This is a genomic window from Bacillus haynesii, assembly GCF_001969855.1.
Lineage (GTDB): Bacteria > Bacillota > Bacilli > Bacillales > Bacillaceae > Bacillus > Bacillus haynesii.
In genome coordinates this window covers 1-57,671 of the sequence record NZ_MRBL01000005.1, presented here as the reverse complement: position 1 = coordinate 57,671, position 57,671 = coordinate 1, and the positions used below count along the sequence as shown (strand labels likewise).

General features: G+C 44.8%; 54 protein-coding genes and 2 pseudogenes (1 of these 56 running past the window's edge). 44 read left to right on the top strand and 12 right to left on the bottom strand.

Annotated elements, in window-relative coordinates; all coding sequences use genetic code 11:
* The 31 genes from dpaB to BTA31_RS04775 form a co-directional block, all read left to right on the top strand.
* A protein-coding gene (dpaB, locus tag BTA31_RS04925) for a dipicolinate synthase subunit B (protein WP_094777404.1) crosses the window boundary here: on the top strand, nt 1-216 show its final stretch. 378 nt of this gene lie to the left of the window's left edge; only the last 216 of its 594 coding nucleotides appear in the window; the start codon falls outside the window, past its left edge; it ends in the stop codon at nt 214-216.
* 126 nt (nt 217-342) lie between these two features.
* Nucleotides 343-1,383 (top strand): aspartate-semialdehyde dehydrogenase, encoded by a 1,041-nt coding sequence (gene asd / locus BTA31_RS04920; protein WP_076789433.1) that lies wholly within the window; start codon nt 343-345, stop codon nt 1,381-1,383.
* A 90-nt stretch (nt 1,384-1,473) separates the two neighbouring features.
* Entirely contained in the window at nt 1,474-2,688 is a 1,215-nt protein-coding gene (gene dapG / locus BTA31_RS04915) for an aspartate kinase (protein WP_076789430.1), read from the top strand.
* A gap of 30 nt (nt 2,689-2,718) precedes the next feature.
* Nucleotides 2,719-3,588: a 4-hydroxy-tetrahydrodipicolinate synthase gene (dapA, locus tag BTA31_RS04910; RefSeq protein WP_076789427.1), complete on the top strand. Its 870-nt coding sequence runs from the start codon at nt 2,719-2,721 to the stop codon at nt 3,586-3,588.
* A gap of 147 nt (nt 3,589-3,735) precedes the next feature.
* Nucleotides 3,736-5,400: a ribonuclease J2 gene (gene rnjB, locus BTA31_RS04905; protein WP_076789424.1), complete on the top strand. Its 1,665-nt coding sequence runs from the start codon at nt 3,736-3,738 to the stop codon at nt 5,398-5,400.
* A 102-nt stretch (nt 5,401-5,502) separates the two neighbouring features.
* Complete coding sequence (locus BTA31_RS04900; protein WP_043926417.1) at nt 5,503-6,249, top strand: ClpP family protease; 747 nt, start codon at nt 5,503-5,505, stop codon at nt 6,247-6,249.
* Nucleotides 6,246-6,461: a YlzJ-like family protein gene (locus tag BTA31_RS04895; protein WP_003181904.1), complete on the top strand. Its 216-nt coding sequence runs from the start codon at nt 6,246-6,248 to the stop codon at nt 6,459-6,461. The genes BTA31_RS04900 and BTA31_RS04895 overlap by 4 nt, the downstream gene beginning before the upstream one ends.
* Nucleotides 6,462-6,579: 118 nt before the next feature.
* Nucleotides 6,580-8,922 carry a DNA translocase FtsK gene (locus BTA31_RS04890; RefSeq protein WP_076789421.1) on the top strand — a complete coding sequence of 781 codons (2,343 nt, stop codon included), beginning with the start codon at nt 6,580-6,582 and terminating at the stop codon, nt 8,920-8,922.
* Between the two features lie 131 nt (nt 8,923-9,053).
* Nucleotides 9,054-9,779, top strand: a complete 726-nt coding sequence (locus BTA31_RS04885; RefSeq protein WP_076789418.1) for a GntR family transcriptional regulator — start codon at nt 9,054-9,056, stop codon at nt 9,777-9,779.
* A 137-nt stretch (nt 9,780-9,916) separates the two neighbouring features.
* Entirely contained in the window at nt 9,917-11,122 is a 1,206-nt protein-coding gene (locus BTA31_RS04880; protein WP_193427213.1) for a bacillibactin exporter BcbE, read from the top strand.
* Between the two features lie 141 nt (nt 11,123-11,263).
* On the top strand, nt 11,264-12,544 hold the full coding sequence (gene yfmF, locus BTA31_RS04875; RefSeq protein WP_076789412.1) for an EF-P 5-aminopentanol modification-associated protein YfmF: 1,281 nt from the start codon (nt 11,264-11,266) through the stop codon (nt 12,542-12,544).
* Complete coding sequence (gene yfmH / locus BTA31_RS04870) at nt 12,541-13,827, top strand: EF-P 5-aminopentanol modification-associated protein YfmH (protein ID WP_076789409.1); 1,287 nt, start codon at nt 12,541-12,543, stop codon at nt 13,825-13,827. Before yfmF ends, yfmH begins: the two co-directional genes overlap by 4 nt.
* Nucleotides 13,828-13,913: 86 nt before the next feature.
* Nucleotides 13,914-14,645 (top strand): elongation factor P 5-aminopentanone reductase, encoded by a 732-nt coding sequence (gene ymfI, locus BTA31_RS04865; protein ID WP_076789406.1) that lies wholly within the window; start codon nt 13,914-13,916, stop codon nt 14,643-14,645.
* 70 nt (nt 14,646-14,715) lie between these two features.
* Nucleotides 14,716-14,973 (top strand): DUF3243 domain-containing protein, encoded by a 258-nt coding sequence (locus BTA31_RS04860; RefSeq protein ID WP_006638104.1) that lies wholly within the window; start codon nt 14,716-14,718, stop codon nt 14,971-14,973.
* A gap of 246 nt (nt 14,974-15,219) precedes the next feature.
* Nucleotides 15,220-16,011 (top strand): YmfK family protein, encoded by a 792-nt coding sequence (locus tag BTA31_RS04855; protein ID WP_003181917.1) that lies wholly within the window; start codon nt 15,220-15,222, stop codon nt 16,009-16,011.
* Between the two features lie 17 nt (nt 16,012-16,028).
* A complete protein-coding gene (locus BTA31_RS04850) occupies nt 16,029-16,931 on the top strand; it encodes a helix-turn-helix domain-containing protein (protein WP_043926424.1) in 903 nt (300 codons plus the stop codon).
* Nucleotides 16,932-16,997: 66 nt separating this feature from the next.
* Entirely contained in the window at nt 16,998-17,579 is a 582-nt protein-coding gene (pgsA, locus tag BTA31_RS04845; RefSeq protein ID WP_076789402.1) for a CDP-diacylglycerol--glycerol-3-phosphate 3-phosphatidyltransferase, read from the top strand.
* A gap of 19 nt (nt 17,580-17,598) precedes the next feature.
* Entirely contained in the window at nt 17,599-18,849 is a 1,251-nt protein-coding gene (locus BTA31_RS04840) for a competence/damage-inducible protein A (RefSeq protein WP_076789398.1), read from the top strand.
* A gap of 168 nt (nt 18,850-19,017) precedes the next feature.
* Nucleotides 19,018-20,064, top strand: a complete 1,047-nt coding sequence (gene recA, locus BTA31_RS04835; RefSeq protein WP_043926427.1) for a recombinase RecA — start codon at nt 19,018-19,020, stop codon at nt 20,062-20,064.
* A 341-nt stretch (nt 20,065-20,405) separates the two neighbouring features.
* Entirely contained in the window at nt 20,406-21,965 is a 1,560-nt protein-coding gene (gene rny, locus BTA31_RS04830) for a ribonuclease Y (protein ID WP_075752751.1), read from the top strand.
* 86 nt (nt 21,966-22,051) lie between these two features.
* Nucleotides 22,052-22,849: a TIGR00282 family metallophosphoesterase gene (locus tag BTA31_RS04825; RefSeq protein ID WP_043927507.1), complete on the top strand. Its 798-nt coding sequence runs from the start codon at nt 22,052-22,054 to the stop codon at nt 22,847-22,849.
* A 201-nt stretch (nt 22,850-23,050) separates the two neighbouring features.
* Nucleotides 23,051-23,311, top strand: a complete 261-nt coding sequence (spoVS, locus tag BTA31_RS04820; protein WP_003181955.1) for a stage V sporulation protein SpoVS — start codon at nt 23,051-23,053, stop codon at nt 23,309-23,311.
* Between the two features lie 105 nt (nt 23,312-23,416).
* A complete protein-coding gene (locus tag BTA31_RS04815) occupies nt 23,417-24,337 on the top strand; it encodes a dipeptidase (protein WP_076789724.1) in 921 nt (306 codons plus the stop codon).
* Between the two features lie 124 nt (nt 24,338-24,461).
* The gene (gene tdh, locus BTA31_RS04810) at nt 24,462-25,505 is read left to right on the top strand and encodes an L-threonine 3-dehydrogenase (protein ID WP_094777408.1); all 1,044 of its coding nucleotides are present in this window, start codon (nt 24,462-24,464) and stop codon (nt 25,503-25,505) included.
* A gap of 15 nt (nt 25,506-25,520) precedes the next feature.
* The gene (locus BTA31_RS04805; RefSeq protein ID WP_076789392.1) at nt 25,521-26,696 is read left to right on the top strand and encodes a glycine C-acetyltransferase; all 1,176 of its coding nucleotides are present in this window, start codon (nt 25,521-25,523) and stop codon (nt 26,694-26,696) included.
* Between the two features lie 143 nt (nt 26,697-26,839).
* A complete protein-coding gene (gene miaB, locus BTA31_RS04800) occupies nt 26,840-28,369 on the top strand; it encodes a tRNA (N6-isopentenyl adenosine(37)-C2)-methylthiotransferase MiaB (protein WP_076789388.1) in 1,530 nt (509 codons plus the stop codon).
* Nucleotide 28,370: 1 nt separating this feature from the next.
* Complete coding sequence (gene ricA, locus BTA31_RS04795) at nt 28,371-28,802, top strand: regulatory iron-sulfur-containing complex subunit RicA (protein WP_076789385.1); 432 nt, start codon at nt 28,371-28,373, stop codon at nt 28,800-28,802.
* Between the two features lie 245 nt (nt 28,803-29,047).
* On the top strand, nt 29,048-29,596 hold the full coding sequence (cotE, locus tag BTA31_RS04790; protein WP_020451464.1) for an outer spore coat protein CotE: 549 nt from the start codon (nt 29,048-29,050) through the stop codon (nt 29,594-29,596).
* Between the two features lie 110 nt (nt 29,597-29,706).
* On the top strand, nt 29,707-32,316 hold the full coding sequence (gene mutS / locus BTA31_RS04785) for a DNA mismatch repair protein MutS (RefSeq protein ID WP_043927499.1): 2,610 nt from the start codon (nt 29,707-29,709) through the stop codon (nt 32,314-32,316).
* Nucleotides 32,317-32,333: 17 nt separating this feature from the next.
* The gene (gene mutL, locus BTA31_RS04780) at nt 32,334-34,244 is read left to right on the top strand and encodes a DNA mismatch repair endonuclease MutL (protein WP_076789382.1); all 1,911 of its coding nucleotides are present in this window, start codon (nt 32,334-32,336) and stop codon (nt 34,242-34,244) included.
* Between the two features lie 359 nt (nt 34,245-34,603).
* Nucleotides 34,604-34,885 carry a putative quinol monooxygenase gene (locus BTA31_RS04775; RefSeq protein WP_043927496.1) on the top strand — a complete coding sequence of 94 codons (282 nt, stop codon included), beginning with the start codon at nt 34,604-34,606 and terminating at the stop codon, nt 34,883-34,885.
* 178 nt (nt 34,886-35,063) lie between these two features.
* Here BTA31_RS04775 and BTA31_RS23505 read toward each other — a convergent pair whose 3' ends face one another.
* Entirely contained in the window at nt 35,064-35,195 is a 132-nt protein-coding gene (locus tag BTA31_RS23505; protein WP_275667467.1) for a hypothetical protein, read from the bottom strand.
* Nucleotides 35,192-36,283, bottom strand: a complete 1,092-nt coding sequence (locus tag BTA31_RS04770) for a response regulator aspartate phosphatase (protein ID WP_076789379.1) — start codon at nt 36,281-36,283, stop codon at nt 35,192-35,194. Before BTA31_RS04770 ends, BTA31_RS23505 begins: the two co-directional genes overlap by 4 nt.
* A 455-nt stretch (nt 36,284-36,738) precedes the next feature.
* Between BTA31_RS04770 and BTA31_RS23230 the strand changes: the two genes are divergently transcribed.
* The 4 genes from BTA31_RS23230 to BTA31_RS04750 all read left to right on the top strand — a co-directional run bounded on the left by BTA31_RS23230 (nt 36,739) and on the right by BTA31_RS04750 (nt 40,139).
* Nucleotides 36,739-36,936 carry a hypothetical protein gene (locus BTA31_RS23230; RefSeq protein ID WP_239693140.1) on the top strand — a complete coding sequence of 66 codons (198 nt, stop codon included), beginning with the start codon at nt 36,739-36,741 and terminating at the stop codon, nt 36,934-36,936.
* Nucleotides 36,917-37,525 carry an alpha/beta hydrolase family protein gene (locus BTA31_RS04760; RefSeq protein WP_239693139.1) on the top strand — a complete coding sequence of 203 codons (609 nt, stop codon included), beginning with the start codon at nt 36,917-36,919 and terminating at the stop codon, nt 37,523-37,525. Before BTA31_RS23230 ends, BTA31_RS04760 begins: the two co-directional genes overlap by 20 nt.
* Nucleotides 37,526-37,766: 241 nt before the next feature.
* Nucleotides 37,767-39,662 (top strand): T7SS effector LXG polymorphic toxin, encoded by a 1,896-nt coding sequence (locus BTA31_RS04755; protein WP_076789373.1) that lies wholly within the window; start codon nt 37,767-37,769, stop codon nt 39,660-39,662.
* Between the two features lie 12 nt (nt 39,663-39,674).
* Nucleotides 39,675-40,139, top strand: a complete 465-nt coding sequence (locus BTA31_RS04750; protein ID WP_065644536.1) for an SMI1/KNR4 family protein — start codon at nt 39,675-39,677, stop codon at nt 40,137-40,139.
* A 442-nt stretch (nt 40,140-40,581) separates the two neighbouring features.
* Here BTA31_RS04750 and BTA31_RS04740 read toward each other — a convergent pair whose 3' ends face one another.
* The 6 genes from BTA31_RS04740 to BTA31_RS04720 all read right to left on the bottom strand — a co-directional run bounded on the left by BTA31_RS04740 (nt 40,582) and on the right by BTA31_RS04720 (nt 44,622).
* Entirely contained in the window at nt 40,582-41,574 is a 993-nt protein-coding gene (locus tag BTA31_RS04740; protein WP_076789370.1) for a CobW family GTP-binding protein, read from the bottom strand.
* Nucleotides 41,575-41,584: 10 nt separating this feature from the next.
* Complete coding sequence (locus BTA31_RS04735; protein WP_043928735.1) at nt 41,585-41,977, bottom strand: (2Fe-2S) ferredoxin domain-containing protein; 393 nt, start codon at nt 41,975-41,977, stop codon at nt 41,585-41,587.
* A gap of 470 nt (nt 41,978-42,447) precedes the next feature.
* A complete protein-coding gene (locus tag BTA31_RS04730) occupies nt 42,448-42,942 on the bottom strand; it encodes an arsinothricin resistance N-acetyltransferase ArsN1 family A (RefSeq protein WP_076789367.1) in 495 nt (164 codons plus the stop codon).
* Nucleotides 42,943-42,962: 20 nt separating this feature from the next.
* Nucleotides 42,963-43,109 (bottom strand): hypothetical protein, encoded by a 147-nt coding sequence (locus BTA31_RS22960; RefSeq protein WP_167370605.1) that lies wholly within the window; start codon nt 43,107-43,109, stop codon nt 42,963-42,965.
* 21 nt (nt 43,110-43,130) lie between these two features.
* Entirely contained in the window at nt 43,131-43,997 is an 867-nt protein-coding gene (locus BTA31_RS04725; RefSeq protein ID WP_076789365.1) for a permease, read from the bottom strand.
* Between the two features lie 181 nt (nt 43,998-44,178).
* Nucleotides 44,179-44,622, bottom strand: coding sequence for a MarR family winged helix-turn-helix transcriptional regulator (locus tag BTA31_RS04720; protein WP_076789362.1), 444 nt, complete (start codon nt 44,620-44,622; stop codon nt 44,179-44,181).
* A gap of 168 nt (nt 44,623-44,790) precedes the next feature.
* Between BTA31_RS04720 and BTA31_RS04715 the strand changes: the two are divergent.
* Both BTA31_RS04715 and tmrB read left to right on the top strand, forming a co-directional pair.
* Nucleotides 44,791-45,870 (top strand): annotated as a pseudogene (locus BTA31_RS04715) (urease subunit alpha); the annotation flags it as partial.
* A gap of 106 nt (nt 45,871-45,976) precedes the next feature.
* Nucleotides 45,977-46,570: a tunicamycin resistance ATP-binding TmrB gene (gene tmrB, locus BTA31_RS04710; protein ID WP_076789360.1), complete on the top strand. Its 594-nt coding sequence runs from the start codon at nt 45,977-45,979 to the stop codon at nt 46,568-46,570.
* A gap of 194 nt (nt 46,571-46,764) precedes the next feature.
* Here the strand turns inward: tmrB and BTA31_RS04705 are convergent, their stop codons facing one another.
* Nucleotides 46,765-47,412 carry a hypothetical protein gene (locus BTA31_RS04705; RefSeq protein WP_076789357.1) on the bottom strand — a complete coding sequence of 216 codons (648 nt, stop codon included), beginning with the start codon at nt 47,410-47,412 and terminating at the stop codon, nt 46,765-46,767.
* Nucleotides 47,413-47,702: 290 nt separating this feature from the next.
* Entirely contained in the window at nt 47,703-47,813 is a 111-nt protein-coding gene (locus BTA31_RS04700) for a YjcZ family sporulation protein (protein ID WP_011197990.1), read from the bottom strand.
* 262 nt (nt 47,814-48,075) lie between these two features.
* Here BTA31_RS04700 and BTA31_RS04695 point away from each other — a divergent pair, with 262 nt between their 5' ends.
* The 7 genes and pseudogenes from BTA31_RS04695 (at nt 48,076) to BTA31_RS04665 (ending at nt 55,632) form a co-directional block, all read left to right on the top strand.
* Complete coding sequence (locus tag BTA31_RS04695; RefSeq protein ID WP_162274286.1) at nt 48,076-49,494, top strand: flavin monoamine oxidase family protein; 1,419 nt, start codon at nt 48,076-48,078, stop codon at nt 49,492-49,494.
* A gap of 449 nt (nt 49,495-49,943) precedes the next feature.
* A complete protein-coding gene (locus tag BTA31_RS04690) occupies nt 49,944-50,621 on the top strand; it encodes a YoaK family protein (RefSeq protein ID WP_076789351.1) in 678 nt (225 codons plus the stop codon).
* Between the two features lie 134 nt (nt 50,622-50,755).
* Nucleotides 50,756-52,225 (top strand): potassium/proton antiporter, encoded by a 1,470-nt coding sequence (locus BTA31_RS04685; RefSeq protein WP_043928742.1) that lies wholly within the window; start codon nt 50,756-50,758, stop codon nt 52,223-52,225.
* Nucleotides 52,226-52,538: 313 nt separating this feature from the next.
* On the top strand, nt 52,539-53,900 hold the full coding sequence (locus tag BTA31_RS04680; protein ID WP_076789348.1) for an MFS transporter: 1,362 nt from the start codon (nt 52,539-52,541) through the stop codon (nt 53,898-53,900).
* 115 nt (nt 53,901-54,015) lie between these two features.
* Nucleotides 54,016-54,129: pseudogene (locus BTA31_RS23620) on the top strand (alpha/beta fold hydrolase); the annotation flags it as partial.
* 190 nt (nt 54,130-54,319) lie between these two features.
* Nucleotides 54,320-54,832 (top strand): ClbS/DfsB family four-helix bundle protein, encoded by a 513-nt coding sequence (locus BTA31_RS04670; RefSeq protein WP_076789340.1) that lies wholly within the window; start codon nt 54,320-54,322, stop codon nt 54,830-54,832.
* Nucleotides 54,833-55,320: 488 nt separating this feature from the next.
* On the top strand, nt 55,321-55,632 hold the full coding sequence (locus BTA31_RS04665; protein WP_076789337.1) for a YbjQ family protein: 312 nt from the start codon (nt 55,321-55,323) through the stop codon (nt 55,630-55,632).
* 48 nt (nt 55,633-55,680) lie between these two features.
* On the opposite strand, the gene BTA31_RS04660 is transcribed toward BTA31_RS04665, so the two are convergent.
* Entirely contained in the window at nt 55,681-56,331 is a 651-nt protein-coding gene (locus BTA31_RS04660; protein WP_076789334.1) for a TVP38/TMEM64 family protein, read from the bottom strand.
* A gap of 33 nt (nt 56,332-56,364) precedes the next feature.
* Nucleotides 56,365-57,381: a serine hydrolase domain-containing protein gene (locus BTA31_RS04655; RefSeq protein WP_076789330.1), complete on the bottom strand. Its 1,017-nt coding sequence runs from the start codon at nt 57,379-57,381 to the stop codon at nt 56,365-56,367.
* Nucleotides 57,382-57,671 lie beyond the last annotated feature (290 nt).

Here is a 57,671-nt window from a genome sequence, read left to right as displayed (position 1 = left end):
CTCGGCATTTCAACGAATGACGCGCTCGGCTTGAACGGCGTCAACTTGATGAGGCTGATGGCGGCAAAAAACGTTTACTTTATTCCGTTCGGCCAGGATGATCCTTACAAAAAGCCGAATTCGCTCGTCGCCAAAATGGATCTTTTAGTGCCGGCGGTCGAAGAAGCCCTCTCCCATAAACAAATGCAGCCCATCCTGGTCCATAATGATCAATAAATCTTTTGAAAATAAAGTTGTAACAAAAAATATCAATCACCACGGCACACATCTATGTTAAAATAAAATGTAAAATGCATAGTCAACCAATCGTTTACGACGATTAAGGTGGAAGGAGTTTTACAATTGGGCAGAGGATTACATGTAGCAGTAGTTGGTGCGACAGGCGCTGTAGGACAGCAAATGTTAAAAACACTAGAAGACAGGAATTTTGAACTGGATAAACTGACTTTATTATCCTCAAAACGTTCAGCAGGTACGAAGCTGACTTTCAAAGGCGAAGAGTACACTGTAGAAGAAGCTCGTCCAGAGAGCTTTGAAGGCGTCAACATCGCGCTTTTCAGCGCCGGGGGAAGCGTTTCGCAGGCGCTTGCTCACGAGGCTGTCAAACGCGGGGCGATCGTCATTGACAACACGAGCGCGTTCCGGATGGACCAAAACACTCCGCTCGTCGTACCTGAGGTCAATGAGGAAGATTTGCACAAGCACAACGGCATTATTGCAAATCCGAACTGTTCAACAATCCAGATGGTTGTTGCGCTTGAACCGATCCGCAAGGCTTTCGGTTTAAACAAAATCATCGTGTCGACTTATCAGGCGGTGTCGGGAGCCGGAAACGAAGCGGTAAAAGAGCTCTACGGGCAAACCGAAGCCATTTTGAACGACAAACCGTTCGAACCTGAGATCATGCCGGTGAAGAGTGATGAAAAACACTACCAAATTGCATTTAACGCTATTCCTCAAATCGATAAATTCCAGGAAAACGGCTTTACGTTTGAGGAAATGAAAATGATAAATGAAACGAAAAAAATCATGCACATGCCTGAGCTTCAAGTTTCAGCCACATGTGTCAGACTGCCTATTGCAACAGGGCATTCAGAATCCGTCTACATCGAAACAGACCATGCTGATGTAACAGCAGAAGATATTAAAAACCTGTTAAAAGAAGCTCCGGGCGTCGTTCTGCAGGATGATCCGGCTGAACAGGTCTATCCGATGCCTGCAGATGCAGTAGGGAAAAGAGACGTGTTTGTCGGCCGGGTGAGAAAAGACCTTGACCGCCCGAACGGTTTCCATCTGTGGATCGTTTCCGACAACCTGCTGAAAGGCGCGGCATGGAATTCCGTACAAATCGCAGAAAGCCTAAAAGCTTTAAATTTAGTTTAAGATTTCTAACGGGATGTGAGAAGAGAGTGAGGCAAAAATGAAAGCCTGCTCTCTTCTGTTACGTCCGAAATCAACTTGGAGTGAAATAAAGTGAAAATCATCGTTCAAAAATTCGGCGGAACGTCTGTAAAAGATGACCGCGGCAGAAAGCTTGCCTTAAACCATATTCAGGAAGCGGTCAATGAAGGATACAAAGCGGTTGTCGTCGTATCGGCCATGGGCCGGAAAGGCGATCCGTATGCGACTGATTCATTGCTTGATCTGCTTTACGGCGGACAGGATACAATGACCGAGCGCGAGCAGGATATGCTTTTATCATGTGGAGAAACGATTTCCTCTGTTGTGTTCACCAGCATGCTTTTGGAAAACGGGATTAAAGCAGCTGCTTTAACCGGTGCGCAAGCGGGCTTTTTAACGGACAACAACCATACGAATGCAAAAATTCTCGAAATGAAGCCGGAGCGGCTTGTCAGCATGCTGGCCGACCATGATGCGGTCGTCGTCGCAGGCTTCCAAGGCGCGACTGCAAAAGGGGACATCACAACGATCGGCCGCGGCGGAAGCGATACGTCGGCCGCTGCGCTTGGCGCGGCATTGGACGCGGAATTTATCGATATTTATACAGATGTCGAAGGCGTCATGACCGCTGATCCGCGCATCGTTGAAAAAGCGAAGCCGCTGCCTGTGATTACCTATACGGAAATTTGTAATTTAGCCTACCAGGGGGCAAAGGTAATCCACCCGAGAGCCGTTGAAATCGCAATGCAGGCGAAAGTGCCGATCCGCGTGCGTTCAACCTATTCAAACGAGACGGGTACACTCGTCACAAGCCATCACAACTCAAAAGCCGGAAGCGACGTTTTTGAGCGGCTCATCACAGGCATCGCCCATGTGAAAGACGTGACACAGTTTAAAGTCCCGGCAAAAGAAGGACAATATAACGTACAGACTGAAGTGTTTAAAGCGATGGCGAATGCCGGCATCAGCGTCGATTTCTTCAATATTACACCAAGTGAAATTGTCTACACGGTGGCTGGAAACATGACAGACCGCGCCCACAGCATCCTGAAGGAATTGGGCTATGAACCGGCCGTGACGAGAAATTGCGCGAAAGTGTCAGCTGTTGGCGCGGGAATTATGGGCGTTCCGGGCGTCACCTCAAAAATCGTTACCGCTTTATCAGAAAAAGGCATTCCGATTTTGCAGTCTGCTGACAGCCATACGACGATATGGGTGCTCGTGCACGAGAACAATATGGCGACGGCCGTGAATGCGCTGCATGAAGTGTTTGAACTGTCAAAATAAATATGATTGAATCATGATGAGGTGAAAAAAATGAATTTCGGAAATATCGCAACCGCAATGGTTACGCCCTTTGACAAAAATGAAAATATCGATTTTCAAAAACTGTCAAAGCTGATCGATTATTTACTAAACAATGGGACGGATTCCCTAGTCGTCGCCGGAACAACCGGAGAATCGCCGACGCTTTCCGAAGAAGAAAAGATAGCGCTCATTCAATACTCTGTCAAGGAAGCGGCAGGCCGTGCCCCGATCATCGCCGGCACGGGAAGCAACAACACGAAGGCGTCGATCAAGCTGACGAAAAAAGCTGAAGAAGCCGGCGCTGACGCCGTCATGCTCGTCACTCCGTACTACAACAAGCCTTCTCAGGAAGGCATGTACCGCCATTTCAGAGCGATTGCGGAGGAAACGTCACTGCCTGTCATGCTTTATAATGTGCCGGGAAGAACGGCTGCTTCGCTCGCACCGGAAACGACGATCCGCCTTGCGGAGATCCCGAATATCATTGCCATTAAAGAAGCGAGCGGCGACCTGGATGCGATAACAAAAATCGTAGCTGAAACCCCTGAGGACTTTGCGGTTTATTCAGGAGATGACAGCCTGACACTGCCGGCGCTGTCCGTGGGAGCGAGAGGAATCGTTTCCGTTGCATCACACATCATCGGACCGGAAATGCAGGAAATGATCAAACATTATACGGAGGGGAACACGGCTCAGGCTGCTTTGATCCATCAAAAGCTGCTTCCGCTGATGAAAGGGCTTTTTGCCGCACCGAACCCGTCTCCATTAAAGACGGCTCTTCAGCTGAAGGGTCTTGACGTCGGGTCCGTCCGGCTCCCTTTGATTCCGCTAAATGAAGATGAACGACTCCGTTTAAGCAGCCTGATGAAGGGCCTGTAAAAAACAATACGGACGAAAACGGTCATTCTCTTTTGGAGGGGATGACCGTTTGTCATATACATAATGGTTCTTGTTTTCTAAATTTAGATTCAGGTATAATAGGGACAAGTGATGATGGACGGGTACTTAGATTAGGAGGATTACAATTTGAAAAAAAATACAGAAAATATTAGAATCATCGCCTTAGGAGGCGTCGGAGAGATCGGAAAAAACCTTTATGTCATCGAAATCGATTCTGACATATTCGTGGTTGACGCCGGCCTCATGCATCCAGAAAATGAAATGCTGGGTATCGATGTGGTCATCCCTGACATTTCGTATTTAATTGAACGATCTGACCGCGTAAAGGCGATTTTTCTCACACACGGGCATGAGGAAAACATCGGCGGCGTATTTTACTGCCTGAACAAACTTTCTGTGCCTGTTTACGGAACGAAGCTGACGCTTGCCCTTTTAAAGGAAACGCTGAAGCAGTACGGTGTAAACAAGAAGCCCGATTTAAGAGAAATTCATTCAAAATCCGTTATTACATTTGAATCGACAAAGGTGTCATTCTTCAATACAAATCACAGCATCCCGGATTCCGTCGGTGTCAGCTTTAAAACATCCCTCGGATCCATCGTGTGCACAGGTGATTTTAAATTTGACCAGACACCTGTTTTAAACCAGACAAGCGACATCGGCGAAATTGCCAAAATCGGCAACAGCGGTGTGCTGTGCCTGCTTTCCGACAGTGCTAATGCCGAGAAACCGGGCTATACGCCTTCAGAGGCACTCGTCGGCGGAGAGATATCAGATGTGATGTACAATGCCGAAAACCGCGTGATCATTGCCGTGTTCGCGTCTAACTTTAACCGGATTCAACAGGTCATTGATGCCGCGCTCCAAAACGGCAGGAAGCTTGCGGTTTCAGGAAAAAATATTTCGGCGATACTCCAGCTGGCGATGAAACTCGGGTATGTCACGGCAGATGAAGATCTGTTCATCCCTGTTCAGGAAGTCAAAAAGTATCCGAAAAGAGAAGTCGCGATTCTGACAGGGGACAACCATGGAGAGCCGCTCGCCGCATTGACCAGGATCGCAAAACAAGGGCATAAGCAGCTTGACATTGAGAAAGGGGATACCGTCCTGATCGCATCCTCCCCTATCCCGGGTCAGGAGCTTATTTACTCCAAAGCGGTCGACCTCTTAACGAGAGCGGGCGCCCAGGTCGTATTCGCACAAAAACGCGTCCATGTATCAGGCCACGGCTGTCAGGAAGAGCTGAAGCTGATGCTCAACCTGTTGAAGCCGAAGTATTTAATCCCAGTAAACGGTGAATACAGAATGCAAAAAGCGCATGCCAAGATTGCCGAAGAAATCGGCATGAAACGGAGCGACATTTTCCTAATTGAAAAAGGAGACGTCGTGGAATTCCGCGGACAAAACGTCAAAATCGGCGATAAAGTACATTCAGGCAATATTTTGATCGACGGACTCGGTGTCGGCGATATCGGCAACATCGTGCTCAGAGACCGCCGTCTTCTATCCCAGGACGGAATCTTAATCGTTGTGATTACCCTTGATAAAAAGAAAAAACATCTTGTTTCAGGACCCGAAATTATCACGAGAGGTTTTGTCTATGTCAGAGAATCTGAGCAGCTGATCGTTGAAGCGACAGAGCTTGTCAGGGAACTCGTCAACGAAAGCACAGAAAACGCCGTCGTCGAATGGTCCGCCTTAAAACAGACGATGCGTGACGCATTAAACCAGTTCCTATACGAAAAAACGAAACGAAAACCAATGATCATTCCAATCATCATGGAAGTATAAAACCAAGAGACTCCTCTTGGTTTTTTTTCATGCCTTATGCGTTGAATGAAAAAAACGCCATTGTCCATAATACAAAAGAAACTCGAGAAAGAGGTGAGCCAGATGGACACAAACCGGATACAAAACGGGGACAGCCAAGGGGAGCAGCCGGCTAAGCAAGACGCAAAAGACAGTCTCGTCAACAAAATCCAGCAGCTAGGCGAAACGACACTCCCGCAAATGGGGCAGGACACCAACATTCACTGCCTGACCATTATCGGACAAATTGAAGGTCACGTACAGCTTCCTCCCCAAAACAAAACAACAAAGTATGAACATGTGATTCCCCAGATCGTTGCAGTAGAGCAGAATCCTAAAATCGAAGGACTGCTCATCATCTTAAACACGGTCGGAGGAGACGTTGAAGCGGGCCTTGCGATTGCGGAAATGCTGGCGTCTCTGTCAAAGCCGACGGTTTCTATCGTACTGGGCGGCGGACATTCAATCGGAGTTCCAATCGCAGTGTCCTGCGACCGCAGCTATATCGCTGAAACAGCTACGATGACGATTCATCCGGTCAGACTGACAGGGCTTGTCATCGGTGTGCCGCAGACATTTGAGTATCTCGATAAAATGCAGGAAAGGGTCATCAATTTCGTGACAAGTCATTCCAACATATCGGAAGAAAAATTTAAAGAGCTGATGTTTTCAAAAGGCAATTTGACCCGTGATATCGGGACGAATGTCGTAGGAAACGATGCGGTGAAATACGGATTAATCGATGAAACCGGCGGAGTCGGACAGGCGATTCAAAAGCTGAATCAATTAATCGAACAAAACAAGGGAGCCCAGGAAGGGATGATCCAATGATTCTGTATACGACAATGCCGCAGGAAATCGTGTTCGCAGGGCAGGCGGAAAACTCGAACTTAAAACAGATCGATGTAAACGGCGTGCCCCTTTTAGTCGAAATGAACGGAGAGGAAGCAAGGGTTGTTCAGGTTCTCAGCACGAATCCGATGGATTTTTTAAAACAAGAAACGGCCCCGGGGCAGACGCTTAAACTGACATTTTATAAATAGCTGGAGTGTCACAAGGATAAATATGCTATAATAGGGGAATCCAGAGGAAAATCGCAGCCGAAAAAGGCTGCTTTCTCTTTGTTTTTACATTTTTTAACACGCAGTAAGGTGATGGAACATGGCAAAAAGAAAACGAAAATCAACAAAGAAACAAAAACAAGGAAAAAAACGGATCTATCTTAAATTTGAATTGTACGGATTAATCTGTATCGCCATCTCGATTATTGCGGTTTTGCAGCTTGGCGTAGCAGGGCAAACGTTCATTTACATGTTCCGCTTTTTCGCCGGTGAATGGTTCATCCTTTGCCTTCTCGGCCTCTTTTTAACGGGCCTGTCTTTATTTTGGAAGAAGAAAACACCCAGTTTTTTGACGAGGAGAAAAGCGGGCCTTTACTGCATCATCGCAAGCATGCTGCTTCTTTCCCATGTCCAGCTGTTTCAGCATTTGACTGAAAGGGGAATGGTTCAGTCTCCGAGCGTGATTCAAAATACGTGGGAGCTGTTTCTGATGGATGTAAAAGGCGAGACAGGATCACCTGATCTTGGGGGCGGAATGATTGGAGCCCTTTTATTCGCGGCTTCATACTTTCTGTTTGCATCTGCAGGGTCTAAAATCATCGCCGTCTTCCTGATCTTGATCGGCCTTCTTTTGATTACGGATCGTTCGCTTCAGGAGACGCTGATCAAATGGATGACCCCGGTCGCGTCCTTCATTAAAAACCAGTGGCAGGCCTTTTTAGCAGACCTTAAACAAATGAAAAGCAGCTCGCCGAAAAAGAAATCCGGAAAAAAACAGAAGGCGCAGAGAAAACCGAAAGTGACTGAAGAGCCTGTACAAGAAGCGGAGCCTGATCCAGATCCGGTTATTCAATCAGAACCGATTATTTCAAGCTTTTCCGACCACGATGAAAAGCCCGAAGTTCAAGCGTACGAAGCTCCGGCTCCTGCCGAACATCCTCCTGAGACTGAAACCGGTGAGGAAATACAGGCCTCCGGCGCGCCTGAGATCACGTTCACAGAGCTTGAAAATAAGGATTATCAGCTTCCGTCGATTCAATTGCTGGATGATCCGAAGCATACAGGGCAGCAGGCGGATAAAAAGAATATTTACGATAATGCCAGGAAGCTGGAAAAGACGTTTCAAAGCTTCGGAGTTAAGGCGAAAGTCACCCAGGTTCATCTCGGTCCGGCCGTAACGAAATATGAAGTTTATCCTGATGTGGGCGTCAAAGTCAGCAAAATTGTCAACTTAAGTGATGACTTGGCTCTTGCGCTCGCGGCCAAAGATATCCGCATCGAAGCCCCGATCCCCGGAAAATCGGCGATTGGAATCGAAGTGCCGAATGCGGAAGTCGCGATGGTTTCCTTGAAAGAAGTGCTCGAATCGAAACTGAATGACCGGCCGGATGCAAAGCTGATGATCGGCCTTGGCCGAAACATTTCCGGAGAAGCGGTATTGGCAGAGCTCAACAAAATGCCCCATCTTCTTGTTGCAGGAGCGACAGGAAGCGGGAAAAGCGTCTGTGTCAATGGGATCATTACAAGCATTTTGATGAGGGCAAAGCCCCATGAAGTGAAGATGATGATGATTGACCCGAAAATGGTCGAGCTCAATGTCTACAACGGGATTCCACATTTGCTCGCTCCCGTCGTGACAGACCCGAAAAAAGCATCGCAGGCTTTGAAGAAAGTCGTCAACGAAATGGAGCGGCGCTATGAATTGTTTTCTCACACGGGAACGAGAAATATTGAAGGGTACAACGACTATATTAAACGGATGAATGCCGCAGAAGAAGCAAAGCAGCCGGAGCTTCCATACATCATTGTGATTGTGGACGAGCTTGCCGACTTGATGATGGTCGCTTCCTCTGATGTAGAAGACTCGATCACAAGGCTTTCGCAAATGGCCAGGGCGGCGGGAATCCATCTGATCATCGCGACACAGCGGCCGTCGGTCGATGTCATTACAGGGGTCATTAAAGCCAATATTCCGTCAAGGATCGCTTTCAGCGTATCGTCGCAGACCGACTCCAGGACGATTCTTGATATGGGAGGCGCAGAAAAACTTCTCGGCAGAGGGGACATGCTGTTTCTGCCTGTCGGCGCCAACAAACCGCTCCGCGTTCAAGGAGCCTTCCTGTCAGACGAAGAAGTTGAAAAAGTTGTCGATCACGTCATCAGCCAGCAAAAGGCCCAATACCAAGAGGAAATGATTCCAGAAGAGACGCAGGAAACGGTCAGCGAAGTGACAGACGACCTTTACGACGAAGCAGTCGCACTTGTCGTCAGCATGCAGACGGCTTCCGTGTCGATGCTGCAAAGGAGATTCCGCGTCGGCTACACAAGAGCGGCGCGGCTTATCGATGCCATGGAAGAACGGGGGATCGTCGGCCCATATGAAGGATCAAAACCCCGTGAAGTCCTCTTGTCAAAAGAGCAATACGAAGAACTCTCTTCTTGAGAAGAGAGTTCTTGTTTGACATAATTTCATTATGTAAACTAAAAACATCTATTTATTTATTTGACAAAACATGATATAGTTATCCTCAATTAAAGGTAATTTGAATCTGATCTGTCAGACGGAGGGAAAACATGTCGATAAAAGCTGACAATCAACGGTTATGTTTAAAAGTGATTGATCGGATAAAAGATGATATTCAAAATGGGGTCTTTTGCGAGAATGAACGGCTCCCGTCTGAATTTGAGCTGTCAAAGATGCTTGGTGTGAGCAGAACGGCTTTGCGCGAAGCGCTTAGAATACTGGAAGAAGAAAACGTCATCATCAGAAGGCATGGAGTCGGACATTTTGTAAATGCCAGACCGTTATTTCTTTCAGGTATTGAGCAGCTGAACAGCGTTACAAAAATGATCGAGCAGGCAAGCATGACGCCGGGAACCATTTTTATGTCCTCACAGGTTACCGCTCCTACCGAAGAAGATATGCTCCGGTTTCAATATGCGGAAGAAACGGAGATCTTTTTGCTTGAGCGGGTGAGAACGGCAAATGGAATGCCGGTTGTCTACTGCCTTGATAAAATACCTGTGGATATTCTCCCGGAAGGTTTTTCACACGAGCAGGAATCGATGTTTGAATGGCTTGAGAACAAATCGGGCGCCGTGATCAGCTACGCTGTTGCCGATATTGTGCCAATCGGGTATCACGACACCATTTCCCAAATCCTTGAATGCGAGCCTGAAACGTCTTTGCTGCTGCTCAAACAGACTCATTATGACCAAAACGATAAGCCCGTTTTATATTCTTTAAACTATTTTCGGGCCGATAAATTCAGATTTCACGTCGTCAGAAAACGTTTTTGATATGCGGGCGCTCGATTAGGAGCGGCTGTTTTTTTTGTCCGCCTTAGCGCTCATACATAAATAAGCCCGCATCATGGAACTATAACAGATGGAAATACTGATGAATTGGGTGAAAAAAGTTGAGCAGAAAAAAAGACATGAAAAGCATTTTTGCGCTGTCTTCGGTCCCGCTTGTGATGACGCTCGGCAATTCGATGCTGATTCCGGTTTTGCCGGTGATCGAAAAAAAATTAAACATTTCTTCGTTTCAAGTGTCGTTGATCATCACGGTATACTCAATTGTGGCGATTATATGCATCCCGATTACCGGCTATATGTCAGACCGGTTCGGCAGAAAAAAGATCATGCTCCCATGCCTTGTGATTGCGGGAGCTGGAGGAGCTCTGGCAGGTTTCGCTTCAACTTTTTTCAAAGATCCGTTTGCGATGATTTTAGCAGGGCGCGTCCTTCAAGGAATCGGCTCAGCCGGCGCAGCGCCGATCGTCATGCCGTTTATCGGCGACCTGTTCCAAAATGATGAAGAAATCAGCGCGGGACTCGGAGATATAGAGACGGCCAATACTGCCGGTAAAGTATTAAGCCCGATATTAGGGGCTTTTTTAGCAGCTTGGGTTTGGTACATGCCGTTTTGGTTTATTCCGATCGTGTCTCTTGCCAGCTTTTTTCTCGTCTTGTTTTTTGTTCCCAAACCGAAGGACAAAGATGATGAAAAGCAAACATTAAAAAACTTTGCAAAAAGCGTACAGGAGATTTTTAAACGGGAAGGACGGTGGCTCGTTTCCATTTTTGTCATCGGCGGGATCATTATGTTTCTTTTATTCGGGGTTCTCTTTTACCTGTCGGATACTTTGGAGAAAAAGCATCAAATTGACGGGATTGCAAAAGGAGCGCTTCTCAGCATTCCGCTGCTTTTCCTTTCCGTCAGTTCCTATCTTGCCGGAAAGCTGATCGGAAACGATAAGATCAGAATGAAGACCTGCGTGCTGATCGGCATGATCCTTCTGTCTCTGTCGTTTGCCGGTTTGTGGTGGAACCACAGCTTTTACCCGTTATTTTTGTTTATGTCCATCGGCGGCATCGGCATCGGAATAGCGCTCCCTTCTTTGGATGCGCTGATTACCGAGGGAATTGAAAAAGAAGAGCGCGGCACGATCTCTTCGTTTTACAACAGTATGCGGTTCATCGGTGTTGCGCTCGGACCGCCGGTATTCGCTTATATGATGACAAATGCGGGGTGGCTGATTTTCATTGTATCGCTTTTGTGCGGTTTAGCCGCCTTAGCGCTTGTGCTGTTTAATATTGACCCGAAGGAAGACGAAAATGAAGCTGCAAAGACGGTGTAAATCTGCACCGTCTTTTTCATAAGGTTTTTTAGTTTCCTTAAATCTCCTCCAGTTGATATAATTACAACCATACAGTCCAAGCGCATATGCTGAAATGTGGTCATAATACATAATATAAACAAGGACGAAGGAGGTTCTAGAATGACATACCTTAACGAAATAAAAGGAAAGCATCGCGGATTGACAAGCCACATTGTCAAAACGGAAAAATTCAAAACCGTCTCGATTATTTTTAAAATGCTTGCTCCTTTAACAAAGGAAGATGTGACAGAGAGGGCGCTTTTTCCGCATGTGCTTTTGCGGGGAACGAGCACCCGCCCCAAAACGGCCGATCTCAGAACGTATCTAGATGAACTTTACGGAACTTCCGTATCGTGCGACCTCTCCAAAAAAGGGGAAATGCATGTCATTACATTCAGGCTCGATATCGCAAACGAAAAATTTTTAAAGGATCAGACACCGCTTCTGGAAAAAGGGCTCGAGCTTTTGTCAGAGATCATTTTTTCGCCGGCGCTTGAAGACGGGGCTTTTCTGCCGCTGTACGTATCTCAGGAAAAACGTACACTAAAGCAAAGAATACAGGCGGTATATAACGACAAAATGCGCTATTCAAATTTGAGGCTGATTCAGGAGATGTGCAAAGATGAGCCATACGCGCTTCACGTCAACGGTGAGCTTGATGATGTGGACGGCATCACGCCTCAAAGCCTGTATGAAGCTTATCAAAAAGCGGTCAGCGAAGACCAGCTCGATATTTATGTCGTTGGGGATGTGGATGAGCAGCAGGTGGATTCGTACATTTCCAAATACTTCGAAGCAAACGAGCGGGAGCCGAGATCTGTTCCCAAGCTTGAGCAAACCCGCACAAGGGAGCCTCAGGAAGTCGTCGAGGATGCTGATGTCAAGCAAGGTAAGCTGAACATGGGATTTCGGACGGGAACGCATTTTACGGATGATGATTATCCGGCGCTTCAGCTGTTTAACGGCTTGTTTGGCGGATTTTCACATTCAAAGCTGTTTATTAATGTCAGGGAAAAGGCCAGCCTTGCCTATTATGCGGCTTCCAGAATCGAAAGCTTTAAAGGGCTGTTGATGGTGATGTCGGGAATTGAAGTCGGCAATTATCAAAAAGCCGTCGACATCATCAAGGAGCAGTTTCAGGAAATGAAAAAAGGCAGCTTTACCGAAGAGGCGATTGACCAGACGAAAGCCGTCATTCAAAACCAGATTCTTGAAACGATTGATACACCGTACGGTTTAGTCGAATTTATTTATCAGCAGGCTGCCGCCCAAACCGAATTTTCCCTGGAAGACTGGCTGGGACGAATCGACAATGTCACAAAAGACGACATCATCGAAGTCGGAAAGAAAATCGATTTGGATACAACGTACTTTCTCAAAGGGACGGAGGGAGCATCTTGACGAAAACGATCGAATTTAAACAGTTGAAGGAAACACTATATTACGAAAAAATGCCCGGCGGCCTCGATGTCTATGTTCTTCCGAAAGAAGGATTTAACAAGACATATGCGGTTTTTACGACAAAATACGGATCGATTGACAATCAGTTTGTCCCGCTCGGAAAAGAAGAAATGGTCCGCGTGCCTGACGGAATCGCACACTTTTTGGAGCATAAGCTCTTCGAAAAAGAAGACGGCGATGTTTTTCAGAAATTCAGCAGGCAGGGAGCTTCGGCAAATGCGTTTACCTCTTTCACAAGAACGGCCTACCTGTTTTCGAGCACGTCAAATGTGGAAGAAAACCTGGAAACGCTCGTCGACTTTGTGCAGGACCCTTACTTTACGGAAAAAACGGTTGAGAAAGAAAAAGGCATCATCGGACAGGAAATCAACATGTATGATGACAACCCCGACTGGCGCTTGTTTTTCGGCCTGATCGAAAACATGTACCAGGAGCACCCTGTCCGGATCGATATCGCAGGGACGATCGAAAGCATCTCGCATATTACAAAAGACCTTTTGTATGAATGCTATGAGACGTTCTATCACCCGAGCAATATGCTGCTGTTTGTCGTCGGTCCGGTCGATCCCGAAGCGATCATTCGCCAGGTCCGCGAAAACCAGCAGAAAAAACCGTATACAGACCAGCCTGAAATCGTCCGCAAAGAAGTTAAAGAGCCTGGGGCTGTATTCAAAAAAGAACAGGAAATCAAAATGAATGTTCAAAGCTCAAAATGCCTCGTCGGTTTAAAAAGCGCTCATCCGATGAATACGGGAGAAGCCTTGCTGAAGCATGAGCTGACCATCAATCTCATCCTCGAGTGCCTGTTCGGCAAAAGCTCCAGCGATTATGAAAGAATTTATGAACAAGGGTATATCGATGAGACTTTCAGCTATGACTATACCGAAGAACACGGATTTGGCTTCGTCTCTGTCGGCGGCGATACGCCTGAGCCCGACAAGCTTGCCGAGGAGCTGAAACAAGTGCTGTTCAAAGCGAAAGAAACGATAACAGCCGAAAAGCTGGAACTGGCTAGAAAGAAAAAAATCGGCAATTTCCTAAAATCAATGAATTCGCCTGAGTACATCGCCAACCAGTTTACACGGTATGCTTTTCTGGAGACGAGTCTGTTTGATATCGTCACCGTACTCGAATCAATTACGCTTGAGGACGTTTACCGCGTCATCCAGGAAGAAATCGAGGAAGACAGGATCACCGTCTGCAAAGTCGTTCCAAAATCATAAAGCAAGGCCTGAGAGTTCAGCGTGTCAGGACATTTCCGATGCACGCTGAACCTTTCTTCTTTTTAACGGAAAGGTGGAAATATGGTATGACAAAACTCGCTCTTATCACCGGCGCAAGCGGCGGAATCGGGCAAAGCATCAGCGAAAAGCTGGCGCAAAACGGGTATGATCTTCTCCTCCATTACCATACAAATGAGAAGGCAGCCGCTGCACTTGCAGAAAGGCTGACACATACATACGGCATTCACGCCGAAATCATTCACGGCGATCTGTCAGACCCCGGCGGCGCAAAAGCCGTTTCCGCTTTCATCGGCGGGCGGGCGCTTGACGGCATCGTCTTAAACAGCGGACAAAGTTTCCGCGGGCTTGTGACAGACATGTCCGATGAGGCTGTACAGGACATGGTGCAGCTCCATGTCTCAAGCCCGTTTTTATTGACGAGGAATCTGCTGCCGGCAATGGTCAGGAAAAAATCCGGCGCCATTGTAGCCGTCAGCTCCATTTGGGGTGAAACAGGGGCGTCGTGCGAAGTTTTATACAGCATGACAAAAGGCGCACAAAATGTGTTTGTCAAAGCTCTTGCAAAAGAGCTTGCGCTTAGCGGCATCAGGGTCAACGCCGTTTCTCCGGGCGCTGTGAAAACAAAGATGATGGGCTCGTTTTCAAAAGAGGAACAAGAGATGATCGTCGATGAGATTCCGATGGGAAGGCTGGCCGAAGCAGAAGAGGTTGCAGACGCCGTCCTGTTTCTGCTCTCGGCAAAGGCATCTTATATCACGGGTCAAATTTTGTCAGTTAATGGCGGCTGGCATTGTTAAAAACATGTATAGTTTACGGTCCCCCAGATCATAATAAGGCTGTAACTTCAAGAGAATGGAGGGGCCTGATATGTCCGTACTGGATAATTGGGATCAGTGGAAAAACTTTTTGGGCGACCGTTTGAACTATGCCCAAGAAAAAGGAATGTCAAACGAAACCATCTCAGATCTCGCATATGAGATCGGCGATTATTTGGCCGGTGAGGTTGATTCAAAAAACCATCAAGAACGAGTGCTCGCAGACCTTTGGAGCGTGGCTTCCGAAGAAGAGCAGCGCGCCATTGCGAACGTGATGGTTAAGCTTGTTGAAAACAACAGCTCACATTAAGGAGAGAGTGTGTTCACTCTCTCTTTTTTATAGGCGCGGCTTTGTCAGCGCACCGCTTTTGTTGTTTGCTTTTCGCCCCGACAGGGTAAACAGCATGCAGGCGCCGTTACAGCAGGTTTTTCCCGATTTTGGGAAACGGACGTTTTTCTTATTTAATCACAACATTCTGCTTTCTAATTGAGACAAAATGCTTTATGATAAAGGAAGGTAAATTTTTGCTACGATGATGGGTAGGGAGGTTATCATTTGGCAAAGCTCGAATGGTACTTAGAATATGAAATCCAAGTCAACCGTCCCGGACTTCTGGGAGATATATCCTCTTTATTGGGGATGCTTTCAATTAATATTGTGACCATTAACGGCGTCGATACTCAAAGAAGAGGCCTCTTGTTAAAATGCCGTCATATAGATCAGATCAAGCGACTGGAATCGATTCTGAACACGATGGATACGATTAAAGTGACGAAGCTCCGCGAGCCGAAGCTTCGCGACCGTCTCGCTGTAAGGCACGGCCGCTATATCCAGCGGGATGCAGACGATAAAAAAACGTTCCGGTTTGAACGCGACGAGCTCGGCTTGCTTGTCGATTTTATGGCTGAACTGTTTAAAAAAGACGGGCACAAGCTGATCGGGATCAGGGGAATGCCCCGCGTCGGCAAGACGGAATCAATTGTTGCTTCAAGCGTCTGTGCAAGCAAAAGGTGGCTTTTTGTTTCTTCAACACTGCTGAAGCAAACGATCAGAAGCCAGCTGATTGCCGATGAATACAGTCCGGAGAATGTTTTCATTTTGGACGGCATTGTGTCGACGAGAAGAGGATCTGAACGCCATTTGCAGCTCGTCAGTGAGATCATGCGGCTGCCGGCGACCAAAGTTGTCGAGCACCCGGACATTTTCGTGCAAAATACGGAATATACGATGGACGATTTTGATTACATCATCGAATTGCGAAACAGCCCCGATGAGGTGATTACATATGAACATGCTGAAGAACCGCAGATGTTTGACCATTCGGGTTTTTCCGGCTTTGATTTTTAAAATGGAAGGTGTTTGTTGTGACTGAACTAGGAAATCGGCTGAAAGAAGCCAGAGAGGAAAAAGGGATGTCATTGGACGACCTTCAGGCGGCCACAAAGATCCAAAAAAGGTATTTAACGGCCCTTGAAGAAGGAAACTATGATATCATTCCGGGGAAATTTTATGTGAGGGCTTTTATCAAGCAGTATGCCGAAGCTGTCGGCCTCGACTCGGAGCTCTTGTTTGAAGAGTTTAAAAAAGATATCCCTAATTCTTACAATGATGAGGTTTCTGAGAAGCTTTCTTCAATCAAGCCGCAGAGGGAGCTGCCCAAGTCTGCCTCAAAAGCGCTTGAACTTTTGCCTACTCTGCTTGTGGCAGCCGGCGTTATCGTTGTAATCGCGATCATTTACGTCATCGTTCAGGCTGTAAACGGCGGAGGGAATCAGCAGGCAGAAGAGCCTAAGACAGAGGAATCGCAAAGCAAGTATGACGTCTCGAAAGATTCCCCGCTGACAAAGGAAAATCAACAGAACACGGATGCGCAGAAAGACAGCGCTGAAGACGACAAAGAAAAAAAGGATCAGCAGTCTGATGAGAACGACAAGCTGACCATTAAAGCGACCGCAAGCGAAGGCTCTTCCACAACCTATGAAGTATCAGGATCCGACAAGCTGGAGCTTGAAGTAAAGGCAAACGAAAACTCGTGGGTCAGGGTGCGCGACGAGAAAGGCAGCTCTCTTAAAGAAGGAATGATGAAAAAAGGAGAAACTTTTCAAAAGAATATCACCGATCAATCGCAAATTGATTTGCGGATCGGATATGCGCCTGGCGTTGAAATTAAAATCAACGGAGAAGTTCTTTCTTACAAGCTCGATCCTAAAACTGTGATGACACAAAACATAACGATTCAAAATAAAAAGGAGGAAAAGTCATCTTAATTGCACAGATGACTTTTTCTTGCGTTCATCATCATTAGGAAAACATACATATATGGAGGAACCTTTATGTTTAATTTACCGAATAAAATCACGCTTTCTAGAATCGCATTAATTCCTGTTTTTATGGTCATCATGCTTGTGCCGTTTCAGTGGGGGGCTGTCTCCTTCGGCAGCGAGTCGATTCCGGTCACCCATTTGATCGGCGCACTGTTGTTTATTTTTGCTTCCGTCACCGATTGGGTTGACGGCTATTATGCAAGAAAACTGAACCTTGTGACAAACTTTGGGAAATTCCTTGACCCGCTTGCAGACAAGCTGCTCGTGTCTTCCGCTTTGATTATTCTGGTGCATTACCATCTTGCTCCGGCCTGGATGGCCATTGTCATTATCAGCCGGGAATTTGCCGTAACGGGATTGCGGCTCGTCCTTGCGGGAACGGGGGAAGTCGTCGCGGCCAACATGCTTGGAAAAGTGAAAACATGGGCTCAAATCATCGCCATCTCTGCCCTTTTGCTTCACAATCTTCCGTTTGAGCTTGTATCCTTCCCATTCGGCTCTCTTGCTTTATGGGTGGCTGTCTTTTTCACAGTCGTATCAGGATGGGATTATTTCGCTAAAAACTGGGAAGCTTTAAAAACATCGAACTAAACGTGGGGAAGTGGAAACAATGAAGTTGGAAAGAAAAGCGGAAATTATCGCTGTCGGTTCTGAGCTTCTGCTCGGACAAATCGTTAATACAAATGCTCAGTTTATCAGCAGGCATTTGGCTGAAATCGGCATTAACGTTTTTTATCACACGGCGGTGGGAGACAATCCGGAACGCCTTAAACAAGTTATACAGACAGCACAGCAAAGGTCTGACTTCATCATTTTTTCGGGAGGCCTCGGACCGACGAAAGACGATTTGACAAAAGAAACGATCGCTGAAGTTGTCGGGCGCCCTCTTAAGCTTGACGATGAAGCCTTCGAATCGATTCAGGATTACTTCAAAAAAACGAACCGGGAGATGTCGCCGAACAACCGCAAACAGGCGCTGATCCTCGAAGGCTCCGACGTTCTGCCGAACCGCTTCGGGATGGCTCCGGGAATGCTGCTTGAGCATGAATCGCGCTTTTATATGCTTCTGCCGGGACCTCCGAAAGAGCTGGAGCCGATGTTTGAAAACGAAGCGAAGCCGCTCATTTTGGAAAAGCTCGGCTCGAGGGAAAAGATCGTGTCAAGGGTGCTGCGCTTCTTCGGCATCGGGGAATCCCAGCTTGAAACCGATTTGGAAGATCTCATCGATGCGCAGACTAATCCGACAATCGCCCCGCTTGCGGCAGACGGGGAAGTCACGCTCAGGCTCACGGCAAAGCATGCGGATCAGGCGGAGACAACCCGCTTGTTAAAAGAAACGGAAGACCGCATCCTGGAGCGGGTCGGAGAGTTCTTTTACGGGTATGATGATACATCCCTCGCAGAAGAGCTTGCGAAAGCATGCAGGAGCAAGGGAATGACCCTGGCTGCTGCGGAAAGTTTTACAGGTGGGCTTTTTTCCAGCTGGCTGACGGAAATGAGCGGCGCTTCCGAATACTTCAAAGGCGGCGCCGTCTGCTATACAAACGAATTGAAAGTGTCAGCGGCCGGCGTTTCGGAAGACACGCTGCAGCGCTACGGTGCGGTCAGCGCGCAATGCGCAAAAGAACTCGCCGCAGGCATCAGAGTCAAAACAGGAAGCGATATCGGCATCAGTTTCACTGGAGTAGCCGGGCCGAATACGCAAGAAGGCCATCCGGCAGGAAAGGTGTTTATCGGCATCTCCGTGAAGGACCAGGCTGAAGAAGCGTTCGAATTTCAGTTCGCCGGATCCAGGTCTGCGGTGCGGAAGCGTTCTGCCAAATACGGCTGCCATCTGTTGCTGAAAATGATGGAAAAATAAGCGAAAAACGGATTTTCGGAAAATCTTTCTTACGAAAAAGGTCATTCCATTTTAGGAGATCGATTTTTTCCTCTTAAAAAAATCGAATATGCGTTCGCTTTTTTCTTGGCAAATCCGCGCAAACAAGGTATAGTAGATATAGCGGAAGTGATAAAGGAGGAAAATAGAATGAGTGATCGTCAGGCAGCCTTAGATATGGCGCTTAAACAAATAGAAAAGCAGTTTGGTAAAGGTTCGATTATGAAACTCGGCGAACAAACTGAAACGAGAATTTCAACAGTTCCGAGCGGTTCTTTAGCGCTCGATACGGCTCTTGGAGTGGGCGGATACCCGCGCGGCCGGATTATCGAAGTATACGGGCCTGAAAGCTCCGGTAAAACGACGGTGGCGCTTCATGCGATTGCCGAAGTTCAGCAGCAGGGCGGACAGGCGGCGTTCATCGACGCCGAACACGCGCTCGACCCCGTCTATGCACAAAAGCTGGGTGTCGACATTGATGAGCTTTTGCTGTCACAGCCTGATACGGGCGAGCAGGCGCTCGAAATCGCCGAAGCTCTTGTCAGAAGCGGAGCGGTGGATATCGTTGTCATCGACTCTGTGGCAGCACTTGTGCCGAAAGCTGAAATCGAAGGAGATATGGGGGATTCCCACGTCGGTTTGCAGGCCAGACTGATGTCTCAGGCGCTTCGTAAGCTTTCCGGAGCGATCAATAAATCGAAGACCATCGCGATCTTTATTAACCAGATTCGTGAAAAAGTCGGTGTCATGTTTGGAAATCCTGAGACGACACCAGGCGGAAGAGCGCTGAAATTCTACTCTTCTGTCCGCCTTGAAGTGCGCCGCGCAGAGCAGCTGAAACAAGGCAACGACGTCATGGGGAACAAGACGAAAATCAAAGTCGTGAAAAACAAAGTGGCACCTCCATTCCGGACAGCCGAAGTGGACATTATGTACGGGGAAGGAATTTCAAAAGAAGGGGAAATCATCGACCTCGGAACAGAGCTTGACATCGTTCAAAAGAGCGGTGCATGGTACTCATATCAGGAGGAACGCCTTGGACAAGGCCGTGAAAACGCCAAACAGTTCCTGAAAGAAAACAAGGACATCCTTTTGATGATTCAAGAGCAGATCCGGGAACACTACGGTTTGGATACTGGCGGCGTTGCTCCCGCGCAGGAAGACGATGCCCAAGCTCAGGAAGAACTCGAATTTTAATTATGAAACATGTGAAAGGCTGCCGGTCCGATCGGCAGCCTTTTCCTTTCATTTGCGCATTTAGGCGCAGCTCCTCTATCCACCCTCTTCATCCGGGCGGTTTGAAAAGGCGTTTAATCCAGAAACGTTAAGACCGTAAGCTTGACAAGTATTTCCCACACAATTACAATGAAATTGTATCACTTGTTTTTCTTAACATGATTGATAAACATTTAAACTTGACAAGGGCTGTGAAGCCGCTTCACTCCCTGTGAAGGTTCTGTATGTTGAGAAGAAGTACAATGTACATGCCGACACTTACTTTTAGCAAGACAAGTTCATAGCAAGAGGAGGTGAAAGTGATGAATCCTTTAGCAATTCTCATCTCCATTTTGCTGAGCCTATTCTGTTTAGTTGTTGGCTACTATGTTCGTAAAATCATTGCCGAAGCAAAAATTTCAGGTGCGCGAAATGCAGCCGAACAAATTCTTGGAGACGCAAAGCGGGATGCTGAAGCGTTGAAAAAAGAAGCCCTTCTTGAAGCAAAGGACGAGATTCATACGCTTCGGATAGAAGCTGAACAAGAAGTTCGTGAAAGACGAAATGAGCTTCAAAAACAAGAAAACCGTTTACTTCAAAAGGAAGAGAACCTTGACCGAAAAGATGAATCATTAGATAAACGGGAAGCGATGTTGGAGAAGAAAGATCATTCTCTGAATGAACGACAACAACATATTGAAGAGATGGAAAGCAAAGTGGATGAAATGATTCGTATGCAGCAGTCAGAGTTGGAGCGTATTTCAAGTCTGACGCGAGATGAAGCGAAGCAAATCATTCTGGAACGGGTTGAAAACGAGCTTTCCCATGACATCGCGATCATGATGAAAGAAAGTGAAAATCGAGCGAAAGAAGAGGCTGATAAAAAAGCGAAAAATATTCTTTCATTGGCTTTACAGCGCTGTGCGGCTGATCATGTGGCCGAGACAACGGTTTCAGTTGTCAATCTTCCAAATGATGAGATGAAAGGCCGCATTATCGGACGTGAAGGACGTAATATCCGTACATTGGAAACATTGACGGGGATCGATCTGATCATCGACGATACGCCGGAAGCCGTTATCCTTTCAGGATTTGATCCGATCAGGCGTGAAACAGCCAGGATCGCTCTAGATAAACTCGTTCAGGATGGCCGCATTCATCCTGCCAGAATCGAAGAAATGGTTGAGAAATCCCGCCGTGAAGTGGATGATTACATTCGCGAAATGGGTGAACAGACGACGTTTGAAGTTGGAGTTCACGGTCTTCATCCCGATTTAATCAAAATCCTCGGCCGCTTGAAGTTCAGAACAAGCTACGGACAGAATGTACTGAAACATTCAATGGAAGTGGCGTTTCTGACAGGCTTGATGGCTTCAGAGCTTGGAGAAGACGTGACGCTCGCAAAAAGGGCAGGACTTCTTCATGATATCGGGAAAGCGATTGACCATGAGGTGGAAGGAAGCCACGTTGAAATCGGTGTGGAACTGGCCACCAAGTATAAAGAGCATCCAGTTGTCATCAACAGTATCGCATCTCACCACGGAGATCAGGAGCCGACTTCCATCATCGCCGTGCTCGTGGCCGCAGCCGATGCGCTGTCTGCCGCAAGACCTGGCGCAAGAAGCGAAACGCTCGAAAACTATATTCGCAGGCTTGAAAAACTGGAAGAAATCTCTGAATCGTACGAAGGTGTTGAAAAATCATTCGCGATACAAGCGGGACGAGAGGTGCGGATCATGGTCAAACCTGACTCAATCAACGATCTTGAAGCCCATCGTTTGGCGCGTGATATTCGAAAACGAATTGAGGACGAGCTTGACTACCCTGGACACATCAAGGTAACCGTGATCAGGGAAACGAGAGCCGTTGAATACGCAAAATAAAGTGGTGCGAATGCGCCACTTTATTTTTTTGTTTCCTTATGTAACACTATGATTAAAACCTATTTTAAAAAAGAAAGGGTCAAATTATGAGAATTTTATTTATTGGAGATGTCGTCGGTTCGCCCGGCAGAGACATGATCAAAACCTATTTGCCGAAGCTGAAGCTGAAATATAAACCGAATGCCGTCATCGTCAACGGAGAAAACGCCGCACACGGAAAAGGCATTACCGAAAAAATATACCACCAGCTCATCCAAGCGGGAGCCGACGTTCTCACAATGGGAAATCACACATGGGATAAAAGGGAAATATTTGATTTTATTGATGACGCGCCGCAGATCGTCAGACCCGCCAATTTTCCCGAAGGCACGCCTGGAAAAGGCATCACATACATAAAAACAAACGGTTCGAAGGAACTGGCTGTGATCAATTTACAAGGCCGCACATTTCTGCCTGCGATCGATTGCCCATTTCGAAAAGCTGATGAATTAATAGAAGAAGCCGCAAAAAGAACACCGTTCATTTTTATCGATTTTCATGCCGAAGCGACAAGCGAAAAGCAAGCGATCGGCTGGTATACGGACGGCCGCGCTTCAGCGGTTGTCGGAACGCATACGCATGTTCAGACAGCCGACAACCGCATTCTTCCGAAAGGCACGGCATATATAACAGATGTGGGGATGACAGGGCCTTACGACGGCATTCTCGGCGTCGACCGCGAGACGATTATCAAGCGTTTTAAAACGAGCCTGCCCGTCCGTTTTGAGATTGCCGAAGGCCGCACAACACTGAGCGGAGTTGTCATTGACATCGACGAACAGAGCAAAAAAGCCGTTAAAATAGACCGGATATTAATTAATGATGACCACATGTTTTTTGAATAACTGAACAGAAAATCATTTTAGAAAAATATTAAAAGGAAAGCAGGAATATCCCGGTCCTATAGTGAATATAGTAAAAATGGAAGGTACCCTGCTATTTTTGAAAAGCAATTAAAAGGGGATGGCTTTGAAAATAGCAACATCTAATAATGATTGTTCTAATGAACACTCACTTATCCATTGTAAACTTAAGGGGGAGCAGGAATGGAAATATTAAAGGTTTCAGCAAAATCAAATCCAAACTCGGTCGCAGGTGCGCTCGCAGGAGTCTTAAGGGAACGAGGAGCTGCAGAAATTCAAGCAATCGGAGCCGGGGCATTAAATCAGGCCGTTAAAGCGGTAGCGATTGCACGGGGATTTGTAGCGCCGAGCGGTGTCGATCTGATTTGCATTCCGGCGTTTACGGACATTCAAATTGACGGTGAAGAACGGACAGCGATTAAGCTAATCGTAGAGCCTCGCTGATAGAAAAATCACTCTTTTTCAAATGCTTCAACCTGCTTACTTTCACGTAAGCGGGTTGTTTTTGGTTTGGCCGTTTTTGAAAAATGCAGCCGGGAGAGGATGAATGTGAAGATTTTTGATGCCCATTCTGATTTGCTGCTGAAGCTCTGGAAAAATCCGAAGCTCAATGAATACAGCGATCCGTCGCTTCAAACGCCAGTCCAGGCGCTTTTAAACGGAAAGGCGAAAGTGCAGTGTCTGGCGATTTTTCTGCCTGAAACCGTACCCGACACAATAAGGCTTGAAATGGCGCTTGTCCAGATTCAGCTGTTTCATGAAAAAATTGCAAAGTACAAGCGGATCAAACTGATCAAAAATAAAGCCGATATCGACAAGCTCAAAAGCGATGAAACCGGCATCATTTTAACGATGGAAGGCTGTGAGCCGATCTCAAAAAACTTAAGGCTATTTGACATCTTTTTTCAGCTCGGAGTCAGAAGTTTCGGCCTGACGTGGAACTGGGCCAATACGTTCGCAGACGGCGCTTTAGAAGAAAGAAACGCCGGCATAACTTCTTACGGGGAAAGGCTGATTCGTAAGGCGAACAAAAACCGAGCATGGACAGATCTCTCCCATTTATCCGAAAAAAGCTTTTGGGGTGCGATTGAAACGGCGGCGTATCCGATCGCCTCTCATTCGAATGCCCACAGCCTTTGCCCTCATCCGAGAAATTTAAAAGACGATCAAATCAAAGCGCTTATTGATAAGAACGGTGTCATCGGCTTGACATTTGTCCCTGAATTCGTGAGAAACGGAAAAACGCCTGTGATCAAAGATATCCTCTCACATATTGACCATGTCTGCTCTTTAGGAGGCGAGCGGCATATCGGATTCGGATCTGATTTTGACGGCATCGACCGGGTCATTCCGGGTCTGGAAGCCCACAAAGATTACAGGAATCTGATCGAAGCGCTGCAGCGTTCATATACACCAAGTCAAGTCGACGGATTTCTCTTTCAAAATTTCATCAGCCGCATCCCATTTTAAAAAAATATCATACATTTTTCAGAGGGTGTTCATCTGTTTTTCTCAGGAAGACACTGGCGTTTACCAAGAGCGATTATCGTGCTACAATCCTTTTGTAAAGCGATTTTACAAAGGGGGTCTGTTCATCTTGGACGGAAATATGAAAGCGCTTATCAAGAAGCCGGGGGAGCCGGGCGCCAGCTTTGAGCTCGTCCCGATTCCGACGATCGACAAACACGAAGTGCTGATCAAAGTCAAAGCTGCATCGATTTGTGGAACCGATGTCCATATTTATAATTGGGATGAATGGGCGAAAAGCAGGGTTAAACCGCCTTATGTGTTTGGTCACGAATTTTCCGGCGAGGTTGTTCTAGTGGGGGAAAGTGTGACTACGGTACAAGAAGGGGAGTATGTTTCGGCAGAAACGCACATCGTTTGCGGAAAGTGCCTGCCGTGTTTGACCGGAAAAGAGCATGTCTGCAGAAAAACGCTGATACTCGGTGTCGATACAGACGGCTGTTTTGCCGAATATGTTAAAGTGCCCGCCGCAAACATTTGGAAAAACCCGGCCGGCATGCCTGCGGATCTCGCTTCTATTCAAGAACCGCTCGGAAATGCCGTGCATACGGTTCTGACGGGAATGACGGCAGGAGTGAAAGTCGCTGTCGTCGGCTGCGGACCAATCGGACTGATGGCCGTGGCAGTTGCAAAAGCGTCAGGGGCGGCACAGGTGATCGCCATCGATAAAAACGAATACAGGCTCGACCTTGCATTGCAAATGGGGGCAACCGATATCATCTCCGTTGAAAAAGAAGATCCGCTCAAAAATGTAAGCGCTTTAACGGGTGGTGAAGGGGCGGACTTGGTTTGCGAAATGTCAGGCCATCCGACAGCAATCCGCCAAAGTTTAAAAATGGCGGCAAACGGAGGGCGGGTTCATGTCTTAAGCCTGCCTGAGCATCCCGTATGCATCGACATGACAAATGATATCGTCTTTAAAGGATTGACGGTCCAGGGAATTACCGGCCGCAAAATGTTTGAAACGTGGAGACAGGTCAGCGGTCTCCTCCAGTCCGGTACGATTCAAATCAAGCCTGTCATCACCCACCGTTTCCCGATGGAAGAGTTTGAAAAAGGCTTTGAACTGATGAGAAAAGGGCAATGCGGAAAAGTCATACTGATACCGTAGAAAGGAGAGATTGATATGAAAGAATTCAATTTTTTAGCTTCCGAGCTTGATACAATGAAAGAAAACGGAACTTTTCAGGACCTGCCGATCATCGAATCGCTGCAAGGATCAACCGTTAAAATGAAAGGAAAAGATATCATTCAGCTTTCATCCAATAACTATCTCGGGTTGACGTCTCATCCCCGCCTCCAAAAAGCGGCCGAAGAGGCGGTCAAACAGTACGGAGCTGGAACAGGATCGGTCCGTACAATAGCCGGAACATTCACCATGCATGATGAGCTCGAAAAGAAGCTTGCTTCATTTAAAAACACTGAAGCGGCACTCGTATTCCAGTCCGGTTTCACCGCAAATCAAGGCATTCTTTCAAGCATCCTCACCAAAGATGATATCGTCATTTCAGACGAATTAAACCATGCTTCCATCATTGACGGCATCAGGCTCACCAAAGCGGGCAAAAAAGTATATCAGCATGCGGACATGGAAGATTTAGAAAAGATTTTGAAAAAATCAATGAATTACAGAATGCGGCTTATCGTTACAGACGGCGTGTTTTCGATGGACGGGGACATCGCGCCGCTGCCCGAAATCGTCCGGCTCGCTGAACAGTATGACGCATTTGTCATGGTCGACGACGCGCACGCGTCCGGCGTTCTCGGCGAGAACGGGCGCGGAACGGTTCACCATTTCGGGCTGGACGGGAAGGTTCACATTCAAGTCGGCACGCTCAGCAAGGCGATCGGTGTTTTAGGAGGCTATGCGGCCGGGTCCAAGGTGCTGATCGACTATTTAAAGCATAAAGGAAGGCCATTTCTCTTCAGTACTTCCCATCCGCCGGCCGTCACTGCGGCATGCATTGAAGCGGTCAATGTGCTGATGGAGGAACCTTCATTGATTAAAAAGCTTTGGGACAATACCGCGTACTTCAAAAAAGGGCTTGAAAAAATCGGCCTTCCGCTGATTAAGAGCGAAACGCCGATCACGCCGATTTTGATCGGTGATGAAGCTGAGGCATGCCGCTTCTCAAACACGCTTTTTGAGCTCGGTTTATTTGCGCAGGCCATTGTTTTTCCGACCGTCCCGAAAGGCAAAGCGCGGATCAGAACGATCATGACCGCCCAGCATTCGAAAGAAGAGCTCGATCAAGCGCTTGAAATCATTGAAACCGGCGCCAAAAAAGCGGGTCTGCTTTAAATTCATCGATTTCTTTTTGAGCAAAGCAAATAACCATTGATAATCATTTTCAGTTAGTGTACAATGATGGGTTCCGGGTTGTGCTGACAACCGAGAACCTTTATACTGAAGAGTGGAGCTTTGTTTGAAAGGAGATCAAAAACATGAATGAGAAACAGCGCATTGAAAGCGGACAGGTCAATCCATCGGACAAAAAATCCGAGAAGGATTACAGCAAGTACTTCGAAGCTGTTTATGTTCCGCCTTCATTAAAAGATGCGAAAAAACGCGGCAAAGAAGAGGTTAAATACCATAACGATTTTAAAATTTCCGAGCAGTACAAAGGGATGGGTGAAGGACGGAAGTTCTACATCCGCACATATGGCTGCCAGATGAATGAACACGATACAGAAGTCATGGCCGGTATTTTCATGGCGCTCGGCTATGAGCCGACCGATTCGACTGAAGATGCCAATGTGATTCTGTTAAACACATGCGCCATTCGCGAAAATGCGGAAAACAAAGTATTTGGTGAAATTGGCCATTTAAAAGCTTTGAAAAAAGACAATCCGGATTTGATCCTCGGCGTCTGCGGATGTATGTCCCAGGAAGAATCAGTCGTCAACCGGATTTTAAAGAAACATCCGTTCGTCGATCTGATTTTCGGTACACACAATATCCACCGCTTGCCGGAACTTTTATCAGAGGCTTATCTGTCAAAAGAAATGGTCATCGAAGTGTGGTCTAAAGAAGGCGATGTCATTGAAAACCTTCCGAAAGTCCGCATCGGCAAAATTAAAGGCTGGGTCAACATCATGTACGGCTGCGACAAGTTCTGTACGTACTGCATCGTGCCGTACACAAGAGGAAAAGAACGAAGCAGACGTCCCGAAGAAATCATCCAGGAAGTGAGAAGGCTTGCGGCTGAAGGCTACAAAGAAATCACGCTTCTCGGACAGAACGTCAACGCTTACGGCAAAGATTTCGAGGATATGGAATACGGACTCGGCCACTTGATGGATGAGCTCCGCAAAATCAATATTCCGCGAATCCGCTTCACGACAAGCCATCCGCGTGATTTTGACGATCATCTGATCGAGGTGCTCGCAAAAGGCGGGAACCTTCTGGACCACATCCACCTGCCTGTTCAGTCCGGAAGCTCGGATGTCTTGAAACTGATGGCGCGCAAATACGACCGGGAACGCTATCTTGATCTTGTCGCCAAAATTAAAAAAGCGATGCCGAACGCGTCTTTAACAACGGACATTATCGTCGGCTTCCCGAACGAAACAGATGAGCAATTTGAAGAAACGCTTTCTTTATACAAAGAGGTTGAATTTGACAGCGCCTATACGTTCATCTACTCGCCTCGCGAAGGAACGCCTGCTGCAAAAATGAAAGACAATGTTCCGATGCGCGTGAAAAAGGAACGGCTTCAGCGATTAAATGAAGTGGTCAACGAAATTTCCGCGAAGAAAATGAAGGAATATGAGGGGCAGGTTGTCGAAGTGTTAGTAGAGGGTGAAAGTAAAAACAACCCTGATATCCTTGCCGGCTATACACGGAAAAACAAGCTTGTCAATTTCAAAGGACCAAAAGAAGCGATCGGCCAGCTTGTCAACGTGAAAATCCACCAGGCGAAAACTTGGTCGCTTGACGGGGAAATGGTAGGAGAAGCAATCGAGGTGAAATAAAGTGACGCTTTATAAGAAAAAAGAGGTTGTTGAAAAAGCGCGGGAGCTCGCAAAAATGATTGCCGAAACGGAAGAAGTCGACTTTTTTAAAAAAGCGGAGGCACAGATTAATGAGAATGCCAAAATAACGGGCATAATCAACCAAATCAAAGCCCTGCAAAAGCAAGCCGTCAACTTTAAACATTACGAAAAGCACGAAGCGCTTAAACAAACAGAAGCTAAGATTGACGCGCTTCAGGAAGAGCTTGACGAGATTCCGATCATTCAAGAGTTCAGAGACTCTCAAATGGAAGTCAACGATCTTCTTCAGCTTGTCGCGCATACAATATCAAACCAAGTGACAAACGAGATCATCACATCGACCGGGGGAGACCTGCTGAAAGGCGAGACCGGTTCAAAAGTAAAAAATTCATCACCGAGCTGTTCTCTATAATTTGGCGGCGCCTTTTAAAGGCGCCGTTTTTTTTGAATTCAATTTCCCGCCGTGACGGCTTATTGAAAAGATTCGGTTTTCGGTCTGTCTTTTTCTTTTCTGATTTAAGTCAAGTTTATCCTTTTATGTGCATACACTTAAACAGATTCATTATATGGGAATGTTATTTTGATTTCTCAAGGAACGCACATTAGACGAATGCCCAGCATAGGATAATACGAGGAAAAACAAGGAGGCATGACCGAATGTCTGAATACAGGGAAATTATTACTAAAGCGGTGGTCGCGAAAGGCCGGAAATTCACCCAGTCCACTCATACAATCTCCCCTTCGCAAAAGCCAACCAGTATTTTAGGCGGTTGGATTATCAATCATAAGTATGACGCCGAAAAAATCGGAAAAACCGTGGAAATTGAAGGGACATATGATATCAACGTCTGGTATTCATATGCGGACAACACCAAAACCGAAGTTGTGACAGAACGCGTTTCCTATGTTGATGTCATTAAGCTCCGGTATCGCGACAAAAATTACTTAGATGATGAACACGAAGTCATTGCGAAGGTGCTTCAGCAGCCGAACTGCCTTGAAGTGACCATTTCCCCGAACGGAAACAAAGTGGTTGTACAGGCGGAAAGGGAATTTTTATCAGAGGTCGTCGGCGAGACGAAGGTTGTCGTTGAGGTCAATTCTGATTGGACGGAAAGCGATGAAGAAGAAGCGTGGGAAGAAGAACTTGACGAAGAACTTGAGGATATCAATCCGGAGTTTTTGGTCGGAGATCCAGAAGAATAAAAGGAAGCTAGGGAAACACCGCCCTAGTTTCTTTTTTTTCAGCATGAATCTTTATGGTATAATGAGAGTTGGAATCAATAGAAACGTTTATACATAGTGAGGGATTAAATATGGCAGGCTACACGCCTATGATACAGCAATATTTAAAGATTAAGGCAGAGTATCAGGATGCCTTTTTATTTTTTCGTCTTGGAGACTTTTATGAAATGTTTTTTGAGGATGCAAAAAAGGCGTCTCAGGAACTCGAAATCACGCTGACGAGCAGAGACGGTGGATCGAGCGAAAGAATCCCGATGTGCGGGGTTCCTTATCATTCCTGCTCTTCGTATATCGAACAGCTGATTAAAAAAGGTTATAAAGTCGCGATCTGTGAGCAGGTGGAGGACCCTAAATCGGCCAAAGGAGTCGTCAAAAGGGAAGTCGTGCAGCTGATCACACCCGGCACCGTGATGGACGGCAAAGGGATTCATGAAAATGAAAACAACTTTATCGCCTCTGTCAGTGAATTTCAGCATACATACGGGCTCGCTTTTTCCGATTTGACGACGGGCGAGAATTTAGTAACGGTTATCGAAAGGCTTGATGATGTCATTTCCGAGATATACTCTGTCGGAGCAAAGGAAATCGTCGTCAGCCGCAACCTTGACGAGAAAGACGTCGCGCTGTTAAAAGAGCGCTGCGGCGCCACGATCTCTTTTGAGGATGAACAAGCAGATGAAGTGCCTGACATTGCGAACGGACTGGCGTCCAAAGAGCTTGTCGATACGTTTATGAAGCTTTACGTCTACTTGAAGCGGACGCAGAAAAGAAGCCTTGACCACCTTCAAAACGTTCAGGCTTACGAGCTCGAAGAAGCGATGAAAATCGATTTGTACTCGAAACGCAATCTTGAACTGACGGAAACGATCCGTTCAAAAAACAAAAAAGGTTCGCTTCTTTGGCTTTTGGATGAAACGAAAACGGCCATGGGAGGACGGCTGTTAAAGCAATGGATCGACAGGCCGCTGATCAGAAAGGGACAGATCGAAGAGCGCCAGGAAATCGTCGAAACGCTGATCGCCCATTTGTTTGAGCGGGAAGATTTGCGCGAACGGCTGAAGGAAGTATACGACCTCGAGCGGCTCGCCGGAAGGGTCGCATACGGCAACGTCAATGCCAGAGATTTGATCCAGCTGAAGGAATCGCTGAAACAAGTGCCGGCCATCAAACAGCTTGTCGGCTCCCTCGACCATCCGAAAGCAAAAGCGCGCGCCGAGAAAATCGATCCGTGCGGTGATCTTTTGAATCTTTTGGAAGATTCGCTATACGAGAATCCGCCGCTTTCATTAAAAGAGGGGAACTTAATCAAAGACGGCTATCACGCCAAGCTGGATGAATACAGGGACGCAAGCAAGAACGGAAAAGACTGGATCGCAAGGCTTGAGCAGCAGGAACGCGAGTACACGGGAATCCGCTCTTTAAAAGTCGGCTTTAACAAGGTGTTCGGCTATTATATTGAAGTGACGAAAGCGAACATCCATCTGCTTGAAGAAGGCCGCTATGAACGGAAGCAGACGCTGACCAATGCAGAACGCTACATCACACCGGAGCTGAAAGAAAAAGAAGCGCTGATTCTCGAAGCGGAAAACAATATTTGCGAGCTGGAGTATGAGCTGTTTTCCGAGCTTCGCAGCAAGGTGAAGGAATATATCCCGCGCCTGCAGCAGCTGGCAAAAATGATGAGCGAGCTTGACGTGCTCCAATGTTTTGCGACGATCAGCGAAAACCGCCACTATGTTAAGCCGGAGTTTTCCGGGGACGTCGTTCAGGTGATCGACGGTCGGCATCCGGTCGTAGAAAAGGTGATGGACAGTCAGTCTTACGTTCCGAACAGCTGTGAAATGGGGAAAGGCAGACAGATGCTTTTAATCACCGGACCGAATATGTCCGGGAAAAGCACATATATGAGACAGATGGCGCTGATCTCCATTTTGGCGCAGATCGGCTGTTTTGTTCCTGCGAAAAAAGCGGTGCTGCCGATCTTTGACCAGATCTTTACGAGAATTGGCGCAGCGGATGATCTTATATCGGGACAGAGCACGTTTATGGTGGAAATGCTTGAAGCCAAAAACGCGATTGTTCATGCGACGAAAAACAGCTTGATTTTATTTGACGAAATCGGCCGGGGTACGTCCACTTACGACGGAATGGCGCTTGCACAGGCGATCATCGAGTACGTTCACGAGCACATCGGTGCGAAGACTTTATTTTCCACTCACTATCACGAGCTGACGGCCCTTGAAGAAAAGCTGGCCGATTTGAAGAACGTCCACGTTCGTGCGGAAGAATACGAAGGGAAGGTCGTTTTCCTTCACCAGATAAAAGAAGGTGCAGCAGATAAAAGCTACGGTATCCATGTCGCACAGCTGGCCGAATTGCCCGACGGTTTGATCAGCAGGGCGAAAACGATCCTGAAAGAGCTTGAATCCGGCGCCAAAGAAGCCGCTCCGTCAACGGCTCCGAATACGGTAAAAGAGGCGGCGGAAGAAGTCGCGGCAACTGTTGCAGATCAACCGGCCCAGCTGTCATTTTTTGAGACGGACAAGCCGAAAGAAAAAGAGACGAAGCTCTCCAAAAAAGAGCAGGCTGTTTTAGCCGAATTTAAAACGATGGATCTGCTCGATATGACGCCTATACAAGTCATGAATGAACTGTACAGGCTGCAAAAAAAATTAAAGTAACAAAGAGGTGACCCAACTTGGCAAAAATTGTTCAGCTGCCTGACGATTTATCGAATAAAATCGCGGCGGGTGAAGTAGTGGAAAGGCCTGCGTCGGTCGTCAAAGAGCTTGTCGAAAATGCAATCGATGCGAACAGCTCCGTGATTGAAATCGATGTTGAAGAAGCAGGTCTCGCCTCGATTAAAGTGCTTGACGATGGCGAAGGGATGGATGCAGAAGACTGCAGAACGGCTTTTTTGCGTCATGCCACAAGCAAAATCAAAGACGAAAACGACCTGTTTCGTGTCAGAACGCTCGGATTTCGCGGAGAAGCTTTGCCAAGTATCGCGTCTGTCTCACACTTAAGCATTAAAACGAGCACCGGAGAAGGGGCAGGCACCCATTTGACGCTTCAAGGGGGAAGGATCATTTCCGAGCAAAAAGCGTCAAGCCGCAGAGGAACCGAAATTACGGTTACCAATCTGTTTTTCAATACGCCGGCAAGGCTGAAATATATGAAAACGATCCATACGGAGCTTGGCAACATCACAGACGTGGTCAACAGAATTGCCCTTGCCCACCCTGAAGTTTCGATCAGGCTGCGTCATCAAGGGAAAACGCTTCTGCAGACAAACGGCAACGGCGATGTCCGTCACGTGCTTGCGGCGATTTACGGCACGGCGGTTGCCAAAAAAATGCTCCCGCTTGAAGCGAGATCTCTTGATTTTGAAGTGAAGGGCTATATCGCCCTTCCTGAAATCACGCGCGCCTCGCGAAATTACATGTCTTCTGTCGTCAACGGCAGATACATTAAAAACTTCCCGCTCGTGAAAGCGATCCACGAGGGCTATCATACGCTTCTTCCGATCGGCCGCCATCCGATCACATTCATTGAAATCAACATGGACCCGCTGCTTGTGGACGTCAACGTGCATCCGTCAAAGCTGGAGGTCAGGCTGAGCAAAGAGACGGAGCTTCACGAACTGATTCGCGACGCCATCAAAGACGTCTTTAAACAGCAGCAGCTCATTCCAAGCGTGCAAGTCCCGAAAAAAACCGCGCCTCTGATCAATAAACCGGAGCAGCAAAAGCTTGATTTCGACCCGGTACGAGAGCCGGCACCTCTTTCTGATCCTGATGTTGAAAGAGAATATAAGCCGGAGCCTTCGTTTTCGGCGATGAAATTAAGCTCGCTTGTCAAAGACCCGCCGCCTTCCGCTCCCCTAGAGCGCGAAGAAAGCATTATGCAGGACACCGAGCCTGAATGGCCCGGAGCTGAAGAGTATACGCCGGAAGCCGGGCCGGCCGCACAAGCAGAACCGGAACAGGCAGGAGAAAACGCCCAGGACGAAGAGACGCCAAAAGAAAGGGTGCCGATCATGTATCCGATCGGCCAAATGCACGGCACCTACATTCTCGCCCAAAATGAAAACGGGCTGTACATCATTGATCAGCACGCCGCACAGGAGCGGATCAAATACGAATATTTCCGTGAAAAAGTCGGGGAAGTCGAACCGGAAGTCCAGGACATGCTTGTGCCGCTGACATTCCATTATTCAAAAAATGAAGCGCTGACGATCGACCAGCACTTGGACGACTTAGCCAAAGTCGGCGTCTTTCTCGAATCGTTCGGCGCCGGCAGCTATATCGTCCGATGCCACCCGACTTGGTTTCCAAAAGGGGAGGAAACGACGATTATTGAAGACATCATTCAGCAGGTCCTTGATGATCGCACCATCGACATCAAAAAACTGCGCGAAGAAGCCGCAATCATGATGAGCTGCAAAGGTTCCATCAAAGCCAACCATCACCTGCGGGACGACGAAATCACTGCCTTGCTCGATGAGCTGCGCAGAACATCCGACCCATTCACATGCCCGCACGGCCGCCCGATCATCATCCACTACTCCACCTATGAGATGGAGAAGATGTTTAAGCGGGTGATGTAGTTTTTAATCGCTCACAACCTTTGATATATCAACGGTTGTGAGCGATTTTGATTTTATTGACCACATTTAACACTAGACGGGTTGCTTTAAATCTTGCCGTCTGTAAGAAGAAAATTAGGAAGCGGCATGTATATCGTCCGGGTATACTGTGTTAAGGATTCAAGATTGGAAGTGTCAATTCTAAAAAATTACGAATAACGGAAGGGATTTAAATAAAAGAGGGCTTCTCTTTGAGATGAAGCTCTCCTTTAAGTGGAAATCCATAGGACAACCATTAGCTAAATTTCGCAGTTGTTTTCATTTTTTGCGAAAATGTTATAATGAAAAGCCACGAAATGAATTGAAGAGGGGGAATTTTGATGCATTACATAACGGCATGCTTAAAAATCATCAGTGATAAAGACCTTAATGAAATAATGAAGGAATTCAAAACACTTGAGGAAGAAACGAACAAAGAAGAAGGGTGTATTCAATTCCATGCTTATCCGCTTGAACCATCAGAACGCAAAATCATGCTTTGGGAGATTTGGGAAAACGAAGAAGCTGTTGAAGCCCATTTCACGAAAAAACACACAAAAGACGTTCAAAAACAACAATTAACGGAAGTAGAATGGTTAATGAAAAGCAATGTGAATGATTAAAAGGCTCGTTGAGATTGATATGGATGGGCTGAAAAAGGATAAATACGATCAAATAAAACGGCAGGCCATTTACAATCTTGCGACAGCCCTCGGGATAATCTGAGGGCTGTTATGAACAAAAAAGCAGACTCTCTAGAAGTCCGCTTCAGTAATTAATCTGAAACACTGATTTTATTTTTTAGCCGGTGATTGCTTTTTCAGCAACATGAAACCCATGTTCTCCCCCGAAGTTACTCGCTTTTTCAAAAGTGCCAAAAGCAAAAGTGAGTGTAAGGATGCTAAATACGCCGATGATACTTAATTTTTTCATGCTAACGCCTCCGTTACTTTCAAAATTTGATTTTTTGCTTTTAATGCTCTTTTTAAATATTCAACAGACTTGGATAAATTTCCTTGTTTTAAATAATACTCTGCAATTTGTTCTTCAAGTTCTGAAATATCTGGCCATAAATTTTTTTGTTCGAGGTACTGTAATGATTCGTTCACTGCAGCATCATTATGACGGTCATATAAAGAGTAAATCAATTTTAATTTTGCTTGGTATTCATCTTCGCCTGTCGAATCTGCATGTTCAAGGCCTTTCTCATACCAGCTTCTGGCTTCTTTTGTTCGGTCATTTCTATACAACAGGCTTGCCATCATATAAAGGGTCCGGACTCCATTTATTGACTCAATATGTTCTGTGATATCGATTGCTTTTTTAAAATATTCTTCAGCTAACCCGGAAATATTTTTCTTGTCATAAATTAATCCATATAATATGCCAACCAATCTATAGTATTTTGCGCTTTTTGCTTCATTCAACGCTTTTTGGTAATGCTCTTCTGCTGCACTAAACCTGTACATGTCATATAAATTAGCGCCTAGGGTCATCTCACATTGAACAGATCTAAGTTTATAATCCGGGTGCTCTTGGAAAATGCTTCTTGCTTTTTGGGCGTGGCTTATTGAAATAAGGTGTTGATCTATCTGGTAGTAAGCTTCGGCAATTTTATAATGAAATTCTGCATGCTCAATTTGGTCGGGTATATTGCGGAGTTTGGCTTCTGCAAGCTGATAGAAGTTGATCGCTTCAACGTAATCTTTTTTATAGAATTCATAAACGCCTGAAAAAAACAAAGAATAATAGACAATCATATTATCTGTATTTTCCGCTCCGATCGCTTTTATACTTTGATAAAGCTTATCGGGCTCCTCAATTTCTTCAGTCATCAACTTATATCTAAAGTCTAACAAATTAAAGTAGAGCAGCAGGTTTTGATTTTCACTCATGTGTTTGATGAGACTTTGAATTTCTTCTTTTAAAGCTATGGCTTCTGTGACTTGATGATGTTTAATCATCCCGTACCATTGATTAAGCATCTTTGCAACTTTTTCAGATGCGAGTTTAACTTCCAATGACCTTTACATCCTTCCTTTTATCTATTTTAAATTTTCTAAAAAATTAGCATATAGCATTTCCTTTTTCTTCATATGTTCATTTTACCAGAATGGATCATTTATTGACAATTTTTTCCCTTTTTTATAAGATTTTTGGAAGGGAATTTTTTGATTTAGGTTTTATCAGCGTGAATAAAATGATTCATTTTAGAGACAGGATTTATTCATTAATTCTTTTCAGAATAGAGGGGTACGCAGAATGGTTAGACGAGGAAAATTGGTTTATAACAGATAGGACGAAACTAAAAAAGGAATTATCGTTCCTGCTGTTTATGAAGATGGCGCAATTAACTGGAGATGGAGATAGAAACTCATTAGTATAAGATTTTGTCTTCAGCTATAGCTCAGATCGATTTCGCATCGATCGACTGGGTCGCGGTCGGATCTTCTCAAATGAGAGGGGAGGGGATATGATGCCTAATAAAGTTAAAATATCTTATGGACAACATCCCTCGCAGTATGGTGTATTAAGGGTGCTTGAAAAGAAAGAGTCCTGCCCAGTAGTCGTTATGATTCACGGAGGGTTTTGGCAGTCGAGATATGACTTAGAAGAAAATAATCCTATTGCTGAGGATTTAACTGGTAGGGGATATGTCACTTGGAAACATTGAGTATCGCAGAGTAGGGGAAGATGGAGGAGGTTGGAAAGGGACATTTAATGATGTAATTGATGCTATAAATCATCTGTCACATTTAAAGGAATCTTATCATTTAGACCTGTCAAGTGTAATTGTTATTGGTCATTCGGCAGGAGCGCATTTAGCACTTTGGCTAGCCTCTCGAGCTGAAGCAAAATCAGATCAAATGTTTAATAAGTTGTTAGTGCCTATCAAGAAAGTAATAAGTTTGGCTGGAGTAACAGACTTAAAAAAGATGTGGGAATTTCACGAAGAAAAAGGAATGAAAAGTCATGTATCCGCACTAATGGGTGGGTCACCACATGAGGTTGCTGAACGCTATAAAGTTGTTTCTCCAATTGAGTTGTTGCCGATAAAAATCGATCATATTTTAATTCATGGTGTGTTAGATCGTCATGTTCCAATAGAGTTAAGCAAAGACTACTATTTCAAGGCAACCGAACAAGGCAGTAATGTTAGATTAATTGTGCTTCCAGATGTGGAACATTTTAAAATTATTGATCCTACCTCAACAGCTTGGGATTCAGTAATTGATACAATACGTTCATCACGGACCTTGTGATCATTGCGGCTACTTGATGTTTTAAGCTAGGTTAATGAGAATCCATCTGATGTGAAATGAAAAGAGTAGATAAAGATTGAGAACCCATTTATTTCAAATTGAACTTTTTTCTTTATTTAGGCTTTAAGATCTGATCTCAAAGATTCATTTTCAAAGATTGACAGGGTTTATTCACCAATTATTTTCTATAAAGTGGTAAGATATTTCATGATATGTCACTTTAGTATTAGAGGAGAATGCTATGAAGACTCTGGATGTTCAGGCGTTACACAAAGCAATTGATCAAACGCTGGAACAAATAAAACATCAATCAGACGAAATTGCCAAAGTCAAAAAAAGCGTTGATGGCATTACATCACTTGATGATGCTTTAAAGGGAAAAGGCGGAGACGCGATCCGCAACTTTTATGAAGAATGCCATACTCCATTCCTGCAGTTTTACGAAACTTTTATTGAGGAATATCAGTCAGCATTGAAAAAAATCAAACAAGCACTGAATTCCTTGGAACCGAATCACAACGGATTTATATCGCAAACCTTTCTCGAACACGAACTGGAACAAGGGGTGAATTCGGCCGACCGCACAACGAAGCGTTTGGTATCGAAAACAAATGCCACGATCGCAAAAGTCAGCCATATTGTTGATTTGCCGGACTTGAATGACAGCGATTTTCATGAACAAAACAGGAAAGCATTAAAGGAAATCAATCAGACAATTGAAAAGCTGCATGCTTTTGACCGCGAACAGACAAGCGCTCTTAAAACCGCTGAAAACGACCTGGAAACGATGCAGAGATACATAAGCCGGCTTGAAAAAATGTACACAGGGCCTAAAATTGAAATTACCGGCTATCAAAAAGGCTCTATTTTAAAGCCGGATGAGATGGATGCTTTGCGTGGTGGACAAGACACAGCGATGGGCGTCATGTTGGATAAACTGGATAAGAGGTCAAAGCTCGAAATAGAAGTTAGCGAAGTTAGCAAACATGATAATAAAATTGCTAAACTAAAGAAGAAGCTTGATGATTACAATTTTTCAACAGCTTCAGAGTTTTATGAGATGGCCACGGAAATTGGATACGAAAATCTTTCCCCTTGGCAACAGCGGTATTTCAATCAAATTGAAGGCGCTCGTAATTTTGGCAACGCAATTAAAGGAAGCGCTGAAGGACTCAAAAATGCAGTTGTCGACACTGCTGTAGGCTTATGGGACATGGTCGTTCACGCAGACGAAACGATTGAGGGCATCAACTTTACGCTTCATCATCCTGATGTCACATTCAATATTATAAAAAAGGGAATTGAAGACTCGTATCAACGAGATGTCATCAATGGTGATTCTTACACCCGAGCCAGATGGTTTAGCTATGCCGTTGGGATGGTCGGTACATCGATTGTTGGTTCTAAAGGCGTTGACAAAGCAGCAAAAGCTGCCAAAGCGGGGAAGGTTGGGCAAGTCGCTGCCAAAGCAACTAAAGCTTCTAAAAAAGTATCGAAACAAGCTCTTGAAAAAAGCGTAGCGTCTTTCAAGAAATCGATGCAAAGGGTTGCTTCAAACATAAGAGGGATTCAAATACATAACCCTTTTGCGCCGCAAATCCAGCTTGCGGGCGGAGGTAAAGTTCCTTATCATGCACTTAATGGGGAGCATATAAAAGACAGTCTTATTCAGTTTGCGAAGAAAGTCTCTGATATAAGCAGAAAACCGTTTACAGGAAAAAATATAAATGTACCTTGGTTAAACAAAGAACGATTTGAAGCGAAAGAAATTGAAGGGCATGTAAAGACTAAAGGAAAGATTAAAGATGTAAGTAGAAAAGTTTATACGTTTAAGGATCTTGATATAAATAGAATTGACCCTGAAACTGGAATGACAAATTTACAACTGATGAAAAAAGGAAGAACTCCGTATGCGAACGATGGTACTCAAATTAACCTCCATCATCTAATTCAAGAAGAGCCTGGACCAATGGCAGAAATACCTGATAGTTGGCATACAAAATACTCCAAAGTTCTTCATGGACTAAAAGGAAAGGGAGAAAGTTTCAGAAATGATCCTATACTTGAAAAACAGTATAATCTTTTCAGGAAAAGATATTGGAAATGGAGAGCTAAACAATTTGAGAATCAAGATTAAGAGGTGATTTTAGTGAACTATTCGCAAGTTGAACAATTCATAAAAGAAAATGCTGAAGATGATGATTTTACAGGTGGCATTAGCATCGAAAAAATTAATGAAATTCAAGAAAACCTAAACGTAAAACTACCCGAAAGTTATAAATGGTTTTTAAAAAACTATGGGTCCGGTGGAATTTACGGTGTAGATATTTTAGGTCATGGAAAAGTTTCACCAAGAGTAGTAACAGTTACTGAAGATTACAGAAATCACTATGGTTTAATTGATGGTATCGTAGTCATTGAATACGTAGATGAATTCTCTTATTGTCTTGATACAAACAGGATGGTAGATGGTGAATGCCCAGTTATACTTTGGGATAATCAAGAGGGTTATGGTCGAACAGTAGCTACTAATTTTCTAGAGTTTTTCATGGAAGACCTTAAGGAGTCTAAAGAAAACTGGGAAGAAGACGAAGAGTGGGACGATGAAGAATAATTTAATATATTCAAGCATTTAAACCACTTAAAGCACTTAATCTCTGATTAAGTGCTTTTTTTATGTTCAAATCCGAGAAAAATCCGACAAAAAGGGGGACTTTTTCTATTCCACTTTGTCATACGATAGAGACAAGAAAAACGAACGTGAATATCGAGTCCAAGACGGAGAGCCTGCGGACACTGATCTTTTGCACACAGATGTTGTGCAGCTGATTGGTGGCCGCTTTTTTATTGGCCAGAATGGGAGACGCACCTTTCCCTTAAGTGTTCCCCGGATGTATCGAATGGGTCGACATATTCACAGAAAGAGCGGCTGTAAACTATGCAGCACGATAGTCAGAGGACGCAGGGAAGTCCTTATAAGTACAAAAAGAAAAGCAGGCGATAACCTGCTTAAAAATTCATTGGCCCTTGAAAAAGACTTGCAAAAGCGAGAAATATTACTTCGCTATGCAATTTTTAAATTGCCGCTCGAGTTCCTCTTTGTCCAAGTCCTTTCCAATGAAAACAAGTTCGCTTTGTTTTTTCTCGTTTTCGTTCCACTTCCGGTCCGGACGTCCTGAAAACAGCATATGAAGCCCTTGGAATACGATTCGATATTCTTCCCCTTTAATATAAAGGATCCCTTTATAACGTAATAGATCTTCTCCTTTTTCCCGTACGAGATAACTCATCCACTGATCCACCTTTGCCAAATCAAGAGGCTTCTCTTCCCGAAAAGCAATAGAAGACACTTTATCATCATGATGGTGGTGGTGATGATCCTCTAGAAAATGAGGGTCGATTTCAATTTTTCGATTGACGTCAAACGTATTGATTCCCAGTACATCTTTTAAATTGATCTTGCAATCTCTGGCATGCAGCCTCTTAGCCGTAGGATTAATGTTGACGAGTCTTTGCTCCAAGGATTTCAGATCGTTATTTGATACTAAATCTGTTTTATTGAGGATGATGACGTCAGCAAATGCGATTTGCTCTTGTGCTTCATCCTGGTCATCCAGATGTCTAGTGACATGCTTGCTGTCTACTACCGTGACGATACTGTCAACTTCAAATATTTCGGATAGTAGTTCATCCATAAAAAAAGTCTGGGCAACGGGGGCAGGGTCAGCCAGTCCCGTTGTTTCGATTAAAACTCGGTCAAATGCAACTTTCCCTTGATCCATTGAGAATACAAGCGTTCTCAGAATACGAATCAAATCTCCGCGGACCGTGCAACAGATACAGCCGTTGTTCATTTCCAAAATTTCTTCTTCGGAATCAACGACGAGCTGATTGTCTATCCCGACTTCTCCGTACTCATTGACAATAACCGCGATCTTTTGATTGTGTTTTTCTGTAAGTATTCGATTTAAAAGTGTGGTTTTCCCGGCGCCTAAATATCCGGTGAGAATGGTGACAGGAATTTTCTTTTTAGTTAAAGGCATGATCATTCGACTCCATTTAAAATTTTTTCGATACTTTGATTACTTTTTCTTTGTCTTTTGGAACTCCGGCGATGACGCCAGATGAACGCTCGAAACGTTGGCCATCATACAAATGGCTTGCTTTTTCTTTATAATCTTCATTGGTACAAAGCGAGTCAATCAGGAGGGGGACATCCTCAGGTTTTAAATCTTTATACCAGGTTCCTTTCGGATAGTGGATGACCACGCACTTATCTTGGCATCTGCCATTACATCGCGTGCGCGTTGTATGAATAACATCGTCAAGCTCCCGGTCTGAGATTTCTTGCCGAATCACTTGAGTCAGTTCCTCAGCTCCGACCCGATTGCAACTGCTGCCGTTGCAAATAAAGATATGATGTTTCATATTACTTAAATCCCATGTCGCCATATGTATCTTCCCTCCGAGTAAAACAGAATTATTACGATTTACAAGATGAAAAACTAAGCAATGAATATAGAGGCAGCCCGGTCGATAACTGTCCCGAAAGGTGATACCTATAACGGGGGAGAAGGACTTGGTAACCTTCGCAGTATTTCATCGTCACCTTGAGTTTTTCACTCCTTTCGCAAGCTCTCTATATTTCTGCCTTCTCTTGCCGTTTTCTTTTTTGACGCCTTTGGTTGTTTCAATACTACACAAAACGTAATTATTACGATTTATAAATCATTTTATCTCTTTTTCAAGTCAAACGCAAATAGAAGAGGCTAAACGGTGCCAATGAGATCTGAGCAGCTTCTTTATCCAGCCGCACCTTTACGTGAGAAGTTCTGAGAACAGTCAGTTAAATAATCTCTCCGGCCTCATATAATCTCGAATCTCGATGCTAAAACCCCTTGAGCGATCAAGGGGTTTTTTAGCTATAGCAATTTTTCCATTGCCATTACATCGATAAACCGTCCATCTAAAATTCCTTGATTTTTAAAGGTGCCAACTTGCCTGTAGCCCATTTTATTGTATAATCTTTGCCCAATCTCATTAAATAGAAATGTAAAAAGGACGATTTTATGAAAATTATTCTCTTTAGCTTTTTTTTCAAGAGCTTGAAGAAGGAGACCGCCAATTCCATTGCCACGAAATGCACGATCAACATAGACAGAAAGGTCAGCAACACCTTTACATGCACAACGGTGGGAGTACGGGTTCAAAGAAGCCCAGCCTACAATTTCTCCTTTTGATTCGGCTACAAGGACAGAATAGCGCCCTTGATGTTCCTGAAACCATATTTCGATATCGCTCATTTCCTTTAAATCTTGCTCCAGAGTCGCAATTCGATCTTCAATGCCCTGATTATAAATGTTCAAGATAAATGGCAAATCGGCAGAAACAGCTGTTCGAATGTTTATGTTATGCATGAGTTCCCCCGTATAAGGACTTATTTTCGAGTGCAGCATGCATCTTCGTTTTCCTTAACTTCTTCGAAAGTAATATTACAGCAGTCTTTTTTATCTGTTTTTACCTCTTTCATTTTCACGCCGCAGCAAGAATTGTCTTTTCTGAATATTTTATCGAACAATCCCATTATTTTCACCTCCTTTCAAGTTTAAATGATGTAGAAAAGAAAGCCTGAAATCGTGGCCATCGCAATCACGGAAATGACGAAGGCCATTACTAATCGCTTTTGAAAAATACTGTTTAGTAATGTTAACTCAGGCAGACTCGCCCCGGCAGAACTAATCATTAATGCCATTACTGGAGCAATTGCCATGCCTTTAACAATTAAAATTTGTGAAAGAGGAATCATGGTTGAAAGCCGGATATATAACGGGATCCCAATGATGGCCGCAATCGGAACTAACCACCATTGATTGCCGCCAAAGACTGATGAGATCCATTCAGTTGGCATGACTCCATGAATAACAGAGCCAATGGCTGCTCCAATGATTAAGAAAGGATAGACAGATTTCATAAGTGCGAGTGTTTCTCGGAAGGCAGCCTTAATGCTGAATGTTGTTTGTTTTTCTTCGTACCCGTTCATCACGACATGTTTTACAGCTTTCACAAATCCCATTTTCTCCAGGGTCAATCCAATGACCACAGACAGTACTGATGTAATCACTGTATAGGCTGCGGCAACTTTAACACCTAATAAAGCTCCCATTAATGTGATGATGGTTGGATCCAATACTGGAGAAGAAAACAAGAACACCATCACGATTCCGAATCGGATCTTTTTATTTAGCAAGTTGACGACAACCGGAATGGTGGAACATGAGCAGAAAGGAGTTACAAATGCGATCACAAGTGCAATTACAGCTCCAACAAACACATTTTTGCCTTCAAGGTATTGGTTTAATTTTTTGTATGGGATAAACCCTTGAATGAGGCTGACAAGAAAAGAAATCCCAATAAATAAAATGGTTAGTTCTAAAGCAATCGATAAAAAACTTTTCAAAACATCAACTATCATGTTACCACCTCTAAATAATTTGCAATTTGCAAGTATTTTGTTTTCTGTTCTTAAAAAGAATAGGGAAGTGTCATTCGTAAAAGTCTTCTATCCTTAAAAAATGACCAGCTTCCCTTTATTTAGTTCTTGATATGTTTGATATATTTGCGATTTGCAAGTAATTTCCAAGAGAGAACTACCCTCAATGGGTTGTACAACAGTTCTTTGATTTCGACATAGCGTCGTTCAATAGCTTAATTGAATGAATGACTGTTTCCTTATCAGAATCATTCATATGAGAAAAAACTTCGTCTAAAAAAGCATTCATTTGTTGGTCAATCGTTGTCGCAACATATTTTCCTTCAGTTGTCAGGGAGAGAATATGAACTCGCCGATCATCTGGATCCGGTGTTTTCTTTACCATATTCATTTTTATCAGTGACTGAATTTGACGGCTAAACGTTGTTATGTCAGTCCCTAATGTTTCCGCAATCTGTTGTATTGACGGTTTGTGTTGACGATCAATCTCATATAAGATATGGCTTTGAATAAGGGAAATATCATAACCGCCCGCACGGCAGCAGTTTTTATTTAAAAATCCAAAGCGTCTTGTCATAACCTGAAATAGTTCTCGAAGATTTTCCATTGTCATTCACCTCTGATTTATTTATACCTCATTTACTTGCAAACTGCAATTATTTTTTGTATCTTCTTACCTTTCAATAAATTATCGGGATCAACTGTTTTGACTTCTACTATATCAGGACACCTACGAATCGCAATAGCTGCGGTTGTTGTCAGCTCCTGCATCCGCGCGGTTGGTCTCAAGCTTCATGAAGATTGGGGGCACAACACCGAGGGCAATCGAGACGTGTATGGAAGTCGTTGAAAAAGCCGATGTTCAGGTTGCCATCCATACAGATACACTGAATGAAGCCGGCTTCCTGGGGAATACGCTTGAAGCGATCGGTGATCGTGTCACCCATACGTATCATATTGAAGGAGCGGGCGGCGGACATGCCCCGGGTATGCTGAAGCTCGCCTCGTATTCAAATATCCTGCCGTCTTCGACAACTCCGACGCTTCCGTATACAGTCAATACGATAGATGAACATCTGGATATGATGATGGTCTGCGGCCATCTTGATGCCAATGTGCCTGAGGACGTGGCTTTCAGCCATTCGCGAATCCGGGCGGCGACCATAGCAGCGGAGGATATTTTGCATGATATCGGCGCGATCAGCATGACTTCCTCTGACTCGCAGGCGATGGGCAGAGTCGGTGAAGTTATCATCAGAACATGGCAAACTGCCGATAAAATGAAAAAGCAGCGAGGGCGGCTGGCGGGAGAAGTTCACCATGACAATGTGCATGCCAAGCGCTACATAGCAAAATAGACGATCAATCCGGCCATTACCCGTGGGATCAGCCATGAGGTAGGGTCTGTTGAAAAAGGAAAGCTCGCTGATCTCGTCCTCTGGGACCCGGCCTTTTTTGGTGTTAAGCCTGAACTCGTTTTAAAAGGAGGGATGATTGCCCTCGCTCAAATGGGCGATCCGGATGCTTCAATTCCGACGCCTGAACCGGTGCTCATGCGAAAAATGTACGCGAGTTACGGCAAAGCTAATCAGTCAACATCCCTGACATTTATGTCCCAGCGGAGTGCCTTAATCATTAGGGCTCACAAAAACAATTTCACCTGTGCGTCATATTCGCGGATTGAGCAAACTGGACATAAAATTAGCCGAAAATCGAAGTCGATCATAAGACTGATCAGGTATTTGCCGATGGTGAGGAGCTTTCATGCCAGCCGGTCAGCCATGCTCCACTTGCACAGCGCTATTTTTTATTTTTTACGAGTTCCTTTCTCCAAAATCAAGCTCTTGCCAGGTAACTTTCTCATTAAGGTATAGCGGTTCTATATACTTAAAATGCGGATGAGGAAAAATGAATTTCTTTTTCAGGTTTTTTATGTATGATAAACAGAAAGGAGGGTAACGATGATTATTTGGATAAACGGAGCTTTCGGTTCCGGGAAAACACAAACGGCGTTTGAGCTGCATAGAAGGCTGAAGAAGTCTTACGTATATGATCCTGAAAAGATGGGGTTTGCGATGCGTTCCATGGTTCCTGCAGAAATCGCAGAAGACGATTTTCAACATTATGCTTTGTGGAGAGAGTTCAACTACAGCATGCTTTCCTGTTTATCCGATACATACAGCGGCATCCTCATCGTGCCTATGACGATTGTAAATCCCGGATATTTTGAAGAAATGATCGGCAGGCTTAGACAAGATGACCGAACGGTTTATCACTTTACTTTAATGGCTTCAAAGGATATTTTGCACAAACGTCTCCGTTCCAGAGCTGAAGGGAAAAATTCCTGGGCGGCCAAGCAAATAGACCGGTGTATCGAGGGCTTGTCAGATAAAACTTTCGAAGAGCATATCAATACGGATCATATGTCGATTCAAAACGTCGCAGAAACGATTGCTGCCAAAGCGGGCCTGACAATTGATCCTGATACGAGAGGAAGTATTAAAAGATTCACAGACAGGCTGCTTGTGAAGCTGAATCATATACGCTTAAAGTAAAAGGGCTTCCTATGAGTGCTTTGCTGCTGAAACCGTCCATATGATAAGTTGATCACTCAATTGCCCGCAAGTTTTTCAAAGCGCGTTCGTTATTGTTTACTTGACGGCTCCAAGCGGAATTGGCAACAGACAGGGTAAAAGAGAGCAGGCCTAAGCTTTGCTCTCTTTTTGACACTTCATCGTCAAACTTCCCGTTACTTGATATCGATCGCCGAAGCCTTATTGTCCCAATCAGAAGCCATATTAGCAGTTTTGCCATACCAATCGGAATGTCTAAACAAAACGCCTTTACCGTACCCTTGAGTTGAAGTATGCTCCCACAGCGTCGTTGAATAGCTTGATGAAGGAGACGCTGTACTTAACGATGAAATTCGGTCATTCCAGCTGGATGGCAAGTTTTTAAATCCGTCCCTCCAGTAAATATACTGCCCGCCTTTATTTTTATATTCATAAAAATCGGTACAGCAAGGACCGCTGGCAGACGGTTTGAATTTGTTCTCAAGCCTCTGCTTGTCTTTCGCGATAAAGGCTTCTAAAGTAACCTTGCTCGTAAATCCATACGCAAGCAAATCGCCGTTCTTATTCTGCTTAGGCAGAACCATGGTTACTTTGATATCTCTGACGGATTTGTTGTTTACTTGAGCCGGCGAATCCACATTTTTTCCGTCCACGGTTAAATAGTGGAAAGATTTGACCGTATATTGATTCCGTTGATCATCGTTTTGTTTCACTTTGACATCGCTTGCATTTTGCGGAGCAGCGCTTGCCGTCGAAGCAGAAATCAAACAGGCAGCGGCAACGAGCCCAATTCCAATTGTTTTCTTGAACTTTATTTTAAACATATGACAACACTCCCTCTCTTCATTTTCCTATTTATCAATAGGATGGAAAAATAATAGCATTAATAGAATGAAAATCATGTCTCTTTTTGAAGAAAAACATTAATTTTCTATTAACATATTGAGTCTTTCAGCAGCAGAGAGGTTCGGTTTCTGTGTTGCATTAAAAAAAGGCTCTTATTAAAAAGAGCCTGTCATAATGGAGTCAATAACGATAAGCAGGAGGAGAACATGTAAAATAAGGAGAAGGTCATAGGTTATTGCTGACTTTTAAAACGGAACTATTTTAGAACTTAATAGCCTCCATAACCACCGCCGAACCAGCTGGCACCGATGATGATTAAGAGAATGAACAGAACAACAATCAAAGCAAAACCGCTTCCGTGTCCGTAACCTCCGCTCATGTGTTTCACCTCCCTAAAGAAACATAGTTTATCCTATGTCACTTTGAAAATTTGGTATAGGATATTGATTTACATTTTTCAAAATAGTTGAACCATTTGCAACTTCGCCCTCATGCGAGTCTTCGGGTAGGAGCCGAATATATGAGGACTTCGTGCAGAGAGGATGAAAATGGTGATTGGCGTCCTTTAAACGGAATATAATGCAATAAATCCACCGAAAAGGGCGCTGAATAAATTGAATTTTCAATTAACTGAGGAAGACATGCTTCATATCATTAGGAATGGTCTTCGAACAGCACAGTACCCTAAGCATATGATGATCGTTGGTGCCGGGTTGTCCGGGCTTGTCGCAGCGTCTTTATTAAAGAATGCCGGGCACAGAGTGACGATTGTGGAAGCAAATGACAGAGCGGGAGGGCGTGTTTTTACTTCCCGTGCGCCCTTTAGCGAAGGGTTGTATTTTAATGCCGGGCCGATGCGCATCCCCGATATCCATACTTTAACGATGGAATACATTAAGAAATTTAATCTGCCTGTCAATGTGTTTATCAACCGAACCCCCATGGATATTCTTTACGTCAACGGCGTGAAAACCCGTCTTCATGAGTTTGAAAAAAATCCGGGCGTTTTAAGGTTCCCTGTTGCTCCCCGTGAGCAGGGAAGAACGGCGGAACAGCTGATGCTTTCTACTTTGCGGCCTATCCTCAATTTTATCAGCCAAGATCCGGCGAGAAATTGGCGTATTGTTGAAAAACAATACAGAAACGAATCGTTAGGCTCTTTTCTCAACAGTCATTTTTCACACGGCGCCATTGATATGATTGGTGTGCTTTTGGACATGGAAGCGTACATGGGATTGTCCCTTGTCGAAGTATTGCGGGAATCGATCTTTTTTACATCGCCGACTCGCTTCTATGAGATTACAGGCGGCATGGACCTGTTGACGCAAGCTTTTCTTCCGCGATTAAAGGGCGATATTTTATTCCGTCAAAAATTGATGAAAATGTCTCAAACTGAAAACAGTGTAACAGCTCATTGCATTCACCAACAGTCGGCTGAATATTCAACGGTGACAGGTGACTTCGCGATCGTAACAATTCCTTTTTCAGCATTGCGATTTGTGACATTTGCGCCGTTTGAATCCTTTTCCTACCAAAAGCGGAGAGCGATTCGGGAGCTTAACTATATTGCCGCGACAAAAATAGGAATCGAATTTAAGAGCAGGTTCTGGGAAAGAGCCGGACAGCGCGGCGGCAGATCCATTACCGATTTGCCGATTCGCTTTTCATACTACCCTAGCAGCGGCATAGGAGCACACGGGCATGCTGTCATTTTAGCGAGCTATACGTGGGCAGATGAAGCGCTGATATGGGACAGTCAGCCTGAAGAAGAGCGGATCCGCTATACGCTGAAAAATTTAGCGAAAATATATGGAGATATCGTGTATTCTGAGTTTGTATCAGGCGCTTCTTTCAGCTGGACGCAAAATCCTTTTTCAGCGGGGGCATTTACAGCTTTCGAACCCGGGCAGGAATTAGAGCTGTATCCTTATATTCCGATGCCTGAGGGAAGGGTGCATTTCGCCGGGGAACACGCTTCCCTCACTCACGGGTGGATGCAGGGAGCGATTGAATCAGGAATACGGGCGGCATATGAAGTAAATCAAGCCTCCCGCGTGTAACATGAACTTTGCAAGTATTTTAATAGAAAGAACCGATTTTAAGGGATGGGGAAGAGTCGCTTTTAAAAAGCGGCTCGTTCGTTTTTATTTAGGTAAACAGACAGATCTTGCAATAAACGCCGGCTTGCTGCAGAAGGTAAATTTGTTTTTGCTTCCTCAACAGTAAGAAATGTGTTCACAGTTCTTAAAAACAAGTTTTTAAGAACTTCATTTATAAAAAATTTTAATGCTTATGATACAATTGAATTACAGATGTAACATGATGCGCAAACAATGTTTTTCTGAGGTGAATGATCGGATTGCCCGCATTTTTCCGTTAAGAACCCTCCTTTTTCTAACAACAAAAAAGCCCCCAAAACGAGTTTTCCCTAAGGAAAGGCTCATGACATACCGGATGGAATGGCTGAACATTCCGCCGGGCAGAATAGCTAAGAAAGGATTGAATCACATTGAATGCTGCTCATGATCGAAACATCATGCTTTTGCTGCTCTGTTTGACAGCAGGTATTGTAGATGTGATTGGGTACTTAAGTATCGGTCACGTATTTACCGCTAATATGACCGGGAACATCGTACTGTTAGGATTATCAATCGGCAATTCTCTTCACGCGACCGCCATGTACTCGCTGATCGCATTGTTCGGATTTATCCTCGGTGTAATGATTTCAGCGGCCATTGTCGGAAAACAGGAAAAGTCGTTCTGGCCGTCAGGCGTCACGATTGCACTTGCTGTTGAAGCAGCCGTATTGCTTCTGTTTGCTTGCCTGACTTTCTTTGAAAGCTCGCCACACCTTTTGATCTTGCTGTTAAGCATGGCGATGGGGCTTCAGACCACAGCAGCCAGAAAGCTCGGCATTGCAGGGATTTCCACCACTGTCCTAACGGGGACGCTCGCAAACTTTTTCGAAGATGTGACAAAACGATTCCTCAGCAAAAACGACCAAAAGGTCATCCATAAGGACGCGTGGCTTCGCGCTTTGACGATTGTGCTCTATTGCCTGGGGGCTGTCATTGCCGCACTTGCTGAACCTGAGCATCCGTTTGTCGTGATTTGGATTCCGATCGTTATCATTATCGGTATTATTGCGGTTGCAGGCACAAGGTTTCACAGGAAGAGTGAAGGATGACCGGATGAAGGACGGTTCCATACACCGGCATTCGTGAATCATCGATTGTTACATATGTTTTATGAAGGTGCCAGTCCGGGTAAAAGGACGGGGAACAGCACCAGTATCGTTTAGATTGGGAGGAGGATAAATGGTTGGAACATATTAATATGGAGCAGTTTATTTTATTAGCGGCCTTATTGCTGATTATCGGTGTACTGACAACGAAATTTTCGACTAGGCTCGGAGTGCCCGCCCTCGTATTGTTCTTAGTTGTCGGGATGATCATGGGGAGCGACGGTCTCGGAATTATTTATTTTAATAATCCCGAGCTAGCCCAGCTGATCGGAGTTATCGCACTCGTCGTCATCCTTTTTGAAGGCGGTCTGCAAACAAAGTGGTCTTCGGTCAAAGCGGTTGCCGTTCCTTCATTGTCGCTCGCAACGATTGGTGTTTTGCTGACCACCTGTGTGGTTGCGGTCGCTGCCAAACTGATTTTTAATGTTTCTTGGATGGAGGGCTTTTTATTCGGAGCGATTGTCGGTTCTACAGATGCGGCCGCAATTTTCGCCGTTTTGAAAGGTCAGAATATTAGAGACAGATTGAGCTCCACGCTTGAAGCAGAGTCAGGTACAAATGATCCGATGGCGATGTTTTTGACTTTGTCGCTCATCCAGCTGCTGACGGCTGACCATTCATCTTATTTCATGCTGGTTATTTCATTTTTCTGGCAGATGGGAATCGGGCTTTTACTCGGATATTTACTCGGACGGTTCGCCAGCTTTGCTATCAATAAAATCAACTTGGATTCGAGTGGACTTTATCCGATCTTTGCTCTTGCTTTTGCGCTTCTTACCTACAGTCTTACAGATGTCATCGGAGCGAGCGGTTTGCTTGCCGTTTACATTGCCGCGCTTGTCATCGGAAATCAAGATTTAACATATCGCCATTCTATTTTCAGATTTAATGAGGGCTTTGCCTGGATGATGCAGATTTTGATGTTTATCATTCTCGGATTATTGGTTTTTCCTGCCCAATTTTTATCCTTCGACATCATTTTCAAAGGCTTCCTGCTTTCCCTGATTTTAATTTTTATCGCCCGGCCGGTTGCCGTTTTTCTGTCGACCATCAAAATGGGCTTTCATTTTAATGAAAAAATCTTCTTGTCATGGGCCGGATTAAAAGGGGCAGTTCCGATCGTTCTCGCAACATTTCCGATGACGATGGGGCTTGAAAACAGCCAATTGATCTTTAATGTCGTATTCTTCGTCGTTTTAACATCAGCTTTGATCCAAGGGTCAACCATATCGGTCTTCGCAGAAAAATTGAAATTGAACGGACCGCAGAAAGTCGAAGCGCCGCATTCGCTGGAGCTTGTTTCCATCGGCAAGGCGAACGCCGAAATTATCGAATTTGAAGTCGATGACCAAACAGCCATCACCGGGCAGGCGCTGAAAGACATCAGCTTTCCCAAAGATGCCCTGATCAATGCGATCATCCGAAACGGGGATTTGGTCACGCCGCACGGTGAAACGAAAATTAAATCAGGCGATATTTTGTATATCCTCGTATCGAAAAAACAAAAGAAGGAACTAAAAAAATATTTAAACAGGGAATTTGATTAAGCTGTCGGAAAAGCACAGTACAGGGCAGGCTTGCTCAGTATGTCACGAATAAAGGTCAATGAAGGGTACTGCACCGGTATTCTTCATTGGCCTTTTTTTGCAATGCGGAAGTTCAGCCATGCGACTTGAGTTCCTTACATTGATATCTTTGTTGATCGATTGTTCATATCCATTTATAATTTAAAAATCAAATATGAGGAGGCGCATGAATGATGAAGTGCAAAAAAATAAATGGGGTAACATTTGAGGGGAAAGCGCATCATTAACCCTATAAACTGCGTGATTCCCCTATAATTTTGGGGGTATCATTCAATTGAAATTACAGTCTTTTCAGCATCAAAAGAAGGCATTTTGGTGGCTTAGCTTTGTCGCTTTCTTCAGTGTGATGAACGAAACCGTATTTAATGTTGCATTGCCGGATATAAAAAATCAATTTGGCGTGTCGCCTGCCGCGGCAAATTGGGTGAATACGAGTTTCATCATTTCCTTTGCTGCCGGCTCAATTGTTTACAGCAGGCTTTCTGATATGTACGGCGTCAGAAAGCTGTTTGTGACCGGACTCATCATCTATGGCGGAGGTTCATTAATGGGGCTGTTGGTTCAAGCTTATTTCCCGGCTGTCATTTTTGCGCGCTTTGTTCAAGGAGCCGGGGCTTCCGCTGTACCCGCACTTATTCTGGTCATCATCACGCGCTATGTCCGTCCGGAGGGCCGGGGCAAAGCGTTCGGCATTGTCGGATCACTGGTGGCAATGGGTGAGGGAATAGGTCCGGCCATTGGCGGAATGATTGTACATCATATTCATTGGTCATTTCTGTTCCTGCTGCCGATGGCAGTGCTGATGTCGATTCCTTTCTTCCTCAGAAATATGCCTGCTGAAGCCGCTGAAAAAGCAAACCTGGATATCATTGGGATCGGACTGCTGACAATCAGCATTGTGATGTTCGCTGTATATATATCGCTGTATCATGTCTTTTATTTAGCAGCGGGCATTTTTTGCTTGATTGGAGCTGCAGTTCATACCCGATATGCAGAACATCCGTTTATTGACCGGTCTTTAATGAAGAATCGCAGATATATAGGCGTCGTTTTGGCAGGATGTATCGTATTGGGAAGCGTTGCGGGAATCGTCTCTGTCGTTCCATATATGATGAGAGTCTTGTTCGGCTTAAATGCCGATATTATCGGGAGCGGCATTATACTCCCGGGCACTGTGGGCGTTATCTTGTTCGGCGTTGCGGGCGGAGCCCTTACAGATCGCTTCGGCAGCCGGTTTGTTTTTACTCTTGGATGGTTATTAATCTTGGCATCCATGGCGGCCGCGTCACAGCTCGGCGACCGGACACCGTGGTTGATGACGATGATGCTCGTGTTTATATTTGGCGGTCTTTCATTTGTAAAAACGGCGATTTCCAACAGTACCGCAGAAAGCTTGGAAGAAGAGGCAGCAGGCGCTGGAATGGGGATGCTGAACTTTGCCTGTTTTTTATCTGAAGGAATAGGCGTCGCATTTGCAGGAGGCTTGATGGCAGTGCACGGGTTTGGCTATTCTGCGCTTTCGGGAATGGAAAATGCCTGGAGTGCTGTATTCAGCCGCTCGTTTGCCATATTCACAGTCTTTGTATTGGCTGGCGGATTGCTATATTTATTGACTTGCAAACGTAAAAAATCTTAAGATATTCGAATGGTTGGGCGGGACAGCCCAGCCGTTTTTTATGTTGACTGGATTTTCTGAAACATAATGAAAAGAAAACCGTATTTGATGTAAAGCTTCCGAGAGGATGAAAATGATGAAAAGAAGCATCGGCACCTTTGAAATTGACGGACTGACAATTGAATATTCGCGAGTAGGTGAAGGCAAGCCGATTCTTGTGATGCACGGAGGGCATTCGAATTGCCGCGAGATCAAGAGGCGCATGTATGTAGAGCCGAACGGCAGGGATCAGCTCACATTACCTCATATTGAAGCGGAAATCTTTGAATAAATTCAATATACAATGCAACAAAAAGGCAGTCTTGCAAACTGCTCTTTATTAAAAATTCATCATTTGTTTGCGGACAAATCGTGTACACTATAGTTGAGATCAAGGAGGGATTACGGTGTACGAGTCCAAGAAACGTTTAAAAGAAGAAATTCATAAGCGCTATTTGTTACTAGATGGGGAGTTTGACGCTATCCCCGATCAGTTTAGAGATGTTCGCGATCAAGATGTAGACCGAACGCCAGGGGAAATCCTTGCTTATCAGCTCGGATGGTTAAACCTTCTAATGAGCTGGGACAGGGATGAGCGCTTAGGGAAAACCGTTGTAACTCCCTCTTCTCATTATAAATGGAACCAATTAGGAGCGCTTTATCAATCTTTTTACGATCAGTATTCTCACTTTTCGTTAACTGAGCTTCGTCAAGAATTCAAGAAAGTAGAGGCCCAATTTCAGTCTTGGATAGATACCCTCACAGATGAAGAATTATACACCCAAGGTACTTTAAATTGGACAGGCAAAAACCCGAAGTGGCCCGCTATAAGGTTCATTCACATCAACTCTGTGGCCCCATTTAAAAGTTTCAGGACTAAAATAAGGAGGTGGAAGAAGAATCAACTGGGATGAAAGCGTGTTGAAGCGGTACATAAAGGAGAGTTAGGAAAAGAAGGGGAGAAGCTTGAATCTTCGTTTAATGCCATCTTTCGAGAGTCTCTTCAATAATATAAGCCGAAAATTCAAATATTCCTGTAAAGTGAAAATCAAATTAAAACAAGGGTATCTCCATCAAATTCATCAATTGTGAAATCGCAAATATTAGTATCCGAGAGCGCTCTTTGTCATTCTTTCATCCGCTCTTTATACATCGTGCACCTCAATTCTATATATGGTTCTCTTCTTTTGGCATAGGTTCATTTGCAAGCAGTTTGACTTATGGCTAGCGGCAGCCTTTTCTTAAAGCCCGCGATTGAAACGGTGCGGCTGTGCAGCATGGTGAAACTTTGCATGAAAAACTTAACATTTTAAAAATCCAGCCGATATGATGGATAAATAACTGCACGCTTTCGGCAGATGTGGTATGGTAGCTAGTAAGTTTAGGAAAAGGGAGGATATTGATGATCATCGTCACAACAGATACAATCGCAAATCAAAACATTGTCGAAGTCAAAGGGCTTGTCACCAGCAGCATCGTTCAGTCGCGGAATATCGGAAAAGATATTCTGTCAGGATTGAAGTCAGTCATTGGCGGAGAATTAAAAAATTACACCCAAATGCTTGAGGATTCGAAAAAAGCGGTGAGGGAACGGCTCGTGAATCAAGCTGAAGAGCTCGGAGCAAACGCGATCGTCGGTGTAAAGTTCGAACTATCTGCAGGCCAGGGAACCTCTGAACTCATCGGATATGGTACGGCTGCTGTAATCGGCTGACTTTCAATCGAAAACGAAGGCGGCGGTAATCGTTGCCGCCTCAGCGGGTCAAGAAGGTTTCCCTGTCTGTTTCGTCTCTTTATGTTTTTGAGTCAGATGGGGATACTTTCTGTAAATGACAAGCGCTATGATCGCCATGTATAAGCTGTAGACACCGATAGAGATCAACTTGTTTTCGCTGAAATTGGCCCCTGCGATAGAGACGACGAGGACGTTAGGGACTTTTCCAAGCGTTGAAGCCGCAAAAAAGACAGCCCACTTCACTTTGCTTAAACCGCAGACAATATTCATGACAACGGCGGGGATCACAGGGATCAGTCTGCCCAAGAGTACGGCTGTAAAAGCATTTCGGTTAAAATACGCTTCATATTCGCTCATTTTCGGGTATTTCGTTAAGTGTTTGCGAGCCAAGTCTCTGAATCCGTAACGTGAGAGGAAGAACAAGAGCATGGTGCCGAGCATTGACCCTGTCAGCGTGATCAGCACGCCGTTTGCGATTCCAAACAAGGCACCGTTTAATCCGGCAATGAGCGCAAACGGGACGATCGGGAAAAATACACAGGCCGCCACAAGCAGCATGCTGAATAACACCGAATAAACGCCTCCGTCCCTGATGACGTCGAGCCAGGAATCTTTGCAGACGAATCCAATTGCAATGATACTTGCCATGATGATGATTGTGAATAGTTTTCTGATCATACCGCTCCCGCTGCCTTTCTTTGTATTTAGCTTCTACATTTGCAATAAAGCTTGTTCTAAGTTTGCCAAAATCTCGTCTGTTTTTGACAGATTGCAATTGCTGAGCATAATAAGCACTTTTTTCTCGTCCATGTACCGGTTAATCGAGCTGATAAAACCGTGGATTTCTCCATCATGCCATATTTTATACTTATTTTGATGATTAATAAACCATCCGTATCCGATTGAATTGTTTTGAATGAGCGCCGGAGAAGGGCCTTCGGCTGCATAAGCCGGCTTTTTGACACGGCTGTAAAGGGCTTCTTTCAAAGCGTCTTTTTTGACAAGCTTCTCAGTATAAAGCGCCCTGTCCCATAAGTACAAGTCTTCAACGGTTGAATACAGCCCGCTTTCTCCGTAGCCGTATACGATAGGCGCTTTGATCATTTCACGATTCAGGCATAAATATCCGACTGTAGGCGAAATATCTTCCGGAGAGGAGAAAAAACCGGAGTTTTTCATCCCTAAAGGGTCGAAGATCAATTCTTGAATGACGTCTCCATAAGCTTCATTTGTGATAGTTTCAATGATTTTTGTAAGCAGTATGTATCCTGAATTGCTGTAATTAAACCTTTGTCCCGGGCGAAATTCGAGCGGCTTGTCGATAAAACGGCCGATAAATTGGTCTAACGGTGCGCGCTCCAGCTCAATATCGAGCAATTCTTCCTCTAGAAAATCTGGAATTCCGGACGTATGGCTTAATAAATGTTTAATGGTAATGCTCTCACCGTTCGGATAGCCTTCTAAATAGTTTTGTACGGGATCGTCTGTACGAAGCAGCCCCTTTTCCTGCAGCTGCATGACCGTTATGGCTGTGAATTGCTTTGTCAGCGAAGCAATTTGGTAGCGTGTAGACGGTTCATTCTTTACCTTTTCCTTACAATTAGCATAACCGTATCCTTTCGATAACAGAATACCGTTTGAATCTGCCAGCAAAATGCTGCCGTGAAAATGATTGTTGGATGCTTGTTCCATTAAATAATTATCAAGATGTTCCGCTGTATATACCAATAACAACAGTCCTTTCATATCTAATTATGATAAGAAGAAAACAATAAACGATAGTTTTGAAAGGAAATGAAGCAGGAAGCGCGACCAAAATAACATTATAAAAATTTTTTTGTATTTACCATCATTTATAGAATAATTTAAACTAAATTTAAAATAAGGCAATTTCATGACATCCGTTAAAACGAGTGCTGTTTTGACGGATGTTTGTTTTTATAAAACGATTGAAATATAAGTCGGCAGTAACGAAAAGGGGGATAAAGTCGGGTGCGTCCTTAAAATAAGGGCTAAAG

Coding starts and splice junctions, on each gene's coding strand:
- BTA31_RS04720 (WP_076789362.1), bottom strand. CDS start 44,622: ATGGAAAATCTTCGAGAACTATTTCAGGTTATGACAAGACGCTTTGGA.
- BTA31_RS04825 (WP_043927507.1), top strand. CDS start 22,052: ATGAGAATTTTATTTATTGGAGATGTCGTCGGTTCGCCCGGCAGAGAC.
- tmrB (WP_076789360.1), top strand. CDS start 45,977: ATGATTATTTGGATAAACGGAGCTTTCGGTTCCGGGAAAACACAAACG.
- BTA31_RS04695 (WP_162274286.1), top strand. CDS start 48,076: ATGCTTCATATCATTAGGAATGGTCTTCGAACAGCACAGTACCCTAAG.
- BTA31_RS04885 (WP_076789418.1), top strand. CDS start 9,054: ATGTCGATAAAAGCTGACAATCAACGGTTATGTTTAAAAGTGATTGAT.
- BTA31_RS04755 (WP_076789373.1), top strand. CDS start 37,767: ATGAAGACTCTGGATGTTCAGGCGTTACACAAAGCAATTGATCAAACG.
- pgsA (WP_076789402.1), top strand. CDS start 16,998: ATGTTTAATTTACCGAATAAAATCACGCTTTCTAGAATCGCATTAATT.
- BTA31_RS04725 (WP_076789365.1), bottom strand. CDS start 43,997: ATGATAGTTGATGTTTTGAAAAGTTTTTTATCGATTGCTTTAGAACTA.
- BTA31_RS04760 (WP_239693139.1), top strand. CDS start 36,917: ATGTCACTTGGAAACATTGAGTATCGCAGAGTAGGGGAAGATGGAGGA.
- BTA31_RS04700 (WP_011197990.1), bottom strand. CDS start 47,813: ATGAGCGGAGGTTACGGACACGGAAGCGGTTTTGCTTTGATTGTTGTT.
- miaB (WP_076789388.1), top strand. CDS start 26,840: ATGAATGAGAAACAGCGCATTGAAAGCGGACAGGTCAATCCATCGGAC.
- BTA31_RS04730 (WP_076789367.1), bottom strand. CDS start 42,942: ATGCATAACATAAACATTCGAACAGCTGTTTCTGCCGATTTGCCATTT.
- recA (WP_043926427.1), top strand. CDS start 19,018: ATGAGTGATCGTCAGGCAGCCTTAGATATGGCGCTTAAACAAATAGAA.
- BTA31_RS04775 (WP_043927496.1), top strand. CDS start 34,604: ATGCATTACATAACGGCATGCTTAAAAATCATCAGTGATAAAGACCTT.
- BTA31_RS04880 (WP_193427213.1), top strand. CDS start 9,917: ATGAAAAGCATTTTTGCGCTGTCTTCGGTCCCGCTTGTGATGACGCTC.
- BTA31_RS04740 (WP_076789370.1), bottom strand. CDS start 41,574: ATGATCATGCCTTTAACTAAAAAGAAAATTCCTGTCACCATTCTCACC.
- BTA31_RS04890 (WP_076789421.1), top strand. CDS start 6,580: ATGGCAAAAAGAAAACGAAAATCAACAAAGAAACAAAAACAAGGAAAA.
- BTA31_RS04895 (WP_003181904.1), top strand. CDS start 6,246: ATGATTCTGTATACGACAATGCCGCAGGAAATCGTGTTCGCAGGGCAG.
- BTA31_RS04900 (WP_043926417.1), top strand. CDS start 5,503: ATGGACACAAACCGGATACAAAACGGGGACAGCCAAGGGGAGCAGCCG.
- BTA31_RS04705 (WP_076789357.1), bottom strand. CDS start 47,412: ATGTTTAAAATAAAGTTCAAGAAAACAATTGGAATTGGGCTCGTTGCC.
- spoVS (WP_003181955.1), top strand. CDS start 23,051: ATGGAAATATTAAAGGTTTCAGCAAAATCAAATCCAAACTCGGTCGCA.
- BTA31_RS04660 (WP_076789334.1), bottom strand. CDS start 56,331: ATGATCAGAAAACTATTCACAATCATCATCATGGCAAGTATCATTGCA.
- BTA31_RS22960 (WP_167370605.1), bottom strand. CDS start 43,109: ATGGGATTGTTCGATAAAATATTCAGAAAAGACAATTCTTGCTGCGGC.
- rny (WP_075752751.1), top strand. CDS start 20,406: ATGAATCCTTTAGCAATTCTCATCTCCATTTTGCTGAGCCTATTCTGT.
- BTA31_RS23230 (WP_239693140.1), top strand. CDS start 36,739: ATGCCTAATAAAGTTAAAATATCTTATGGACAACATCCCTCGCAGTAT.
- dapA (WP_076789427.1), top strand. CDS start 2,719: ATGAATTTCGGAAATATCGCAACCGCAATGGTTACGCCCTTTGACAAA.
- BTA31_RS04860 (WP_006638104.1), top strand. CDS start 14,716: ATGTCCGTACTGGATAATTGGGATCAGTGGAAAAACTTTTTGGGCGAC.
- BTA31_RS04735 (WP_043928735.1), bottom strand. CDS start 41,977: ATGGCGACATGGGATTTAAGTAATATGAAACATCATATCTTTATTTGC.
- BTA31_RS04805 (WP_076789392.1), top strand. CDS start 25,521: ATGAAAGAATTCAATTTTTTAGCTTCCGAGCTTGATACAATGAAAGAA.
- BTA31_RS04840 (WP_076789398.1), top strand. CDS start 17,599: ATGAAGTTGGAAAGAAAAGCGGAAATTATCGCTGTCGGTTCTGAGCTT.
- ymfI (WP_076789406.1), top strand. CDS start 13,914: ATGACAAAACTCGCTCTTATCACCGGCGCAAGCGGCGGAATCGGGCAA.
- BTA31_RS04665 (WP_076789337.1), top strand. CDS start 55,321: ATGATCATCGTCACAACAGATACAATCGCAAATCAAAACATTGTCGAA.
- yfmF (WP_076789412.1), top strand. CDS start 11,264: ATGACATACCTTAACGAAATAAAAGGAAAGCATCGCGGATTGACAAGC.
- mutS (WP_043927499.1), top strand. CDS start 29,707: ATGGCAGGCTACACGCCTATGATACAGCAATATTTAAAGATTAAGGCA.
- cotE (WP_020451464.1), top strand. CDS start 29,048: ATGTCTGAATACAGGGAAATTATTACTAAAGCGGTGGTCGCGAAAGGC.
- BTA31_RS23505 (WP_275667467.1), bottom strand. CDS start 35,195: ATGAAAAAATTAAGTATCATCGGCGTATTTAGCATCCTTACACTCACT.